At 40.1% G+C, this 42468-nt stretch carries 44 protein-coding genes, 2 tRNA genes and 1 pseudogene; 22 read left to right on the top strand and 25 right to left on the bottom strand.

Going from position 1 to position 42468, the window contains the following annotated elements; translation table 11 throughout:
• The first annotated feature begins 126 nt into the window (after nt 1–126).
• The 3 genes from FJR37_RS01475 to FJR37_RS01485 all read left to right on the top strand — a co-directional run bounded on the left by FJR37_RS01475 (nt 127) and on the right by FJR37_RS01485 (nt 5135).
• Nucleotides 127–2616, top strand: a complete 2490-nt coding sequence (locus FJR37_RS01475) for an endonuclease MutS2 (RefSeq protein WP_168465101.1) — start codon at nt 127–129, stop codon at nt 2614–2616.
• A 303-nt stretch (nt 2617–2919) separates the two neighbouring features.
• Entirely contained in the window at nt 2920–3522 is a 603-nt protein-coding gene (locus FJR37_RS01480) for a DUF3038 domain-containing protein (protein WP_039203062.1), read from the top strand.
• A 71-nt stretch (nt 3523–3593) separates the two neighbouring features.
• Complete coding sequence (locus tag FJR37_RS01485) at nt 3594–5135, top strand: DUF4335 domain-containing protein (RefSeq protein ID WP_168465102.1); 1542 nt, start codon at nt 3594–3596, stop codon at nt 5133–5135.
• 238 nt (nt 5136–5373) lie between these two features.
• On the opposite strand, the gene FJR37_RS01490 is transcribed toward FJR37_RS01485, so the two are convergent.
• On the bottom strand, nt 5374–5529 hold the full coding sequence (locus FJR37_RS01490; RefSeq protein WP_160290008.1) for a hypothetical protein: 156 nt from the start codon (nt 5527–5529) through the stop codon (nt 5374–5376).
• A 209-nt stretch (nt 5530–5738) separates the two neighbouring features.
• Here FJR37_RS01490 and FJR37_RS01495 point away from each other — a divergent pair, with 209 nt between their 5' ends.
• The gene (locus tag FJR37_RS01495) at nt 5739–6143 is read left to right on the top strand and encodes a type II toxin-antitoxin system RelE/ParE family toxin (RefSeq protein WP_039203161.1); all 405 of its coding nucleotides are present in this window, start codon (nt 5739–5741) and stop codon (nt 6141–6143) included.
• On the top strand, nt 6130–6441 hold the full coding sequence (locus tag FJR37_RS01500) for a helix-turn-helix transcriptional regulator (RefSeq protein WP_039203067.1): 312 nt from the start codon (nt 6130–6132) through the stop codon (nt 6439–6441). The genes FJR37_RS01495 and FJR37_RS01500 overlap by 14 nt, the downstream gene beginning before the upstream one ends.
• A 206-nt stretch (nt 6442–6647) precedes the next feature.
• Here the strand turns inward: FJR37_RS01500 and FJR37_RS01505 are convergent, their stop codons facing one another.
• The 6 genes from FJR37_RS01505 to rpe form a co-directional block, all read right to left on the bottom strand.
• A complete protein-coding gene (locus tag FJR37_RS01505) occupies nt 6648–6893 on the bottom strand; it encodes a hypothetical protein (RefSeq protein ID WP_168465103.1) in 246 nt (81 codons plus the stop codon).
• Nucleotides 6894–6961: 68 nt separating this feature from the next.
• Nucleotides 6962–7225: a DUF433 domain-containing protein gene (locus FJR37_RS01510; protein ID WP_168465136.1), complete on the bottom strand. Its 264-nt coding sequence runs from the start codon at nt 7223–7225 to the stop codon at nt 6962–6964.
• A gap of 53 nt (nt 7226–7278) precedes the next feature.
• A complete protein-coding gene (locus tag FJR37_RS01515) occupies nt 7279–7569 on the bottom strand; it encodes a type II toxin-antitoxin system RelE/ParE family toxin (protein ID WP_168465104.1) in 291 nt (96 codons plus the stop codon).
• A complete protein-coding gene (locus tag FJR37_RS01520; protein ID WP_168465105.1) occupies nt 7569–7793 on the bottom strand; it encodes an addiction module protein in 225 nt (74 codons plus the stop codon). The genes FJR37_RS01515 and FJR37_RS01520 overlap by 1 nt, the downstream gene beginning before the upstream one ends.
• A gap of 176 nt (nt 7794–7969) precedes the next feature.
• Complete coding sequence (locus FJR37_RS01525) at nt 7970–8335, bottom strand: hypothetical protein (RefSeq protein WP_168465106.1); 366 nt, start codon at nt 8333–8335, stop codon at nt 7970–7972.
• 662 nt (nt 8336–8997) lie between these two features.
• Complete coding sequence (gene rpe / locus FJR37_RS01530; RefSeq protein WP_039203072.1) at nt 8998–9705, bottom strand: ribulose-phosphate 3-epimerase; 708 nt, start codon at nt 9703–9705, stop codon at nt 8998–9000.
• A gap of 118 nt (nt 9706–9823) precedes the next feature.
• Between rpe and FJR37_RS01535 the strand changes: the two genes are divergently transcribed.
• Nucleotides 9824–11404 carry a S8 family serine peptidase gene (locus FJR37_RS01535; protein WP_168465107.1) on the top strand — a complete coding sequence of 527 codons (1581 nt, stop codon included), beginning with the start codon at nt 9824–9826 and terminating at the stop codon, nt 11402–11404.
• A gap of 23 nt (nt 11405–11427) precedes the next feature.
• On the opposite strand, the gene FJR37_RS01540 is transcribed toward FJR37_RS01535, so the two are convergent.
• From FJR37_RS01540 to FJR37_RS01560, 5 genes and pseudogenes are all read right to left on the bottom strand, one after another.
• Nucleotides 11428–11904, bottom strand: a complete 477-nt coding sequence (locus tag FJR37_RS01540) for a Uma2 family endonuclease (RefSeq protein ID WP_027401921.1) — start codon at nt 11902–11904, stop codon at nt 11428–11430.
• A 134-nt stretch (nt 11905–12038) separates the two neighbouring features.
• Nucleotides 12039–12425, bottom strand: a complete 387-nt coding sequence (locus FJR37_RS01545) for a type II toxin-antitoxin system VapC family toxin (protein ID WP_039203075.1) — start codon at nt 12423–12425, stop codon at nt 12039–12041.
• The gene (locus tag FJR37_RS01550) at nt 12422–12703 is read right to left on the bottom strand and encodes a hypothetical protein (RefSeq protein WP_193964291.1); all 282 of its coding nucleotides are present in this window, start codon (nt 12701–12703) and stop codon (nt 12422–12424) included. Before FJR37_RS01550 ends, FJR37_RS01545 begins: the two co-directional genes overlap by 4 nt.
• A gap of 263 nt (nt 12704–12966) precedes the next feature.
• Nucleotides 12967–14067 carry a PD-(D/E)XK nuclease family protein gene (locus tag FJR37_RS01555; RefSeq protein WP_039203076.1) on the bottom strand — a complete coding sequence of 367 codons (1101 nt, stop codon included), beginning with the start codon at nt 14065–14067 and terminating at the stop codon, nt 12967–12969.
• A gap of 144 nt (nt 14068–14211) precedes the next feature.
• Nucleotides 14212–14493: pseudogene (locus FJR37_RS01560) on the bottom strand (ribulose-phosphate 3-epimerase); the annotation flags it as partial.
• A 152-nt stretch (nt 14494–14645) separates the two neighbouring features.
• On the opposite strand from FJR37_RS01560, the gene surE reads away from it, so the two are divergent.
• Nucleotides 14646–15326 carry a 5'/3'-nucleotidase SurE gene (gene surE / locus FJR37_RS01565; RefSeq protein WP_168465108.1) on the top strand — a complete coding sequence of 227 codons (681 nt, stop codon included), beginning with the start codon at nt 14646–14648 and terminating at the stop codon, nt 15324–15326.
• Between the two features lie 147 nt (nt 15327–15473).
• On the opposite strand, the gene FJR37_RS01570 is transcribed toward surE, so the two are convergent.
• From FJR37_RS01570 to FJR37_RS01585, 4 genes are all read right to left on the bottom strand, one after another.
• Nucleotides 15474–15767 (bottom strand): hypothetical protein, encoded by a 294-nt coding sequence (locus FJR37_RS01570; protein ID WP_172891230.1) that lies wholly within the window; start codon nt 15765–15767, stop codon nt 15474–15476.
• Nucleotides 15768–15946: 179 nt separating this feature from the next.
• Complete coding sequence (locus tag FJR37_RS01575) at nt 15947–16618, bottom strand: HupE/UreJ family protein (RefSeq protein ID WP_168465109.1); 672 nt, start codon at nt 16616–16618, stop codon at nt 15947–15949.
• A gap of 66 nt (nt 16619–16684) precedes the next feature.
• Complete coding sequence (locus FJR37_RS01580; protein WP_168465110.1) at nt 16685–18436, bottom strand: ABC transporter ATP-binding protein; 1752 nt, start codon at nt 18434–18436, stop codon at nt 16685–16687.
• A 195-nt stretch (nt 18437–18631) separates the two neighbouring features.
• Nucleotides 18632–19318 carry a hypothetical protein gene (locus tag FJR37_RS01585; RefSeq protein WP_168465111.1) on the bottom strand — a complete coding sequence of 229 codons (687 nt, stop codon included), beginning with the start codon at nt 19316–19318 and terminating at the stop codon, nt 18632–18634.
• A gap of 557 nt (nt 19319–19875) precedes the next feature.
• Between FJR37_RS01585 and FJR37_RS01590 the strand changes: the two genes are divergently transcribed.
• The 7 genes from FJR37_RS01590 (at nt 19876) to FJR37_RS01620 (ending at nt 24266) form a co-directional block, all read left to right on the top strand.
• The gene (locus FJR37_RS01590; RefSeq protein ID WP_168465112.1) at nt 19876–20775 is read left to right on the top strand and encodes a DUF2382 domain-containing protein; all 900 of its coding nucleotides are present in this window, start codon (nt 19876–19878) and stop codon (nt 20773–20775) included.
• A 43-nt stretch (nt 20776–20818) separates the two neighbouring features.
• Nucleotides 20819–20995 carry a CsbD family protein gene (locus FJR37_RS01595; RefSeq protein WP_072033607.1) on the top strand — a complete coding sequence of 59 codons (177 nt, stop codon included), beginning with the start codon at nt 20819–20821 and terminating at the stop codon, nt 20993–20995.
• Between the two features lie 382 nt (nt 20996–21377).
• A complete protein-coding gene (locus tag FJR37_RS01600; RefSeq protein ID WP_168465113.1) occupies nt 21378–22007 on the top strand; it encodes a signal transduction histidine kinase (STHK), LytS in 630 nt (209 codons plus the stop codon).
• A gap of 14 nt (nt 22008–22021) precedes the next feature.
• On the top strand, nt 22022–22492 hold the full coding sequence (locus FJR37_RS01605) for a BON domain-containing protein (RefSeq protein WP_053538304.1): 471 nt from the start codon (nt 22022–22024) through the stop codon (nt 22490–22492).
• 45 nt (nt 22493–22537) lie between these two features.
• Nucleotides 22538–22987 carry a CsbD family protein gene (locus tag FJR37_RS27585; RefSeq protein ID WP_039201509.1) on the top strand — a complete coding sequence of 150 codons (450 nt, stop codon included), beginning with the start codon at nt 22538–22540 and terminating at the stop codon, nt 22985–22987.
• Between the two features lie 279 nt (nt 22988–23266).
• Entirely contained in the window at nt 23267–23713 is a 447-nt protein-coding gene (locus tag FJR37_RS01615; protein ID WP_256366857.1) for a hypothetical protein, read from the top strand.
• A 199-nt stretch (nt 23714–23912) separates the two neighbouring features.
• Complete coding sequence (locus FJR37_RS01620) at nt 23913–24266, top strand: cation transporting ATPase C-terminal domain-containing protein (protein WP_217355149.1); 354 nt, start codon at nt 23913–23915, stop codon at nt 24264–24266.
• A 426-nt stretch (nt 24267–24692) separates the two neighbouring features.
• On the opposite strand, the gene FJR37_RS01625 is transcribed toward FJR37_RS01620, so the two are convergent.
• Nucleotides 24693–24765: transfer RNA gene (locus FJR37_RS01625), tRNA-Ile, on the bottom strand.
• A gap of 239 nt (nt 24766–25004) precedes the next feature.
• On the opposite strand from FJR37_RS01625, the gene FJR37_RS01630 reads away from it, so the two are divergent.
• From FJR37_RS01630 to FJR37_RS01645, 4 genes are all read left to right on the top strand, one after another.
• On the top strand, nt 25005–25700 hold the full coding sequence (locus tag FJR37_RS01630) for a hypothetical protein (protein ID WP_039204401.1): 696 nt from the start codon (nt 25005–25007) through the stop codon (nt 25698–25700).
• A gap of 54 nt (nt 25701–25754) precedes the next feature.
• Entirely contained in the window at nt 25755–27098 is a 1344-nt protein-coding gene (locus tag FJR37_RS01635; RefSeq protein WP_168465114.1) for a hemolysin family protein, read from the top strand.
• 241 nt (nt 27099–27339) lie between these two features.
• Entirely contained in the window at nt 27340–28224 is an 885-nt protein-coding gene (locus FJR37_RS01640) for an ABC transporter permease (protein WP_168465115.1), read from the top strand.
• 21 nt (nt 28225–28245) lie between these two features.
• Complete coding sequence (locus FJR37_RS01645) at nt 28246–28641, top strand: hypothetical protein (protein ID WP_168465116.1); 396 nt, start codon at nt 28246–28248, stop codon at nt 28639–28641.
• Nucleotides 28642–28687: 46 nt separating this feature from the next.
• On the opposite strand, the gene FJR37_RS01650 is transcribed toward FJR37_RS01645, so the two are convergent.
• The gene (locus FJR37_RS01650) at nt 28688–29125 is read right to left on the bottom strand and encodes a peroxiredoxin (protein ID WP_168465117.1); all 438 of its coding nucleotides are present in this window, start codon (nt 29123–29125) and stop codon (nt 28688–28690) included.
• 148 nt (nt 29126–29273) lie between these two features.
• Here FJR37_RS01650 and FJR37_RS01655 point away from each other — a divergent pair, with 148 nt between their 5' ends.
• Together FJR37_RS01655 and cobQ are read left to right on the top strand one after the other, a co-directional pair.
• A complete protein-coding gene (locus FJR37_RS01655) occupies nt 29274–29678 on the top strand; it encodes an Npun_F0494 family protein (RefSeq protein WP_168465118.1) in 405 nt (134 codons plus the stop codon).
• Between the two features lie 290 nt (nt 29679–29968).
• Nucleotides 29969–31441: a cobyric acid synthase CobQ gene (gene cobQ / locus FJR37_RS01660; protein ID WP_168465119.1), complete on the top strand. Its 1473-nt coding sequence runs from the start codon at nt 29969–29971 to the stop codon at nt 31439–31441.
• A 428-nt stretch (nt 31442–31869) separates the two neighbouring features.
• On the opposite strand, the gene ftsH2 is transcribed toward cobQ, so the two are convergent.
• The gene (gene ftsH2, locus FJR37_RS01665; protein WP_168465120.1) at nt 31870–33756 is read right to left on the bottom strand and encodes an ATP-dependent zinc metalloprotease FtsH2; all 1887 of its coding nucleotides are present in this window, start codon (nt 33754–33756) and stop codon (nt 31870–31872) included.
• Between the two features lie 748 nt (nt 33757–34504).
• Here ftsH2 and FJR37_RS01670 point away from each other — a divergent pair.
• Both FJR37_RS01670 and FJR37_RS01675 read left to right on the top strand, forming a co-directional pair.
• Nucleotides 34505–34723, top strand: a complete 219-nt coding sequence (locus tag FJR37_RS01670) for a type II toxin-antitoxin system HicB family antitoxin (protein WP_027401897.1) — start codon at nt 34505–34507, stop codon at nt 34721–34723.
• Nucleotides 34720–34899: a type II toxin-antitoxin system HicA family toxin gene (locus FJR37_RS01675; protein ID WP_039204393.1), complete on the top strand. Its 180-nt coding sequence runs from the start codon at nt 34720–34722 to the stop codon at nt 34897–34899. The genes FJR37_RS01670 and FJR37_RS01675 overlap by 4 nt, the downstream gene beginning before the upstream one ends.
• A gap of 304 nt (nt 34900–35203) precedes the next feature.
• Here FJR37_RS01675 and FJR37_RS01680 read toward each other — a convergent pair whose 3' ends face one another.
• From FJR37_RS01680 to FJR37_RS01705, 6 genes are all read right to left on the bottom strand, one after another.
• The gene (locus tag FJR37_RS01680) at nt 35204–35686 is read right to left on the bottom strand and encodes a hypothetical protein (RefSeq protein ID WP_174763372.1); all 483 of its coding nucleotides are present in this window, start codon (nt 35684–35686) and stop codon (nt 35204–35206) included.
• 130 nt (nt 35687–35816) lie between these two features.
• Nucleotides 35817–37259: a glutamate--tRNA ligase gene (gltX, locus tag FJR37_RS01685; RefSeq protein ID WP_168465121.1), complete on the bottom strand. Its 1443-nt coding sequence runs from the start codon at nt 37257–37259 to the stop codon at nt 35817–35819.
• Nucleotides 37260–37358: 99 nt separating this feature from the next.
• Nucleotides 37359–37432 (bottom strand) — tRNA-Asp (locus FJR37_RS01690).
• Nucleotides 37433–38120: 688 nt separating this feature from the next.
• Nucleotides 38121–39593, bottom strand: coding sequence for a serine/threonine-protein kinase (locus FJR37_RS01695; protein ID WP_168465122.1), 1473 nt, complete (start codon nt 39591–39593; stop codon nt 38121–38123).
• Nucleotides 39594–39680: 87 nt separating this feature from the next.
• On the bottom strand, nt 39681–40862 hold the full coding sequence (locus FJR37_RS01700) for an esterase-like activity of phytase family protein (protein WP_168465123.1): 1182 nt from the start codon (nt 40860–40862) through the stop codon (nt 39681–39683).
• Between the two features lie 61 nt (nt 40863–40923).
• The gene (locus FJR37_RS01705) at nt 40924–42366 is read right to left on the bottom strand and encodes a TM0106 family RecB-like putative nuclease (RefSeq protein ID WP_168465124.1); all 1443 of its coding nucleotides are present in this window, start codon (nt 42364–42366) and stop codon (nt 40924–40926) included.
• Between the last annotated feature and the right edge of the window lie 102 nt (nt 42367–42468).

The raw sequence follows: 42468 nt of genomic DNA on the forward strand, positions 1-42468 counted from the left end.
TACCTCCCCTACCTCTCTTCTCCCCGTGCTTCCCCCACGAATGGACACCGGAAAATTTAATCCTGGAAAATGTAGTCTTCTAGGGGCTAAAATTGTTACGATAATTTCAGATTTGTTGTTGAAACCTTGATCCAATCTGAAACCTTAGAATTACTAGAGTGGCCCCGTCTGTGCCAGCACCTTTCCACCTTTGCGGCAACTAAGTTAGGGGCGATAATTGCGCGTAACCTGCCGATTCCTGAGACTCAGGTAGAAAGTGAACAGTTATTAGCGCAAACCAAAGAAGTTTACGAACTGGAAAGTCGTTTACATCCAGGGTTGTCCTTTGAGGGAATACAGGATATTGGTGATTCCCTGGAACGGGCAATACTCCAAAGTATTTTACCTGGTGAGGAACTGTTGGCGATCGCTACTACCTTGGCGGGAACAAGAAATTTACGTCGTGTTATTGATAATCAAGAAAATGTCCCGGTTTTATCCGATTTAGTTTCCCAATTGCGAACTTACCCCGAATTAGAACAGGAAATCCACCGTTGTATTGATGAACGGGGGCAAGTAACTGATCGTGCTAGTCAGAAAATGGGAGAAATTCGCATAGAATTACGGAAAATTCGCGGACAAATCACCCAAAAACTCCAAAATATTATTCAAGCTAAATCGGGCGCTGTTCAAGAACAGTTAATCACCCAAAGAAGCGATCGCTTTGTTATCCCCGTTAAAGCCCCCCAAAAGGACGCAATTCCCGGCATTGTTCACGACACCTCTACGAGTGGTGCAACCCTGTATATAGAGCCTAATAGTGTCGTACCATTGGGTAATCAACTGCGGCAAGTCATCAGAAAAGAACAAACTGAAGCAGAAGTAATTCGCCGGAATTTAACAGAGAAGGTGGCCGCAGTTACCCCAGACTTAGAAAGATTATTAGCTATTGTCACCACCTTAGATTTAGCAGTTGCCAAATCCCGTTACAGTCTGTGGATAGGTTCTAACCCCCCGCGTTTTGTGAATCGAGAAGACAATGAAATTATCACCTTGCGAAATCTGCGCCACCCCTTGCTAGTCTGGCAACAGCAGCATGAACAAGGAAATCCAGTCGTACCTGTAGATTTGTTAATTAGTCCCCAAATTCGGGTAGTTACAATTACCGGACCCAATACAGGTGGAAAAACTGTCACCTTAAAAACCTTGGGATTAGCCGCTATCATGGCAAAAGTAGGTTTATTTGTTCCCGCCCGTGAACCCGTAGAAATGCCTTGGTTTTCGCAAATTTTAGCTGATATTGGGGATGAACAATCTTTACAACAGAGTTTATCCACATTTTCAGGGCATATTCGCCGCATTAGTCGAATATTAGAAGCATTAGAGTCAGGAGGTAGGGGCGCAGGGCCTGCGCCCAACAATCAGGAAGAAAAAGAAGAAGGAGTCAGGAGTCAGGAGTCAGAAGAAGAAATCAAACTACCAATCCCCAGTCTCCAGTCCCCAGTCCCCAGTTCCCAATCCCTAGTTCTACTTGATGAAGTTGGTGCAGGTACAGATCCCGTTGAAGGAAGTGCATTAGCGATCGCTTTACTGAAATATCTCGCCAATCATACCCAGCTAACAATGGCTAGTACCCACTTTGGCGAACTCAAGGCATTAAAATATGAAGATCCTCGGTTTGAAAATGCTTCCGTAGAATTTAACGAAACCACACTTTCACCCACTTACCGTCTATTGTGGGGGATTCCTGGACGTTCTAACGCCCTGAGTATTGCCTTGCGTTTAGGCTTAAAACCAGAGGTAGTAGCAGAAGCGAAAACTCAAGTGGGAGAAGCCACAGACGAAGTAAACCAAGTTATCGCCGGTTTAGAAGCCCAACGTCGCAATCAGGAAACCAAAGCCGCCGAAGCCCAAAAATTATTACGTCAAGCCGAACGATTATATAAAGAAGTTTCTGACAAAGCCGCGTCCTTAGAAGCCAGAGAAAAAGATTTGCGGGCTTCCCAAGAAATCGCCGTTCAACAAGCAATTACCCAAGCCAAAGGCGAAATTGCCCAAGTAATCCGCCGCTTGCAAAAAGGCACACCTAACGCCCAAGATGCCCAACAAGCCACCACCAACCTCAATCAAATTGCCCAAAAATACGAACCTGCACCACCACCTAAACCTAAGCCTGGGTTTATGCCGAAAGTGGGCGATCGCGTACGAATTCCCAAATTAGGTCAAACCGCCGAAGTTTTAACAATTCCTGATGCTGACGGCAACTTTAATGTCCGTTTTGGCATCATGAAAATGACAGTCCAACTCCAAGATATAGAATCCTTAGATGGACAAAAACCCGAACCCATAGTTAAACCAAAACCGGCCCCAACGATAGTTACACCACCACCAGCCCCAGCCATTCGTACCTCCAAAAATACTGTGGATTTGCGCGGAAAACGAGTAGCCGATGCCGAATATATCTTAGACAAAGCTATTTCTGAAGCCGCTGGACTCCTATGGATTATTCATGGACACGGTACTGGTAAACTTAAGCAAGGAGTCCACGGTTTTTTACAACAACACCCCAGAGTTACCCACTACGAACCAGCAGAACAAGCCGATGGTGGTACTGGTGTTACTATTGCTCATATCTAAAGGGAACAGGGAACAGGCAGGGGGCAGGGGGCAGGGAGAAATAACTCCCAATCACCAATTACCCATTCCCAATCTCGTTTCCAAATAGGTAACATTGACATACCTCCTCGTCAATCAGTCCGAGGATTCCTTAACGCTTCATTGGGTTGTGCTATTTCGATTTAGTCTTACCATCCCTCGACGTTCGTTTATAGTCTCCTAATGCCCTATGGCGACTATATCTAGTTTCCCATAAAGCCATCCTAGAAGAACGGGGCTTGTATCCCATATTTTTGGTCACAACTTCTTTCAGCCTGATCATTTATGCTAAAAGTTATGCACTCAACCGCCAATCCGACTATACCAAAATCACCTTGGGAGGATTTAAACCAAATCCCAGTCCCAAACACAACTCAATGGGAAAATATTAAAACTCAGTTAGATTTAGTGCTATTAGCCCTAGAAACCTTAACTGGTATTGGTTCAGAAGCCATGCTTTCAGCCGCAGTTAGTCTGAACTTAGAATCCAAAGTACCAGATCGGGTAGCATTGTGGCGATTGCGGCAATCCAATCCCCTCCGCAAAAGTCAAGGGGGACGGAAAAAGTTAGATGTGGAAGAAGCGCGATCGCTAGTTCTCATTATCTGCCATCTCGCCAAACAACACCAAGAATTAATTCGTCGGGCTGTAGGTTTATTAGAACAATTGACAGCAAATAAGCAAAAACCTCATCAAGCCGCCCTATTAGGAGACTATATAGACGCTTTTTGTAATACCTACCAAGACCGGATGGAAGAGGAAGAAGCAACTTCAACAGATTTACTTACCAACCTCGCCCTCAAACTGTTAATAAATTTACTCTTTTATAGTGCATCTGGTGGACATCGGCGCTTGTGGTTAGCACTCATAGACCTTTCCACAAAATAATTTGGGATTTTTGATTTTCATTCCCCATCTAAAATCCAAAATAACTATTTTTTTTCTTTGTAATTGTTGTTATGTCTCCATCCAATTCTGTAATTCGTCGCTATACCCCCCCGACTTGTACATTAGAAATATCAGCGCAAAATTCCCCTTTGTCAAGGTGGACAGACAAAACGGTGATTAGTGATCTCAGTTTTAGCTTGCGATTTGATGATCCGCGACTACCAGAAGCAAGTAAAATCCTCATTGAGGGCGATCGCCGACAACTAGAAATTTTATGTGATGTCGTTACCACCTACGTTCAACAGCTTCTGCAACAATCTGCGGAAGATTTTAGTATTACCTTATTAGGCAGTGATCATCTCCACACAACATCAGAACCAGAATTAACAGACATTCCCCCATCTGTGCCTCTTACCGAAAATATCCCATCCTTTAAAACCCAAATTCCCCAAACACAAATATATTTAGAACCCAGTCATAATTTAACTCATCAACTCTTTTTTGGTGATCTTGCCAACGAAACATCTGGACAAGTAATTGAACTGAGTTTACTACAACTATTTGATTTAGCAACAGCTTTAGACGAATACTCATCTGATATGGTCGTCTTACCAACTACCAGCCATCAAATTATTAAACCGAGTCTACCTCAATGGGCCCCTATCGCCGCAGTCTTAGTATTAGCAGCCGGTTTAACACCATTTACCTGGCAATATGCCAATAACATTCAGAAAAATCGTCAGAAAGTCGCTAAAAACGCCCTCCAGTCTCCCGAACCAGTTGCTATAGAACCTACTCGACAAGATCCTATACCAACACCGTCCCTGCCGTTAATCACCCCTCAACTCCAATTAACACCACCACTTCCTAACCTGAGTACCCCCGCACCACCCCTTTCCTTTCCTAATGCAACCATCCCAGCCGTAACATCAAAAACATCTCGGCTGCCATTAACTATACCATCCGATACTTCCTCCTATCCCTTACCAGGCATCATCCCCAATTCCAACATCACAAAAGTAACAAAAGCCATCCCAAATGCTTCAACTATTCTCAATAAAAAAGGAATAAATCCCCCCAAATCCAAGAATGTACCATCTGAGATTACCCAACCATCCCAGTCTATTGCCACCATCCCCAACAACAATTTGAGTAATATTCCTAACCTAATTCCCACCCCTGCTGCTGCGGAATTATTGCCAAGTGTTGCCGGAAATACTACCCCAGAACAGGCATCTCCAATAGAAAATCAAGATAGTTTAGCAAGCAGATTAAGAACCGCAACCAAACCCACCTCAGATACCCCATCTACTGATAATAAAACGTTATTTGATACACCTCAAATAGCAGAAGCGAGAGAATACCTCAACAAGCGTTGGCAACCACCAACCGGACTTTCTCAAACTCTAGAATATAGTTTAACATTGGGTATTGACGGCAAAATCGAAAGAATTTTACCATTAAATCAAGTCGCTAGAGAATACATTGATAGTAGTGGTATTCCCGAAATTGGCAAACCCTTTGTTTCTAGTAATAAAGCTGGGCAAAACTTGAGAATCCGAGTTATCCTCAGTCCTGATAGCAAAGTGCAAACATTTCCAGAAACACCATAATCATCGAAAATTTGATTTTGGTACTCTACAGTAGGGTGTGTTAGCGACAGCGTAACGCACCATTATTAATAATTTATACTGCAAACGGTTCATAGTTTAACCAAATATGAAACCCCTCTGGTAAACCTCTCCTTTGCACCTCTCCCTAACCCTCTCCTCTTAGGAGAGGGAAAAGGAATAATATTTAATACTGGAGAGGCTTTGAACTTATTCTTTGTATGATAAAAAAGTCCAGCTTCTAGCCGTTTTGAGTATAGGCAGCGATCGCTGGACTTAGCAGATTTTCTAGTCTACTGGCGATTCCTACAGAGCGCTTCGCTATCGCCTCATTTTCTAGTTGGGGGCGATTCTTCTTCTTTGCGTAGTCTCGGTTGATACTCTTTGTAGGCTTCAAGGATGTCGCAACTGCTCTCAGGATAAACCTTACAGCCAAACGAGCAAAGCCGGCAGAGTATTGTTTTGACCTTTAATCATAATGCCTTTAGTTCCTGGCTTAACTGTTATTCCCACACTCGTCCGCAACCAGTCCAACATAGAGGTCATTGTGCCAAAGTATCCGAGTTGGTGTATAATAACAATATTGATATAGTGAGAGAGTGTGCAGTGCCTGAAACCCAGGTTGTTTTTTACCAGGAGGAGGATGGGGAAGTACCTGTTCTGGAATGGTTGACGCGACTTTTAAAAGAAGACCGCAAAGGATATGCAAACTGTGTAGCCCGCATCAAGCAGCTTGCGGCATTAGGATACGAACTGCGTCGCCCTGGAGCGGATTACCTGCGAGATGGAATTTATGAATTGCGGGCAAAGCATATTCGTGTCCAGTACCGGATTTTGTACTTCTTTCATGGGCAAAACGTGGCGATTCTGGCACAAGCCATTACGAAAGAACAAGCAGCAGTACCAGCAATTGATATCGAACGAGCGATAGCGCGAAAGCGTTTATTTGAGGAAAGCCCAGAAGCGCACACTTACCACGAGGATGATGATGATGATGATGTCCAAGACTAAGGATGCGATTAAAATTATCGACAAGATGACTCGTACTGATCCTCAACTTGAGGCAATGGTAGCGGTATCTACCATTAATGCAGAAGTGGCACAGTTAATATATGAAGCCAGAACCAAAGCTGGGTTAACGCAGAAACAGTTGGCTGAACTGATTGGCACAAAACAACCAGTAATTGCACGGCTAGAAGATGCTGACTATGAAGGACATTCTCTTTCCATGCTGCAAAAAATCGCTCATGCTCTTAATCAGCGGTTAGTAATTCATCTGACTCCAATGGATGAGCAGCAAATTGCATAGTGACTGGCACAGGGTAAGGTGAAGTAAAACTTTCAGCCTTTTTGGTATTGAGCCGAGATACGTGTAAGTGCGATTCGTTCTGGAGAAACCCATTTCTTGGGGGGATTCCAGGCTTTAGTAGAGTAACCCTTATGGGTCTGAGTCCGCACTTTAATCCTCTACTAATGACAACTTGATATCCATCCCACATTCCGCACCCTAAACTGTCACACAACGAAAATTGGTCGTTTGGGGATTTGGGATTGGCGAACTGCTTGCAGCAGCGCTTCGCTATCGCTATCTGAAATTTCCCAAATTTTGTATAAAAACTGTCCTCCAAGGTATTCAAAAATCCGATAGCGGAGCGTGGCGTTAGCCATAAACCGATTGTGACACCAGGGGGTGCGGAAGGTGGGATAAATAATACCGAAATGTTCAATATAGCGATATGAAATTGAATTAGATACAGTCATTAAACAGTAAATCTTGTAGGGGCGCAGGGCTTGCGCCCTCGATTATATTGCACCAAGCGTGATTACCGTTATAAGATTTTTTCAATTAAAGATGGTTTATTTCCTTGTAATTGTTTAGCAAAAGTTTCGCCCTCTTCAATTTGTTGTCTAATTTCTTCTCGATGATCATGATAATAGGCTAAAGCCGCATAAACATCTGATAAAGTAATACTAGGATGTTGATAAATAATTTCATCAGGCGACATTCCCATCCTTTCATGCCAAATTTCAATATCTTGAACCTTGATGCGATGTCCATCCGTGGGTTTTCCTCCACATATTCCGGGAGTGATATGTGTTCTTTACTAACAGAAATTGTATTCATAAAATTTGAGAATATACAAACTTATTTTCTATCTATCCAATAGTTTGGCTGACGTTGAAGGTGCATTACGGCTAGGATTTGAATTTTTTCACCATGAACTCTGTACACGATGCCATAAGGAAATCCATCAATATGGCAACGTCTAGTATTTTGGATCATTGGTGTCCAAGCATCGGGAAAATTAACTATGCGGTTAAGTGTACGTTCAACCGCATCAAGAAAGGTATTGCCAAATTTAGAACTAATAGTGTCGTAATATAAAGTCGCTTCTTTAAGTTCTATTTGTGCATGAGGATCGAATTCAAGAAACATCAGCGATTCCTGAGTCTTTGCAATACTTCATCGGCAGGAATTAACGCGACTTGACCTTCATCTATTGCCTGTATGCGATTTGCAATTTCTGTTTCCCAAGCAGTCTCGACTTGAGGATTAATTTCATCCAGACTTTTGAGAAGATGTTCAGCAAGCATCGCTCTGTATAGAGGTGGTAAGGTTAATACTGCTCCAAAAATTTCATCGTAAGTAACGTTAGCCATACAAAAAACTCCTTACAGAGTGTAGTAATGGCATTTTAGCATAAATGCGCTTAACCTACCCTACGGACTATGGGTGATAATTAAGCGTGTGTCAATATATCCCCATCAGAGACTCACGCAAATGGTAAGTCTCATAAGGGAGAATAGGAAGCAAAATCAAGCTTCAAAAATATGCTTTAGACAGCTAACCTCAACTGCTGAGGTAGTTGTTGCAAAATTAAGTTGATGACTTCTGGACTCCATTTGAGAACTCGACTACTGAAGTCTGCAAACTGCTTACCTTTAATAGTGGGTTCCCATTGCCAATAATGCTTTTGCTGGTACTTCATATTTTCCAGCATTTCATTAACACGGCGAGAAGTCCAGTTTTCTCCAGTCCTTTGACTAAGATGGTAGGCTATCTCTGTAACAGTGAGAGATTTTTTGGGAGGTGCTTGGTTAATGAGTCCCAATTCTACCTTGACTGTGATTTCTAGATGTTCCAAAACTTCAAAGTCGCTAATTGCAAAATGAAGTGGTTGAACATTAGCTTTTTGTGCCATAATAAATTTGACTCCTATTTATTGTAAGGAATTGGAGTTCCTGATTCGCCAAAATCAGAAAAAGTATATTAAAAATGACTGTCAGCGTGGCTACCAGCTAGGCTGGCATTTAATTTAATGAATGTATAGATGTTAACTAAAAAGCTCTATTACACCCACGTTCTAAGAGTAGCGCTCAACGTGGGTGTTTGTCAACGGAATTTTTTGCAAAAACCGACTATTGTGTTTATTATATGTTGACATAATCATAAAAGATTGTCAACAGATTACCCAAGATACAACTAAAACCCTTATCCCGTAATAAATACTGGCATCATTTATTAACATTTTAGGTATTTTTCATAATGTCTGGCTTTTTGCCTTTATTTTTGAACATAGTTTTGATGTTTAATTAATAGTTCGGCATACGATAGGACTCTTATTTGATTTCTGAACAGAATTTCAGATAAAACCCTTATTTAACGCGATTTTCCCTCTCAGTATACGTTCAAGATTCAAGGTTGATTGTTTTGGTTGTGCGATTTGCGGCCACTGCCTAACCTTCAATCTGACACCTGATTGCTTGATTAGTTAATCTAAAACTCTGTCAATTCGTTAAAAATAGATCCCCGACTTCTCAAAGAAGTCGGGGATCTGAGTCTTACTTAATCACAAGTATTAAATTAAACAGCAGCTAATTCTGGAGTCGGACGCTTACTGTTACGGATATTGGTAATCGCCTCAGCATAATCAGGGGCATTGAATACAGCTGAACCCGCTACAATAGCATTAGCGCCAGCTTCCAAAACTTGCCAAGTATTATTAGCTTTTAGTCCCCCGTCAACTTCAATCCAAGGATCTAAACCGCGTTCATCGCACATTTGACGCAACTTGCGGATTTTAGGAACTACGCTAGGAATAAAGCTTTGACCACCAAAACCGGGGTTAACGCTCATAATTAGCACTAAATCGCACAATTCTAGGACATATTCAATTAACTCCAAAGGTGTACCCGGATTGAGTACAACCCCAGCTTTCTTACCGAGTTCTCTGATTTGTCCGAGAGTGCGGTGCAGGTGAGGAGATGCGTTGTGTTCTGCGTGTACGGAAATAATATCAGCACCAGCTTTAGCAAAACCTTCTACATACTTTTCTGGTTCCACAATCATCAAGTGGACATCCAGCGGTTTGGTTGTAACTGGACGAATCGCCTCCACAATCAGAGGACCTATTGTAATATTAGGGACAAAACGTCCATCCATTACATCAACGTGAATCCAATCTGCTCCCGCTTTGTCTACGGCGCGAATATCGTCACCCAGACGGCTAAAATCTGCTGATAGGATGGATGGAGAGATAACTATAGGCTTTTGAGATGAATTTTGGGTCATGGCTAGTGGGTTTTTAAGCGTCTTCGTCTGTAAGTATCGTAACAAAATATGGAGAAATTATTAAAAATTAATTCAAAATTCAAATTTTTCAGAAAACTTTTCCCTGTTCCCTAAAAATATGAATAAAAATTGGCTAATTTTTTGGAGTGTAGGTTTTTCTTGCTTGACTTTACCCGTCTGTGCTGGGGTGAAGTTGGCAAATTTTTTAGGTGCTAACGGTATTGATGCGCTGAAACTACATCAAGCCCCTTATAATTTGACTGGGCGGAAAATTGCTATTGGTCAAGTCGAAATTGGTCGTCCGGGGATGTTTGGCTGGGATAAAGCCGTATCTAAAAATCGGGCTGTATCGCCATTTGCAGTGTTTTCACGCAACGTCCTGGCTAAGTCGAATGTTGGTGTTGATCCTCATGCCTATAATGTTTCTGGTGTGATGGTGAGTCAAGATAAGGCTTTTCCTGGTGTATCACCAAATGCGCGACTGTATTCTTCTGCTGTCGGATCTACAAAAAAAATCGGTCAACCAGAGGAGTGTCTGTCAGCACAACATATTGCTTTACAAAATGGTCGTGATGTGCGGGCGATTAATTTTAGTTTTGGTGAACCTCTGGAACGTGATCCTCGACCAGAAGCTATGTTAGATGGTAATGCTTTACTAACATTATGTATTGACTGGTCTAGCCGTGTTCATGATGTTGTCTATTCCATTGCTGGTAATCAAGGCAAAGGCGGGATTCCTATTCCTACAGATAATTTTAACGCAATTAATGTGGCTTTTTCTTCAGAACGCGAGGGAATTTTTAATAAAGTTCACGTTTCTAATTTGGCGAGTATTAATCAAGGTATAGAAAATCGGTTGGCTGGGAAAGAATTTAATATTGGGGGAAGAAGTGCAATTAGTTTGGTTGCTCCTGGGACGAATATTCCTTTACTTAATCCTGATGGTAAGTTAAATAAATCTACAGGTACGAGTTTTGCTGCACCACAAGTCACGGCTACTGTGGCATTATTACAGGAATTTGTGGATAGACAGTTACGAATTAAACAAGCAAATTGGACTATTGATGCTCGTCGTCATCAAGTCATGAAAGCAATATTACTTAATTCTGCGGACAAGATTCAAGATAGTGGTGATGGTTTACGGTTGGGAATGACGAGGACTTTAATTGATAAACAAAATCAAGATTGGTTAGTTTCTAATGCGTATAAAAATTCCAAAATTCCCCTGGATGCTCAAATGGGAGCAGGTCATTTAAATGCTTTTCGAGCTTATCAACAATTGAATGGTGGTGAATGGAAACCTACTGCACCAGTTCCGCATATTGGTTGGGATTATGGTACTGTTAATGCTAATTCTTCTAAAGAATATGCTTTGCAAAAGAGTTTGAAACAAAATAGTTTTGTGGCTATTACTTTAAGTTGGGATCGTTTGGTGGAGTTGAATGATAAAAATAATAATCAGCAATATGATGTAGGGGAAACATTTATAGATGAAGGATTAAATAATCTTGATGTTTATTTAGTTAAGGATAATGAAGTTGTTGTTTGTGATTCTGTGAGTGAGGTTGATAGTATTGAGCATATTTTTTGTCCAGTTCCTACTAATGGTAATTATAAGATTCGGGTGCAGTTTAAAAAGCAGGTTAATGAAGCCACTCAACCTTATGCTTTAGCTTGGTGGACTGTGGGTGAAAAGTGATAGATAAAACAATATTCAGCAGATTAGCGTTTAATTTGTTGAGGAAAGTCAGGAACTAACAAAGAGTTTTCTAATTCACCTTGTTGATTATAGAACCTGATTTCACCTTGTTCATTACATAACCATACTTCAATTGCTTGAGCTTCTAAATATAATTGTTTCTTAAATTCCATTTCATCAATAGTATTGCCCGTAGATTTAACTTCTATACAAATTTCTGGTGCTATGGAAGCTGATATTTCATCTTGAATTTGATCAAATCTTGTATCTGAACACCAAACGACATCAGCAACTTTAACGCCGTCTGATGTATTGATTGCACATTCTGGCATGACTTCGCCAGTTTTTAATAAAGATTCTAATAGTCGTTGGATTCTTCCTTGATAAAAAGAGTGTTTAATTTTTACAGGACTCATGACAATTTGTCCCCATTTATTTAATTCAATTTTGAAGGGTAAATCTTGTAATTGTTTATTTTCACAAACTTCTTCCCATCTCATAATCATTTACCTAGATTGATCAGACCAATATTATTTTAACGGATTTTTCAAAGGAATAAAACAAAGAGAAATAATAAGTTAGCTATTCCTACAGAGCGATTAGTGATCGCTACTTATACTAAAAGAGTTAGCGATTACCAAATTACAGGACAGTCATAGTTTTGGAAAACTGAGTCTCGACTAATTAATGTTGCATTTTCAACTTTAGATTGAGCTAGTAGAAGTCTATCAAATGGATCTTTGTGGTGTAGAGGTAAGTTTTTTAGTTCCAGAATATGGAGAAATGTTATAGATAATAAAGTAATATTATTTTGTTCCTGCTGAGTTTTTAGCATAAGTTCTAAATCATCTCTAAGAGTTAATTTCCCTAACTGAATTTTGATTTGCATTTCCCATAGGCTGACTATGCTCAGAAGTAACTCATGATTGGGATTTTGAAGTAATGTTAGCGTGTCTCTAGGTATACGGTCTGGTTCGCTATGCCACCACATAAAAGTGTGGGTATCGAATAGTAATTTCATGTTTCACCAAGCCAAAACTCATCAGGTAGTGGATCATCAAAGTCATCAGTGAATATACAAGAACCTAAACCGAGTCCTGGCTGTCGTAATCCTTTATTTGGCATAGACTGAGGTTCTTTATTAATCTTTACTTCTACCCATTGCAATAACTGTGTAGCCAGTTGAATTTGCTCCTTTTCATCAAGACTTTTGAGAAGATGTTCAGCAAGCATTGCTCTGTATAGAGGAGGTAAGGTTAATACTGCTCCAAAAATTTCATCGTAAGTAACGTTAGCCATACAAAAAACTCCTTAGAGGATGTTTGAAAAGTATCAGAATTAATCGAGATCCCCCCAACCCCCCTTACAAAGGGGGGCTAAATTCCTCAAAGTCCCCCTTTTTAAGGGGGATTTAGGGGGATCTGCGGGTGTCAGATCCCACACGAAAAAGTTTTCAAACAACCTCTTACAGAGTGTGGTAATGGCATTTTAGCATAAATGCGCTTAACCCAAATTACTGATCATTAAGATTCATATTCTTCTTTAGCTTCTTGTGTTGTTTTTTATTTAGTTAAATTGTTCCAATAAAAATATTCATCATGAATTTTTTTCAGTTCGTCAATGGATTCTAAAAAATAATTTCTGATGTTTGATAAATGATCTTTTCCAGATAACAATTCTTGAATATTTATTGTATAATCAATAGTCATCCATCCATCATCATTTATACGTTTACTCCAATCACGCTCATACTCAACTTTATCCATAGATTCAAGACAAAATTTACTACGCCTTCTGTATTTAGCCGATGCGCCAATAGCTACACCTAACTTAAGATGTTCTATATTTGGATATTCTGTTGAATTTTCTTCTGGAGTAAAATCAAAGTATCCTAGAAAATATCTAAAGTGCCAGTCTGGAAACCCTTTGGTGATAGCATCATCTCCCAATGTTTTTAAATTTGGCGTGATGACATTTTCATAACCAAAATTTTCAATAAATTTATTTTTCACTTCATCACTAAAAGTAGACTCCATGAGCTTGCTAGTTTTTTTGACAAAATTACGATAAGTTATCATTGATACTAAATCAATAAGTGAAAATTCCTTATTCTTAGACATTTCTTTTTTCTCCATAAACTTTAATATCTCTATTTTTAGAGTATCAGGTTTTAAACTATCAGCTTCATGCTCATTTAAAAATTCATAGAAATCTTGCCATTTCAATGAGTAAAAACTTACTTGTGGTAATAAATTTGATGTATGAACCTTAATTTCGTCTTTCGGATCATCTTTACGAGTGATATAAATTAAAATTCGATGTCTGATATTTGGTAAACTTCTCAAAATTTCAGCATATTTTTTTAAATTATTGTTTGGATCTTTAGCACCAATTTTTGACTCAATAAATATCAAATCTGTGTCTATTCCATTTGATAGCTCAATTTGTATATCAATTATACTTTTTTCGTTTTTATATCTCTCTTGAGATAAAACTTTGATGTTAGAATAGTTATCTTCAATGATAATTGAATAAGATTTCAACCAAGCAATCAAAATATCTTGATTGTGGTGCAAAAAACAAACGACTATTTCAGTAAAATAATTTTCAAGTGGTTTATTAACTGAGGAGCTGAGGTAAAATAATTTGGTAAATAGAGACATCTATCTTAAACTATGGAAGTTTGAACAATTTTATTATTTCATTAATTAACTCAAATAGCTCATTTTTTGCAATTCTTTAAAAATAGATCCCCGACTTCTCAAAGAAGTCGGGGATCTGAGTCTTACTTAATCACAAGTATTAAATTAAACAGCAGCTAATTCTGGACTAGGACGCTTACTGTTACGGATATTGGTAATCGCCTCAGCATAATCAGGAGCATTGAACACAGCCGAACCCGCTACAATAGCATTCGCACCAGCTTCCAAAACTTGCCAAGTATTATTAGCTTTGAGTCCCCCATCAACTTCAATCCAAGGATCTAAACCGCGTTCATCACACATTTGACGTAACTTGCGGATTTTAGGAACTACGCTAGGAATGAAGCTTTGACCACCGAAACCGGGGTTAACGCTCATAATTAGCACATAAAATTCGGGTGCAATTTTAGAAGCAGGTTAATGAAGCGACTTTACTCAACTTTATGCTTTAGCTTGTAGACTATACCAGAAAAATCACCAAGAAGAATTCTAGTAATTACCAAACTAAACAGATATAATAAGTATTAAAAAAACATAGTATGACGATAATTATCACCAATGACGACGGTATTGATGCTCCGGGTATTGCAGCTTTATTGAAAGCAGTAAATGATAAATCAGTAATTATTGCTGCACCTCAATCTCATCAATCAGGCTGTGGACATCAAGTTACTACCCATCAACCGATTAATCTGCAACGGCGTTCTGATTTTGAATATGCGATCGCCGGCACTCCTGCTGATTGTATCCGAGTTGCCATTTCACATATTGCACCAAATATCAAGTATGTGATTTCTGGTATTAATGCTGGTGGAAATTTAGGCGTTGATGCGTATATTTCTGGGACTGTGGCTGCTGTCAGAGAGGCTGCTATGCACGGGATTCCCGGAATTGCTGTTTCTCAATATCGTCAAGGTAAACGTGATTATGATTGGGATACGGCTGTTAAATGGACATCTGCATTATTAAAGGATTTGATGGAACTTCCTCTAGAACCTGGATGTTTTTGGAATGTCAATTTACCGCACCTGTTACCGCAACAAGCAGATCCAGAAGTGGTATTTTGTCAACCTTGTACGAAACCTTTACCTGTTAATTACCGAATGGAAGGTGATGATTTTTACTATACAGGAGAATATGGTAAACGAGAACTGACTCCTAATAGTGATGTTGATATATGTTTTTCTGGAAAAATCGCAGTGACAAAGTTAAGGGTTTAAGGTATTTAAGGCTTACTAATTCAGCTTCTAAATTCTTCTTTCTTCTTTCTTCTTCCCTCTTCCTGACTCCTGAACTCCTGAACTCCTGATAGCATAGCGTGGCGTTAGCCATACTCCTGACTCCTGACTCCTGAACTCCTTCCATCATTATTCATTTTGCAATAAGGATACAAGTCCATCTAAGGTTTGTGACAATTGAGTGATTTGTTCCATAGAATCCTTCTGCGAGTCAGCCAAACTTTGCACAGCGTCACATAAAGCAAAAATCTGATAACCTTGCTGCTGTACTTGTTTTCCTTGGGCTTCTATTTGTAGACTCAGAGCATCAACTCTGTGAGCAAGACGTTCAATTGTCTCAGTTGTCGAGAGTACAGCGTCTCCAATTTGTTCAACAATAGATTCTAAGCGACTGATTCTTGTTTCTATTCCAGTTGCAATCATTTCTGGCCTGCTCCAATCTTGAGGAAAAATCATCACAGTAATATTCCTAAATATTCATTCAATAGTTTCATAATCAGCATTATTAATAAATAAAGTAATTTGTCATCATTCCTCTTAGTTTTGACCTTTAACTTCCGCCAAGCGGTGCTAATCCCAATACCTATTCCCTAACTCCTACGTTAAATTATTGAGTAGCCCAAAAATACGATACCAATTGCACAGAATACTAAACCAGCAAAACGGATGATTTTAGGTAAGATTTGATTAATTTCATTGATGCCAAAATTTACACCTATTTTTCTGGCACTCATGATAATTACTGTTTGAGTGAAGGCAACACTAATTACGAAGATAATCATAGTTAATGTTTCTGCACCGATGATGGATGTAGCATCGGAGTAACCTTGAAATATCCCAGCAGTAGCACTTAATAAAGCTATTGCTAACCAATGAATAGGAATTGGTGTAACTAACATTACTCCTAATGCAATGGTACAAATAGCAATAGCTATTCCTGGCGCAGGTAAGATCACTGGAGATAAATTAATCAATTGTCCACAGATAGCAGCAATAACAAAAGTGATATTTAGCCAATTACCACGGGTAAATCTAGCGGAAAATAAACCTAATGCTACAATCCCTGCAAAACGGTCTAAACTAATCACCGGATCGGCTATGCCCCAAATAAAACCTTCCCATGTGCTGGAAACATTATGTTCAATGGGTGATCCACCGGCTGAGGTCAGTAAACTAATGACGACTAAAATAGCGATAGCTCCTAAAAGACGCTGCTGTTTAGATGTTAATAAGTTACTGGACTCAGAAGCTACTAACTGTGAATTTTTAAACATCTTTAGATTATGCTGGTTGGTGATTAATACTACTGCTAATTATTACAAAAATTAATCCATTTTGGCTCAATGTAATAGTTCTTCTACTTGATGTTGATTCCACAAATTTTGATAAAGTCCAGGCTGTTCTACCAATTCTGAGTGATGACCCGTTTGAACGATTTTCCCCTGTTCCATGACCAAAATTCGGTCAGATGTGGCAGCAGCAGAAAGCTGGTGAGTAATAAAAATTACGGTTTTTCTTTTTGTCCCTGTAGCCAGATTTGTGAGGATTTGTGTAGCGGTTTGATTGTCTACACTGGATAGGGCATCATCTAACAGCAAGATGGGGGCATCAATTAACATTGCTCTTGCTAAAGCTGTGCGTTGTCTCTGTCCACCAGAAAGGGTAATTCCTCGCTCACCCACTAAGGTTTCATACTGTTGGGGGAAATTCTGAATTTCTGCGTCAATTTGCGCCATTTTGGCGGCGTAAACTACGTCTTCTGCGGCGGAGACGGGATCACCATAACGGATATTATTTTTGACGGTGGTACTGAATAAAAAGCTATCTTGTGGTACGTAGGCGATCGCACCACGTAAATCACTCACAGCTATTTTTGTAATATCCAACCCATCTAAAAACAACTGTCCTGGCTGAATATCCAATAATCTGGGGACAGCATTCGCTAAGGTTGATTTTCCTGAACCAACCGGACCAACAATAGCTACTACTTCCCCAGGTGCGATCTGAAAATTCAGATGTTCTAAAACTGGGGTATTTACACCGGGGTAAGTATAACTAAAGTTTACTGCTGTCAATTCCCCTTTGAGTTGGCTGGGTTCTACATGGATAGCGTCTGGTGTGTCTTGAATTTTTGGAGTCACGCTGAGAATAGTTTCCAAGCGATCAATACTCACTTCACCCCGTTGGTAAGCAGTAATAGTGAATCCTAATAAAGCGGTAGGGAAAATTAATCGCTCTACATAAATTAGCAAAGCCAGAAAATCACCAATTGCAAGAGTTCCAGCGGATATTCTGGCTGTACCTAACCAAATAATCATCAAAGAACTCAGACTTGCTAATCCACCAATCAGGGGAAATAGGGTGTTGCGAGTTTTAGCTAGTTTGAGGTTAGCGGTTAATAGCTGCTCATTTTTCCGGTTAAATGCTTGACGCTCATTGTCTTCTTGGGCGTAAATTTTAATCAGCGCCATACCGCTCATATCTTCCCGCACCAGTTCACTAATTTCTGCAAGTTCTTCCTGGACGGCGGTTTGTTCGTTACGCAAGCGATCGCTAAAAAAATGCACCATCAAAAACATGAACGGGTACACTGCTAATGATGCCAGTGTCAGTTCCACATTCAGAGACAACATGACGGGCAATGTTAGGGTATATGCGAATAAAGTATTTGCCAAACTCAATACAGCAAAACCTAACAACCGTCTAATATTATCTACATCATTGGTAGCGCGACTAATTAAATCCCCAGGAGTATTAACCGTAAAATAAGCAGGTTCTAATTGCAATAAGTGTTGAAAAATTCGCTGTTTCAGGTCAAATTCCACCTGTCTTCCCACGCCAAATATCCAAATGCGAGAAGCCATTCGCATCATCCACATAGCGGAACTAAGTAGGGCGATGAGAACTACATAATGGCTGATTTGGGGAAAACTAAAACTCCGAGACAGAGTATCTACCCCTGAACGAATTAACAAAGGAATATATACACCCAGCCCATTGACAACTAATAAAGCAATAATACCGAAGACGGTTTCGCGCCAATAGGGGCGTAAATAAGCAGCGATTTTATCAAGTCTGTGAGATTTGGCCATGCCAACAATTATCTAACTTTTTGGTATTGTAAGAATAGTCAACAGAAAGAAAGAAAGAAGAAAGAAAGAACGAACGAAAGAAATTTCTCCCCCACTCCCCCAACTCCCCCACTCCCCCTACTCCCCCTACTCCCCCACTCCCCCCACTCCCCCTACCCCCCCTACTCCCCCTACTCCCTCTACCCCCTACCTCCTCTACGTACGTCCACGCAAGAAAACATAAATCTGATTGAGATAACTTTCCCATACTTGGGTAGTAAGTTGCAGGGTTTCTGCATTAGGAACAAAGTCTTCCACCCGTAATCCGCGGGTGCTGATTGCTTGAGGATTTTGTAGTAAATAGGCAGGGATATTCGCAGTCAGACTATTGAAAGCTACAGTTGGAGAATTTATCTCTACCATAGGTGGGATGATATTTTGCCCAATATCGGAGATTGTGGAATAAGGATTTGCCGGACCAAAGGCGACTAAAGTAGATGGGGCAGTTGGCCGATTGATGTTCATCCCCTCAACTGTAGCAACTGGTGATCTGACGAGGAAGTAAGCGATCGCTGGTGTGCTGGACAAAAGCAAAACCGTCAACGCCCATCCTAATAAAAAACCGCCCGGTTTATCAATGCCACCGCCTTTGATTTTTTGAGCAGCTAAAAACAACATTAAAACCGAAGCACCCAAGGGCTTGAGCGGGAAGGAGATAAATCGCCACAACGAAGCCACCGCTGGTTCACTAGGATTGAGGAATGCTAAAGCTAAAACAACTATGACCAATCCTAAAAGAAATCTGCCGACAAAAGTTACTGATGGATAGAATCTTTGAAACAAAGAAAAGGCTACAACACCAATTAAGAGCCATAGCAAAACCCGGCTTAATAACTGAAACATAAATTAACTCTCTAATTTTTTAGCGCAGTAAGCCTAAAGACCGCAGGAAGTGGATTAATTTTATCGTCAAGCTGACTTAAAAATACCTCACACCTCACAACCAAAGATTACCGCCGTAGTGATTTTAGTGCAATTTTTTGACACCGAGTGTATTATTTGCGATTTTCCCCAAGGGGAATTTTTAAATTATTTGGCTATAAACGAATTTATACACTTTTAATCCCACACAGATCATACAGATCCCCGACTTCTTGAAGAAGTCGGGGATCTGAAGTCGGGGATCTGGCACTTTCCTACATATTCACTCAGTTAAGAATCTCCGTCTATTGACATACCAGCATAATCAACCCTTTGATGGACGGTCTTAATCATAAAAATAACTAATGTATACATATTAGAACTAACAGAACAGAAAAACTAGTAACCCAATTGTACCAGGTTCTAATGTTGAGAATAATTTGATATTTGATGACATCAACTGATGGTGGAAGTGCAACGGGAGCAAAATTATCAACCTGTTGCCTGCAATATCCATAAAAAGTGGAGAGGGAAATAGTATGTCTCTTTTGAAAATCAAAGAATTTGATCCGAATTATCGAGAAAGTTTTGAAGGCAAAGACATCAAAGGAATGGGTGTCTATGCAACCGCAGATGAAAAAATTGGCACAGTCAGCGATATTTTAGTAGATGAACAAGGACATTTTCGCTATTTTGTTGTTGATTTAGGTTTGTGGATTTTTGGGAAAAAAGTTTTATTGCCGGTTGGTCGTTCGCGCATTGATCATACATCTGAACGGATTTATACAGTGGGAATGACCAAACAACAAGCAGAGAATTTACCCGAATTTAACGAACACAAAGAAATTGATTATAACTATGAAGAACAAGTCAGAGGAGTATATCGTTCCGAAGCATTCTTAGAAAGTTCCGGTTCTGTAGATACAGCCAGTTCTCGACCTGCGGGAGCTACTATGGTAGCCCCTCCCATAGCCCCACCAAGAAAGTCAGGTAACGGTAGTGGCTATGACTATCAACAAGAACCTAATTTATATGCCTTGAATGATCAGGATCATCAAACTTTCAAACTATATCAAGAACGATTAATTGCCAACAAAATCCGCGCCAAAACGGGAGAAGTGATTGTTGGGAAACATACAGAAACAGAAAAAGCGCGGGTTTCAGTTCCCATAGATAAAGAAAGAATTGTCATTGAACGAGTCACTCCTACAACTGCGGGAGAAACGGTGGCTTTAGGTAGCGACAGCTTTGGGACGACAGAAGTGAGTCGAATAGAACTTTATGAAGAAACTGCGGATATTCATAAAGAAGCTTTCTTACGAGAAGAAGTCAGAGTTGATAAAGTTGTAGATCACGAAACTATTGAAGCGGAAGAAACTCTGCGCCGAGAAGAATTGGATGTTAACACCCAAGAACATCCGAATGTGGAAAGAAGATAAAACCCAGATTTCGCGTTAGTAAATTTCCCATTAGGAGTAGATTATGAAAAATAGAGCTAAGGCAACTGCCAAAAACATTGAAGGTAAGGTTCAAGAAGCAGTAGGTGATTTAACCGGAGATCCAAAAACTCAAGCAGAAGGCAAGGCAAAACAAGCAGAAGCCAAAGTTCGCCACGCAGTTGAAGATGTGAAGGATCAAGCCAAAGAAATGATCGAGTAGATTAAGTAATTGGACAAAAATATTTACAGTCATTGCGAGAGAAGGGAAGCAATCACGACCCTTGGGATTGCTTCATTTCACTTCGTTCCATATGGCTAACGCCACGCAACGCTTACGCAATGACATTGTGTAATTAATTCTGTCTCACTACTTAACTAGTGGTCTGTCAAATTTATTTTGACGGGTAATGATCGGAAAAAACTTCTGTTCTTCCCTCCCCTGCCTCCCCTGCCTCTCTTCTCCCCCTGCTTGCCTTCACCCGTCATTTTCGGGTTGACAGACTACCAGGCAGGGGCAGGGAAATAAGACTTTTTGATCTTACAAACTAATTCTTAATTACCTTGTTACCTGCCACTTATTCCCTTTTTAAGAGGATAAAGAAATGACCTTGATTAATAATAAACGAGCAGTGGGCGTATTTTCTAGTCACCAAGAGGTAGAAGATGCTCTGAATGAACTGCGAGATAACGGATTTGACATGAATCAGGTATCTGTGATTGCTAAACATGATGAAGACTTAAATCAGCGATACCAAATTGGTGAAACACGAGTTCAAGAACCAACAGAAACCCGTGAAATCGGCCATGAAACCACTCATGAAACCACTCGTGTAGAGGAAGGCGCGAAAACTGGAGTCGAGGCAGGAGGAGCAGTTGGGGGGTTGGCAGGGTTACTAATTGGGTTAGGAACTCTAGCAATTCCAGGGATTGGTCCAATTATGTTAGCCGGAGCAGCAGCTACAGCGATCGCTACTACTATAGCCGGTGGAGCTATCGGAGCGGCAGTTGGTGGGTTAATTGGTAGTTTAGTAGGTTTAGGAATCCCTGAACATCGGGCGCAAGTGTATCACGATTATGTAGTTGACGGAGATTATTTAGTAATTGTAGATGGCACAGAAGCGGAAATCCTGAGAGCAGAAACCATTTTCAAACACAAGGGAATGCGTGAATGGGAAGTTTACAATAGTCCAACCATTAGCCGTTCTGCTAATCCTGTTGTCTCGCGTGTGTAAAAGGGATTGGAAATATGAGAAAAATTACGCTTTTAGTCCTCAGTAGCATTTTACTTCTGGGAACGGTTGCTTGTGACAATAAAGCCAAAACTAGCAGCAGTGCGCCAGATACTACCGAGAAAACGGGTGAAGTTCCCACAGACAAAACAATTTTAGCCAATCAAAAAGACGCAACTAGCCAAGTTCGTCGAGATCAACTCAACGCAGATATTCGCGCCCGTGAGCAACGCAATAACGTCACTGGAGGGAATGCAACCCGCGCTAATAGTGATCTTGCCAGTGAGGTTCGTTCTAAGTTGGAGGCGAATATCCCCTCTAGTCAATTAACTGTGGCTGCTAAAGATGGGGCAGTTGTCGTGGTTGGAAATGTCCAGACTCAAGAACAACTAAATAAAATTAATTCTCTTGCTAAAGAAATCAAAGGTGTCAGAAGCGTCAAAGTTGTAGTCAAAATTGTTCCAGCCGTACCCAGTCCAAAACTATAACCGATAGTATTTATTAATTAACAACCTATAAATGAGGAGAATTTCATGAATCTATTTTCACAATTTCGCAAGTTTTTTCTCGTCATTAGTTTAGTTTTATTTCTGGGAATTTTCACGGCTTTTACTTCTGAGGTTAGTCTCGCCCAGACTCAAATTGCCACAACCATGAATCGAGTCGAAGCCACAACTAAAAATATTGAAGGTAAAGTTCAAGAAACTTTCGGTAATGTGACAGGAAACAAAAAAGATCAATTCATGGGCAAAGCCAAACAAGCTGAAAGTAAAGTTCGTAATGCAGTCGAAGATATAAAAGATACGAAGTGGCAACCCAACTCAAGAGCAACTAAAAATATTGAAGCTAAAACTGAAAAAGCCATAGATAATAGTATTGTCAACCCTAAGTATCTACCTGGTGGAAAAACTAATGATATAAAAAGTGAATCTCGTAACCCAGCAAATAAAATGAAAGAAGAGCTTCGCAACACTTTTAAGTAATCCTGAATTAAAACTTGTAGGTTGGGTTGACGCAAGGAAACCCAACATTTTTAGGATTTATTTGCTGGAAATTAAGAGGATGTTTCAAAAGTATCAGAATTAATCGAAATCCCCCCAACCCCCCTTACAAAGGGGGGCTAAATTCCTCAAAGTCCCCCTTGAAAAGGGGGATTTAGGGGGATCTGCGGGTGTCAGATCCCACACGAAAAAGGTTATGTTAATCCTATTGATGAAGCAATTCGTAATCATCAATCTTTTGATATTTCTGCATATAAAAAGCTGGATGAAATTCCCTATGATTTTAACCGCAAACGTTTAAGTATTTTGTTAAGTCAAGATAATCATCTTTTGGTAATTACAAAAGGAGCAATTGCTAACATTCTCGATATCTGCACTACGGTAGAAATGGCAGAAAATAAAGTAATTAATATTGAACCAATCCGGCAGCAAATCCAGCAAAAATATGAAGATTTAGGTAGTCAAGGTTTTCGCACTTTGGGCGTTGCCTATCGAAATATAAATACTAATCATATCACGCTTAAAGATGAAATTAATTTTACTTTTTTGGGCTATTTGGCTTTATATGATCCGCCAAAATCCGATATCAAAAATACAATTATTGATCTAGCAAATTTGGGTGTTACTTTGAAAATGATCACCGGTGATAGTCACGCCGTTGCTGCTAGTATTAGTCAGCAGGCTACTAGTACAAAACGGCGTAAATAAACCAACCATTCTAAATCCTCCAAAAGCCTATACTGTCTTCATTTTGACTTTTGACTTTTGACTTTTGACTTCCGCCTTGCGGTACTAGTGCCAATTTTGGGAATATGTTCAGCATGGCAGGTGTGTCTCTCATGTTGCCTTTTTTGCCTCTATTACCTAAGCAAATCTTACTCACTAACCTGCTACCGATTTTCCTGAAATGACCATTGCAGCGGACAGAGTAGACCCGGAACTAGTTAGCAAACCCCGGAGATGGGACATTCACTTTATTAGTAAGTTTATGTTGGTGTTTGGGTTATTGAGTTCTGTATTCGACTATCTTACTTTTGGGGCGTTGCTGTTATTATTACACGCTGACTCAGCACAATTCAGGACAGGTTGGTTTATGGAATCGGTAATTTCTGCATCTATGATTGTGTTGGTAATTCGTACCCGTCAATCTATTTTTCACAGTAAACCCAGTCCATACCTGTTTGGTGCGACAATAGCGATCGCTATCATTACATTAATTATTCCCTATACTCTGTCCTGGGATTTCAAGCCTTACCTTTGAGTTTTGTCCTCATTCTAATGGCCATAGTCGCCCTCTACGTCACGGCTGCGGAAATTGTTAAGGGTATTTTTTACAGTCGGATCAAGTTTTAAAAAGATACAGCAGATTTCAGATTAATGAGATACACTATCTAAATTCGGCGTTGGTGAATGGAAGTGTGACTTTATCAGGCTTCGCCCCGCTTCGCTAACACGCAGAGGCGCAGAGGCGCAGAGGCGCAGAGAGTAAGAGTTTGAGAAATGGAATTTTTGATTTTCATGTCTTAACGCCCTAAATTCAAAGCCAGACAGTAGGGGTAGTGCCTCCGTGCCTACCCCGGTATTTGGGGCAACTACGGGGGGGTTGCCCCTACAAAATTGATTGGTTTAGGGATTTTTACTTAATTTTGCACAGGTACTCACTCGTGAGTCCTGAATTATTGCAAAGTGCGCCCTGCTGGAATCGAACCAGCCTGAAGACGAATTATGAGTTCGTTGCCTCCCCAATCGGCCAAAGGCGCTTATTTACTTGGATTTCAACCTTGTAATTTCAGCTTAGTCATTTATTTTATGACTTTACTTTAACCACAGTACACTATCATATCATAATTTGGCAACCTATAAACAATCATCAAGAACAATTCCCGATTTTTCTTCCTTGTAGGACTGTAGGGCGGTAAGTTTTGCTAGAATTGGGAATGCCAAATTCAAAAATCCCCATTAGCATATATAGTAACTAAATCTAAATTTCTATTTTCTAATGAAAATAAATACTACTGTACTACTAACCTTAATTTTGTTAACTCTGATGTTGGGTGCCGGTTCTGCAAGTGGTTTTTTGGGCTTTACCCTGGGGAGTATGGCACTTAAAGGTGTGACTACACCAGATGGTCGTCCTGTGACTAAACTTAACAGCAACAAGGCTAATAACCCCCAGGAGGAAAGTGTAGCTTTCTTAAAAGAAGAAGATATTCTCGAAACCGTGAAATCACGAATTAACGACGAAAAAAAGGGTAATAAACCAGACAAATCAGAAGAAGAAGAGATTAAAGTTACCAAGCCGCAACCAAAGGAAACACCCGTCGTCGAAGAGACTTCTCAACCAGGATTTCCTGTAACGGCTGAAAGTGAAGGTGTTACCATGTCTGTAAAATCTATCCGCTATTCCGGTGGTGATTTACTACTAAAAGTGAATATGCAGAATAAAGGTGGCGAGTCTGTGCGGTTTCTCTATAGCTTTTTAGATATTACTGATGATAAAGGCAGGACTTTGAGTGCAATTACCGAAGGTTTACCCGCAGAACTGCCCGCAAAAGGTGCAGAATTTAAAGGTACAATCAGCATTCCTACCGCTTTACTTGATGATGTCAAGCAGATATCTTTATCTTTAACTGATTATCCGGCTCAAAAACTCAAGTTACAATTGTCTGATATTCCTGTAGAGAAAGATAATTAAGATTCGATTTGGGATTTTCTGCTCCAGTTGTCAAATTCTACACTATCTTAGACAGTGAGTGCTTTTTCTACTTTAAGTTGGACAGATACAGGACTGCGATTGTGTAGCGTGCTAGTGCTAATTGCTATCAATGCCTTTTTTGTGACGGCGGAGTTTTCAATGGTGACGGTGCGACGAACTCGGATTCAACAGTTGGTACAAGCCGGTGATATTCGAGCGATCGCAGTGGAAACATTACAACGTAGTATTGATAGACTACTATCTACAGCCCAATTAGGTATTACCCTTTCTAGTTTGGCACTGGGTTGGATTGGCGAAAGTACAATTGCTGTATTGGTAGAAAAATGGCTCGATTCTTGGCCATTAAGTGTGAGAATTAATTACTTACTCGCTCATTCTTTATCGGTCCCCATTGCCTTTTTTGCTATTGCTTACTTACAAATTGTTCTAGGAGAATTGTGTCCAAAATCAGTGGCTATGTTATACTCAGAACACCTAGCTAGATTTTTGGGACCATCTGTTAAATCTATAGTCCGGTTTTTCAGTCCCTTTATCTGGGTTCTTAATCAATCAACTCATTGGCTATTACGATTGTTTGGGATTGAATACACGGGTCAAAGTTGGCGACCGCCTGTGACACCGGAAGAGTTACAATTAATTATCTCTACAGAACGAGAATCTACGGGTTTAGAAAATGCTGAACGAGAACTTTTAAATAATGTCTTTGAATTTGGGGATATTACCGCTGAAGACATCATGATTCCTCGCACTAGCATTATTGGTATCCCCATAACTGCGAGTTTTCAAACCTTACTTCAGGAAATAGCCACCACTGGTCACTCTCGCTATCCTATTATTGGTGAATCTTTAGACGACATTCGCGGTATAGTTTACTTTCAAGATCTAGCACAACCTTTGGCGTTAGGAAAAATCACACCAGAAACACAAATCCAGCCTTGGATGCGTCCACCTCGATTTGTACCAGAACAAACGCTTTTAAGTGAACTTTTGCCAATGATGCAGCAAGAGAAACCCGCTATGGTGATGGTGGTGAATGAATTTGGGGGAACTGTGGGACTGGTAACTATTCAAGATATTATTGCAGAAATTATTGGTCATGCTGGCGGACTTGACAGTACCAATGATTTACTGATTCAAATGGTAGACAAACAGACATTTTTGGTGCAAGCGCAAATTAATTTAGAAGAAGTTAATCAAATCTTACATCTCAATTTACCTTTAATTAGAGAATATCAAACTTTGGGCGGATTTTTGCTCTATCAATGCCAAAAAATCCCCAACAAAGGTGAGATATTTCATTATGACAATCTTGAATTTACTGTTATCTCTGTGACTGGTCCGCGTCTTCACCAAATCCAAATTAGAATTTTAGCTTAACCGAAAGATATTATTGGATATTGGTTATAATGTAGTATTAAGAATTATAAATATTCTTTGCTAATTAAAAACTACAGAGATGTTTATAATTGATACATTTTTCCGAATTCAGAATGCTTGCGCCAACAGAAAACACAAGAGAAAAATATTCTTCATTTTGACTCGGTGACTCCTGACTGGGCGCAGGACCTGCGCCCCTACCTCCTAAATTCTTACATACATTTTAACGGTAGCACTCCCTATGAATAATGATAAAGCAGTGATGAATTGGCAAGAACTCACCGCATCTAATGTAGTGGTGAATACAAACTCCAATTTCTTGGCAGAAATTGTTCAAGAAACTTTTGCTTTAACCCGTCGTCTATTTATTCAACTCCAACGTCGTCCCTCTAGCCTGATAGCTGGGATTATTCAGCCTGTTATGTGGTTAGTTCTGTTTGGGGCTTTATTCCAAAATGCTCCCAAAGGTTTGTTTGGTAGTACGACAAATTACGGACAATTTTTAGCAGCAGGTGTGATAGTATTTACTGCCTTTGCTGGGGCGTTAAATGCCGGCTTACCTGTGATGTTTGATAGAGAATTTGGCTTTTTAAATCGCTTGCTGGTTGCACCTCTAGCCTCCCGCTTTTCAATTGTTTTTGCTTCTGCTATTTTTATTATTAGCCAAAGTTTACTCCAAGCAGCGGTAATTGTGGCAGCAGCGGCATTTTTAGGGGCTGGTTTACCTGATATTACAGGATTATGTGCGATCGCTCTCATTGTCTTTCTCCTAGCTTTAGGTGTCACCGCTATTTCTTTAGGTTTAGCCTTTGCATTACCCGGACATATTGAACTTATCGCCGTAATTTTTGTAACTAACCTCCCATTATTATTCGCCAGCACAGCCTTAGCGCCTTTATCTTTCATGCCCGGTTGGTTGCAGGTTATTGCTACCCTCAACCCTCTCAGCTATGCAATTGAACCCATTCGCTATTTGTATTTACACAGCAGTTGGGGATTAAATGATATCGTTATGCACGCCTTTTGGGGTGATGTTACCTTTGGGGTAGCGTTGTTAGTATTACTCGGTTTTGCATTAGTAGCTTTATTGAGTATTCAACCTCAACTACGTCGCAGTCTTGCTTAAAAATATATAAGGGTAAATTTCATGAAAAGTCCATTTTTACCAGTTCGCAAAATTATTGTTGCCACTATCGCCGGCATGAGTTTCGCTTCTCTGTTAGGAGTATCACCCACCTTAGCTGATCCTAATCAACCTTTTGGGACTTTGGAAAGCGATCGCAATAGCAATACCTTATCTGGTAACGGCTCAGATTTCAACCCGCTCAGTCTCATGCACTCATTACAAATGAGCAATACCCAATGGAATGCGGAACAACAAAATCAACAGTTAGATCCAGCCATAGCCGCATTTAAGGCAGAACAACAGAAACTACTTCAACCTCAACTACAACAAAATCCAGGCACTTCTGCCATTATCCCTGGACAAAATCTCTTTCCTTTACAGATTTTACCATCATCAGGTAAATTACCCGTTAAATAGGAAATACTGGGCGCAGACCCTGCGCCCCTACGGAGTTACTTAATGATTAAAGTCCCAGTTTTGCTAAAACATCACTGGCGTGGGTGGGGGTATTCACGGCTGTATCAACATGAATGATTTTACCATCACCATCAATTATGTAGGTAACGCGCTTGGCGTAACCACCACCATCAACATCATAAGCGGTGATGATGCTTTTGTTGGTATCAGCTAATAAAGGGAAATTCAGACTATATTTGGAAGTAAATGCTTGGTGGGCTACTTCATCATCAGCACTCACACCCAACACGACGATACCTTTACTTGTATAGTCTGACTGAGCATCGCGGAAACTGCAAGCTTGTTTAGTGCAACCTGGTGTGTCATCTTTGGGATAAAAGTAGAGAACCACTGTTTTACCAGCAAAATCAGACAATGAAACTGTGTTGCCGTTAGTATCTGTAGTGGTAAATGCAGGTGCGTCTGTACCAACTGTTAGAGGCATAATTCACCTTATCCTGTTCAAAAAATATTCATGCAATCAAGATTTTACAATAATTTACAATATTTAAATAACTTGCTTACCGAATATTCTGCCAAAGAGGTATTTATTTTCAAAGCATTGACAAAAAGCCCAACTTAGAGTAATAAAAATGCCTACTGTGGATTTCTCAAACCTTAAACCCTTAGTTTATACTAGCAAAGCCCTAGAAAGAGCGGAGCGATCGCTAACCTGTTCCCCCTTTAACTTGAATTTGTTTATAGCCATGACTAGCCAAAGTATCCAACTCGGTGCTATAGCAATGGAGAAAGGAACTCAGCAAAATTACACCAAGCAACCCTTATCAGAATTGACCTGTGAAAACGCTTTAGCCTGGTTAATTGATGTGGGAGTATTGCGGCGAGAAGTTGATGGTCAAGGTATTACAGACAGTTTTCGCCTAACTCCCTTGGGTCATCAATTGATTGTCAAGTTAAAAGATCAGAAATTGCCTAATCCTTCCCTGAGCGATCGCTACAATGATTTTATGACTCGTTGGTTACGTTTACCCTTTTAGCCGAAATTAATTGTGCTTAGGAACGCAAATTTAATAACCTGCAATTCTGATGTAACCTGGAATGGTGCGTTACGCTGTCGCTAACACACCCTACTTTTGCACCTTATTTAATTCACATTCCTTACCTCGTTCCTAGCCTCCGGCTAGGAATGCCAACGCTGAGGCTCTGCCTCATGTTAATAGTCACCCACATATTTGAGAAATTTCGTCAATGCGTAAGTCCTAGAAAAGAATAACAATTTATTTACAGATGCACTACTGAATCTCAACATACTAAAATACAGTTAAAAATGAAATCAATCATGGTAGTGGGAACAACATCCCACGCAGGGAAATCACTCATAACCACAGCTATTTGTCGGATTCTTTCCCGGCGCGGGTTGCGAGTATCTCCCTTTAAAGGTCAAAATATGGCTTTAAACGCCTATGTTACCGCCAGTGGCGGCGAAATAGGCTATGCTCAAGCAGTGCAAGCTTGGGCGGCGGGAGTAGCCCCCCTGGTAGAAATGAACCCAATTTTACTGAAACCTCAAGGGGATATGACATCGCAAATTATCCTCAAAGGTAAAGCCATAGGTAAAGTCAGCGCCACAGATTATTACGAACAATATTTTGAGATTGGTTGGCAAACCATCAAAGAATGTCTACAATACCTATCTACAGAGTTTGATGCCCTCGTTTGTGAAGGTGCTGGTAGTCCCGCCGAAATTAATCTCAAACACAAAGACCTAACTAATATGCGGGTGGCAAAACACCTAAATGCACCCACACTTTTAGTAGTTGATATTGATAGAGGTGGAGCATTTGCTCATATTATTGGCACATTAGAACTATTAGATCCAGACGAACGCGCCTTAATTAAAGGAGTTGTCATTAACAAATTTCGAGGACAGCGCTCAATTCTCGAACCCGGAATTAAATGGTTAGAAGAACGCACAGGTATTCCTGTTGTCGGCGTGATTCCCTATTTAGAACAGGTTTTCCCAGCGGAAGACTCCCTAGATTTACTAGAACGCAAACCCACAAAAGCTAACTCTGAACTAAATATTGCGGTGATTCGTTTACCCAGAATTGCCAATTTCACAGATTTTGACCCCTTGGAATCAGAACCATCAGTCACAGTAAAATATTTACATCCTAAGCAAAGTTTAGGACATCCAGATGCAGTAATTATCCCAGGAACAAAAACCACCATTGCCGATTTAATTACCTTGCAGAAAAGCGGTATGGCAGAAGCAATTCAAAACTATGCGGCTTCTGGTGGCACGGTTTTAGGCATTTGTGGCGGGTTTCAAATGTTGGGACAATCTATAGCTGATCCAGAAGGCATGGAAGGACAAGTTGGTAAATATCCAGGGTTAAGTTTATTACCCATGAAAACAGTAATTACTGGTCAAAAAACTGCCCGTCAGCGTCAAGTTACCTCCAATTATCCCCAAGCGGGTTTACCTGTGACTGGGTTTGAAATTCACCAAGGGCGCTCGCGCATAGAAAACCCAGCAGATCAAAAATCCTGTCAGCCTCTATTTGATGATGCTAATTTAGGGTTAGTAGATAGTTGTCAATCAGTTTGGGGAACTTATCTACATGGAATTTTTGATAATGGTCCTTGGCGACGAGCTTGGGTAAATCGTCTCCGGCAACAACGGGGTTTGAAATCTTTACCCACAGGTGTAGCGAATTACAAAGAACAGCGGGAGCAAATGTTAGATTCTTTAGCTACTCAAATTGAAGAGCATTTAGACTTAACACCGTTTATATAAGTAATTGGACAAAAATATTTACAGTCATTGCGAGCGAAGGGAAGCAATCACAACCCTTGCGATTGCTTCATTTCACTTCGTTCCATATGGCTAACGCCACGCAACGCTTACGCAATGGCATTGTGTAATTAATCCTGTCTCACTACTTAGATTAAGATTTTTTTCAGTTCATCTGATTTAACTAGAGTGCGTTTTAACGCACTTTAGCTTTGAGACCGGAACTTCAGTTCCGGGCGGGAATGTTGCAGCCAAACAAATAAGCTATCCCTAAGTTGACACGAAAAAAAGAGATTTATGGTATTGACAAACAATTTTAAAAATGTTATCATCCAATAGACGAGGAAGAACCATCTTGCAATTATTCAATTATAAAACTACAAGATCCCCGACTTCTTTAAGAAGTCGGGGATTTGATTCCAAATTAAACCTTACAGCATGGGTGCAAACTGAGATTTATCAGGGACTTCCGCGTACTCAGCCACAATTTGCCGAAGTTCGTCGCCATTAATGGTTTCTTTCTCAATCAACAAATCAACCAAACGATCTGCGAGACTACGATGATCACGCATGATCTTCTTAGCGTTGGTATAGCATTCTTCCACAATCATTCTGACTTGACCATCAATACGACAAGCGATCGCTTCAGAATACTCAGAACGGGTTGTCCAGTCACGACCCAGGAACACTTCACCCTGTTGGCTTTCCAGAGATAAAGGACCCAAATCAGACATTCCAAATCGAGTTACCATTTGTCGTGCCATTCCTGACAACTGCTGTAGATCTCCACCCGCACCGGTGGTGACTTCCGCTGATCCAAAAACTACTTCTTCAGCAGCCCGACCACCCAAAGCCCCGGTAATTCTGGCTTTTAGCTGAGAACGGCTAATTAGACCTTGTTCCTCATTAGGTGTAAACCAAGTTAAACCCTGAGCTTGTCCTCTGGGAATCAGAGTCACTTTTTGCACGGGGTCATGGTCTTTAAGTAAAGTCCCGACCAAAGCATGGCCGATTTCATGGTAAGCAATCAGACGCTTACTCTTGCTGTCTATCAAGGGAGTACCTTCCATACCAGCAACTACCCGATCAACAGCATCATCAATTTCTAGTAAAGTGATGCCTTCTTTCCGTCTTCTCGCTGTGAGAATCGCGGCTTCGTTGAGGAGGTTAGCTAAATCTGCACCGGTAAATCCAGGAGTCCGGCGAGCGATCGCTTCCAAAGATACGCTAGGATCTAACTTCTTATTTCTAGCATGAACTTGTAATACTTCCAAACGACCTTTAATGTCTGGTGCATCTACAGTTACTTGTCTATCGAAACGACCAGGACGCAACAAAGCAGCATCTAGGACATCAGGACGGTTAGTAGCAGCAATAATAATAATGCCAGTATTGCCTTCAAACCCATCCATTTCTGTTAATAATTGGTTGAGGGTTTGTTCCCGTTCATCATTCCCACCACCAATACCTGCACCCCGTTGACGACCCACAGCGTCAATTTCATCAATAAAGATGATACAGGGAGCATTATCTTTGGCTTTTTTAAACAAGTCACGGACACGGGAAGCACCCACACCCACAAACATTTCCACAAATTCCGAACCGGAGATAGAGAAGAAAGGTACACCAGCTTCACCAGCGATCGCTTTTGCCAGTAAAGTTTTACCAGTTCCTGGAGGTCCAACCAATAGTACACCCTTGGGAATGCGAGCGCCCACAGCAGTAAATTTCTCAGGTTGCTTGAGGAAGGTAACAACTTCTTGTAATTCTTCCTTCGCTTCTTCAATTCCCGCTACGTCGTCAAACTTCACCCCAGTTTTCGCTTCCATTTGGAAACGAGCGCGGGATTTGCCGAAATTCATTGCTTGTCCAGGACCACCGGGAAGATTATTAGAGCGCCGGAACAAAAAGAACAAGCCAGTAATCAATAAAACTGGGAAAACTAAATTACCCAAAAGTCCCCAGATTGCCCCATCGTTTCGCATCGGATGAGCATCGAAACTAACTTGCTTCTCCCGCAGCTTTTGGATTAATTCCGGGGCATTCACTGGCAAATCTACCCGCCAGCGTTGGGTGCGGTTTTCGATGTCTTGGTCATTAGCTTCAATAATTGCTGTTCTACCACCATCGTATAGGTCTACATTGGTGACACGATCTGCATCCAAATATTCCAAAAAGCGCCCATAGGTCATGCGGGTACTGGCAGCGTTTTTACCTGTCTCCGCAGGAGCGCCTGCAAAAGCGCCTTGCCAGAAGAAAAAGCCGATTACCAAAGCCAACACTGACCAGAGTGCTACGACTCTCCAAGAGAATTTCATCTTTAATTTGCCTCTAGATACTAATATGACTGCTTTTGTAACGGATGTTCATAAATCCATTTTGTAATTTGAGCCATAAAACGTCGGTTTGCTTATGGCCGATTCATGAAGTTTGTCTAGAATCTTAATTAAATTTAACCTAATTCTCATACTAATACCAATTAAAAATTAAAAATTAAAAGTTAAATATTCCCAAAATCTGACACAGTAAGGATTTGGGGCTAATTTATATTTTGCTATCCCTAATACTAATTTTATGCTGGACTGCACAGGACTACCAAATTCATTTATATTATTCATGCTTTAAAGCTCAATACAATGCAAAGGTTACGGAGAATGAACCACGAAGAAACGAAGAAGCGAAGGTAAGAGTTTTAGAGAGATTTTTCCTGATGGGCGATAGTGTAGCATATTAATTCTGTGTATTTTTGGAGGGATTGTCCGAAAAATTATTGGTGTTACCGTAGTTTACACAGAAAACATCTGTTCCAGGCACTTTCTTATAAAAATATGGCGATACATTTTGTGCATGAAGTTTTATGGGATAAGGGATTCAGAATTAACACCCTAGTGATAGTGTCATCGCTGATCTTGTAACTAAGTAGGTTGGCGTTAAAAATTCTCGTTATGACAAGGGAACAGGGAAGAGGTTTTGGGCAACTTTACTTTTCGTTACATATTTCGGTTTTTTTCCATTCACCTACTTAATCATCGTTTAAAATATAGTAGACTTCTTGTGGAAATTGCTATGAAAGCAGAGTTAACAGCCATCATTGAGAGAGCAGCGGAAGGAGGATACTGGGCAATTTGTCCAGAAATTTCTGGTGCTAATGGTCAAGGTGAAACCATTGAGGAAGCGAAAGAAAACTTGAAACTTGCTATTCAATTGATTATTGAAGATCGTATGGCAGATATCCGCAGGGGAATCACAGAAGATGCGATAGAAGAGACTATTTTAATTCCATGAAACGTAAAGAATTAGAAAAAAAGTTAAGACAAGCAGGTTGTTACCTAAAACGAGAAGGTGGTTCTCATTCTTTATGGATTAATCCTCAAACAGGTGTCATTGAGGCTGTACCAAGACATACAGAAATTAAGGAATTTTTAGCCCAGAAAATTCTTAAAAACTTAAATGCCGAATAAGTAGGTGAACACAATAAAACCAATCTGTGTGAAGAAAAGTAAAATCGCCCAAAACCTCTTCACTCTGTTCAACCTTCTTCCATGATTGGATTAGGTTGGTTAGCTATAATGCTGGGATACAGACTGGAAACATCAATTTTGGCAATGTGTTTGTGTAAACCTGGTACTGAAATTACCAATTTTTAACGCCAACCTACTTAGACATCTCCGAAAAATATTGTAGAGCCGAGAATCCCTAGCCATGTAACATCTCTACAAGGGTTTCAAGTCACGCACATTTAATTCTCACAAGATGTCTAATGATTTACTTGCCTTCCGTAATTTTCAATGTATAAGGTAGGGATTCATCTTCCTTGTAAGAACCAATCCAAATTTGATAAGTACCCGGTAGCCATTCCCCAACAATACCGGGGTTTTTACCGTTAAAGTCATCATTGCACCAAGTTCCACCAGGTCCTTTAATAATCATGGTGGTGTCCGCCGGACTTTCGACTACTAATTTCAGATAGTCAAATTTACTGGTAAGTTTCAAGGTATGGTCTGGTACTTCATCCATAAATCCTTGACAAGGGCCAGTTGGTGGTGTTTCTGCTTTTCCTGCTATTTTGCTTCCTTGTACTGAACCACCACTCATTCCCCTGACTGTCAAGGGGTCTGGAGAAAATGGATGTTGAATAGTCACATCTCCAAAAATCGGCGCGGCTGTTTGAGCATGAGCCACTGGAATAAATCCGGCTGTAACGCAGAGTACAACTATGATTCCTGTAGGAAAAGCTGTTTTTGACATTGCAATTATAGAAGAGTGCTAAATACCTTTGAAGACATGAATTTACGGTCTCAAGTTCCTTTACAGAAAAGACTTGAGTACCGCCGGGAGAATTTAAAATTCCAGAAAATTCTGACCCAATACCCGGAAATTAATTATTGCTAATTGCTTGATTTAAGCGGGATTTATCTAAACCAATCTGATTAAGTAGTAACCAAGACTGAATTAAATCTGGTCCATGTACATCCCCAGTTAATGCGGCTCTGAGCGATCGCATCACTAAGCCTTTTTTCACTTTTTCTGATTTCACAACCTGCTTAATAATATCCTGGGCGACATCACCAGTTAACTCCGGCTGACTTTCTAAAGCTGCAATAATTACTTGTAGTACAGTCTTCACCCCTGCTTGCTGTAATTGTTGACTGCCTTCCTCAGTCAATTCTACCCCCTCAGTAAAAAATACCTTGGTCATATCCACAGCATCCACCAACCGAGTCAAACTAGCAGCAATTAACCCCACTAGCTGCTCTAACCAAGGATGTTCTCTCCCACCAGTAAATTGAAACCCAGCTTTTGACCAGAAGGGAATAACTAAATCTGTCAGCTTATCAACTGGCATACTGTGGAGATATTGGCTATTCAACCAATCCAATTTATCCCAGTCAAACTTAGCACCAGCTTTATTCACTCGCTCAAAGCCAAAATCCTTAGCTGCTGATTCTAAATTGAAAATTTCTTGCGTGGAATCCGCTGGCGACCAGCCTAGCAAAGTCATATAATTGACTAAACCTTCCGCCGTAAAACCCATTTCCTGAAAGTCACAAATGGAAGTTACTCCATCCCGCTTCGATAATTTGCGCCCTTCTTGATTCAAAATCAAGGGCGTATGGGCAAATTCGGGAATTTTTGCCCCTAAAGCTTCATACAACAAAATCTGTTTAGCAGTATTGGCGATATGGTCTTCACCACGAATGACATGAGTAATCTGCATATCAATGTCATCCACAACCACCACAAAATTATATAGTGGTTGACCTGTACCATCACTAGCAGCGCGAGCAATCACCATATCACCACCCAAATCGCTACCCCGCCAACTCATTTTCCCCCGGACTAAATCATTCCAGACAATTTCTCGGCTGTCGGCGATTTGGAAACGAATCACAGAAGAACGTCCTTGAGCTTCAAATTCAGCCCTTTGTTCTGGGGTAAGGTGACGGTGACGGTTATCATAGCGGGGTGCTTCCCCTCTAGCTTTTTGACCTTCTCTCAAAGCATCTAACTCTTCCGATGTAGTGTAGCAGCGGTAAGCTAATCCTTGGTCTAGTAATTTTTGAACTGCTTCCTTGTAAAGATGTAGGCGTTGAGATTGAAAAAATGGACCTTCATCCCAATTCAATCCTAGCCAGCGTAGTCCATCCAGAATATTATCTGTGTATTCTGGACGCGATCGCTCTAAATCAGTATCTTCGATTCTTAAAATAAACTTGCCATCATGGTGACGAGCAAACAAATAATTAAATACAGCCGTTCTCGCTGTACCAATATGTAGATTTCCGGTAGGACTCGGAGCTATGCGAACTCTGACAGTCACAGTTAATTCTCTCTTTTACAAATCATGATTACACATACTGAAATTAGAGCCTATGAGTTTGCCTTATCAACTCTTTATCTCATATTCAGTATTTTAGAACGGGACTGACGGGGCTCGAACCCGCAACTTCCGCCGTGACAGGGCGGTGCTCTAACCAATTGAACTACAGTCCCTTGCGTTTTGCTTAACTTGCACTCTCACTATTATGCCCAGTCTTTTTATATTTGTCAAGTAGTTTGAGAAAAGATTTTTTTTAGAGGCAATTAGAGAATTCCACAAAAAGAAATGCCCAATGTCATTCTGTTCACGCAGCGTGTCAGAGGCATTACAAAACGAAGTGTAGTGAAGAATCTCTTGAGATGCTTCGTTTCCCTATGGCTAACGCCACGCTCCGCGAACGCTACACTCAGCATGACAAAACAGGATCATTTATTTTGTGGCTTACTCTTAAGAGACTTCCCATTAAAAAAATACCCAAAAATTTCTTGTGGTGCGGGACGAATTGCCCGCTAATCATCAAGGACGGGCAGGATGCCCATCCCACAAAATTGGGTAATTTATTTTTTGGTGTTCCCTAAGAGACTTCCCATTAAAAAAATATCCCAAAATTTCTTGTGGTGGGGGCTGAAAAGCCCGCTAATAATACAAGGTTCAAAGGCTCTCCCCGTTGCGGGGAGAGGTTTACCAGAGGGGTTTCATATTTGGTTAAACTATGAACCGTTTTCAGTATATTTATACGTAATGGGACAGAATTAATTACACAATTGATTTTTCTGTTCCCAGTTAAGAGTTAAGAGTTCCCTCTCTCAACGAGTGAATTTAATTTTGTCCGACTACTTACAGTGCCTAAATCCTACAAGTTCATGATTTTAACTGCTTTAGTATCTCTAATTTTATATATTCATATTGCTGCTTTAACAAGCTTTTGCTAGTTCCGAATTCCGTAGAAGCTTTCATGCTCTGACTTTGTTGCACCCAATTCTTCAGATTTTGTGTTTGTAAGGGAGAAATACTAATACTGAACATATTAGTACAGCAATGTGAAGGTTCTAAGGTAAAGAAAAGTAAGGAATAGGACTCATTTTCCGCCAATGACCACACCAATTTGAGATTTTGGGAATTTTGCATATCTAAGTAACATGGTAGCCACTTAGGGGTAAGGTCATGGTCGTAAAGTAGTGTTATCCATAACAACATCGGATGGGGATGTGTAATAAAAATAAATCGAGTGTAGCGTGTAGTATAGGCATAATTTTGAATTTCTAATTCTGGTAACATTATCCATAAAGAAGCTGTAGATACTTTTTTTTCACTAATGAGTTGAGGAAAAACAATTTTTTGAGTTGGCTTATTTTGAGGCCAAATAAATTGTTGATCAAGTATGATTTTGGTTTGAGATAATTCAGAATTTCCCAAACCTGAATTTAAAGATGCTTGCTCCAAGGATTGTTCTATTTTATCCAGACCCTGGAGAATTTCCGTCATATTTTGGGGACGTTGACCTGGCTTTTTAGCTAAACAACTAATAATTAAATCATCGAGTTGCTGTGGAACTTGGAGACTGGGTTTTATATCTGATATATGTTTTGGTGATTCAAATAAATGTACTTGATACCAAGCCCCAAATCCTTCCGCTGCTGGTTGCCAAGGTTTTTGCCCTGTCAACATTTCAAACATGACTACACCTAAACTATAAATATCAGAACGACTATCTATATCTCCACCGTCTAATTGTTCAGGAGAACAGTATGCTAAAGTTCCATAACATTTTTCATTGGTGATCATTGATTCTGTACTATTAAGAAATTTGGCGATGCCAAAATCCAATATTTTAACTAATTTACCTAAGATGGGATCTGGAGTAACAATAATATTAGCTGGTTTAATATCTCTATGAACTAATGGCTGAATTTTTCCATCAATATTGACACCTTGATGAGCGCACTTTAAGCCTAAACAAATTTGCCGAGTTAGATTGAGAAACATGGGGATAGACAGAGGAATTAATTCCTTCAAACTTTGTCCAGATAAATATTCCATGACATAATATGGGTTGCCATTAGTAGTTACACCATAATCATAAGCATGAACAATATGAACACTCTTTTGGCTTAAAGCCGCGCTGAGAAGAGCTTCACGGTTAAAGCTTTCCTGTCTTTGAGTATCAATAACAGTTTGAGATAAAAACTTAATGGCTACTGGTGTTCCTCCCAGCAGCATATCTTCTGCTAGAAATACCTCACCCATGCCACCTCTTTCAATTAATGTTTTAATTTGATAACGGTTGGCTACCAACTCCTGATTTTGTGGAGGCAGGTATGGACTATTATTCACGTTAATAACCTCTACAGTCACTGAGAAGCCCACACTCACCCGTTCGCGCAAGCGTGCAGCAAGGCATAGGGGAGTGTGTGGAGTATGTCACAAGTTAGGTATTCTAAAGCGGCGTAATAATTTGGTTAGTGGAGATTCAATTTTCAGCTTAAAGGCTAAAATTTGGGTTTGTTGTAGTCCATTAAAATTATTATCGCTGATTAAAATTAGTGATGGTTGCCCGTCGGGGAGTTTTGCACCTAAGGTTAATCCCTCAATATTATCTAATGATACATCTAAAGTTCGTAAATCTAAGAGGAGTTTTTTTGCTGCTGGCTGGATTTTATCAGGGTCAATTTCGGTAATGTTGTCTAAGCTATGGATGTCTGTGGCCTTATTTAGGGAAACCTGAAACAGAGAAACTGTAAATCCCAAACCTGTGAAACTTCTTTCTATACTGAGAAAGGTTCCTGCATTATCGATCGCTACTAAATCAGGTAAGCCACTGGCAAATTTACCTGTAGGATTAAACAAGGGTGTCACTGGTTGTGTTTGGTAGAGAAATTCCTGTTCTGGCTGTTTGGTTAAGAGGTTATATTGCAAAATGCGGCAAGATGTACCAACACCTGATTGGGCTGCTGTACCATCTTGAATTAAGGCGTTTTCGGTGGCTGTAAATAGAAGTTTTTGATTCGGTGTAATGGTGAGACTTTCAAAGGCTAAGTTGTTGCGAATGCCTTTTTGCTTTTGAGAATCTGGCAAAAATTTATCCAGTATGGGTAAGGTATTAATTGTTTTTCCAGAAGCTAGTGCAAACTCTTTAATAAAGGGATTGATGAGTCTGTCTACATCACCTTCTGAGGAAACAAATATGGTATCTTTATTAGTGAGGGCAACTCCTTCTGTATCAGTAGTATTGAGGAGGAATGGTTGATTATTATTATCTAATAAGTTCGTTACACCTACGGGAACAACTCCATTATTATTTAGTTTACCTTTACTCAGATCAATTGTTAAAGTATAAAAACGAGGTGGTGCTTCTTGCCCTCTGTCATCAGATATTGCGTAGTACAAGTTATTTTTGGCATCATAAGTAATTCCCGATAAACCGCCAACTTCGGTTTTTTGGAAAGTTAAACCTGTGGGTAAGGTAGCTTGACCAATAAATTCTATGCTGTTGATGATGAAAGAAGCGGAAGCGAAATTATTAACCAGAAAACTAATCAGAATTAGTGAAGTTGCCAAGATAAGAATCAGGAATGGTTTCCGAAATTTTGGAAGATGCAACATAGAATAATAGTAGGGGCGCAGGGCCTGCGCCCAGTTAGAAATTAGGAAGAAGAAAGAAGTTTTATGCACTTGTGAAAAAAGCAACCAGCCAATCTTTGACAGTACGGGTGGCGCGACAGTCATCTTCGTTGTAGTCTTGGATGATTGTTAATAAAGTGCGATCGCCTGTTTCTAACCACTTATCATACCAGTAAATACATTTAGCACCATTGGCTTCTTGTTCACGCCATTCAAACCCCACCCAACGGGCAATAGTTTTTAACGCATAACTATCTATTGGTAAAGCCACACTTTGAATTAATTGTTCATAAATATCAACAAACCGATTCAGGAGAGGATGAATTTGAGCATGAGGTGTGCGGTACAGTTTTCCCAGGCGTTTGACTGTATCCACTTCATAAGCACAAAAATGATAAATTGGTGCTTGGGGATATTGATTCACTAAATTTAAAAATTGTTGCCAAATTAGAGGTTCTTGTTCTGGTTGTTCCGCCAAAAAAGCATAAAACTGTTCAGTATTAGCAACTCTATCCACAACTAAAACACCTAAAAGATAATTTAAATTTAAATCTGGCTGGGCTTCAATATCAAAATAAAGTTCAATCGGGGCTGTAAAAGTCAGATATTCTAAAGAAAAGGAATCAGCAAGAATCAAGGGTTGTTTGGTGAATACAGATTGGGCTTGGACAACTAATTTAGCTGCCACATTACCATCAAATCCTGTTAAGTTTTCTAAGGTGCTAGGATGGGTCTGTGCCAGTGCTTCTAAAGTAGTGATGTCCAAATTTTGCAGTTGAGTGTAGCGAATCGGTGTTACACCTGGCAACAGAGACAGATGTTCTTGAGATCTCGCTTTCGCATAACAATAATTATACCAGGGACAAAGATTACATTTCTGCCGAGAAATAAAAATTTCCGGTGCTTCCACCGACTCAATAACTTGAATATATTCCTCTAAAATATCCAGCATTTGTGGTGTCCATTTGTCCAAATCCACCACATAAGTTTTATCTTTATCTCGCAATATCAGCCCAGCCTGACTCAGAATCACATCCTGAACCATAGCTAAAACTTGGGCGTGAAAAGCAATAACTACCTGATATTCTTGCTTAGGACGCTTACCCAATTCAATATTAACCGGGACATAGTTCCAATTTCCAAAACGGGATTTACCCGGCTGTTTCACAAGCAAATCTGGGCGACTCAGCAAAGTATATTTTTCATAATAGGTAGTTAATATTACACCACGACGAATATAACTCACCCCTTGCTGCATCAGTGCTAGAGTTGATGCTGCTCCTGCTTGCCAATCACTCGCAACATAATCCGGTTCGGAATAACTTAACTTTCTGACTATCCGCTGATGATGAAGGCTTTTGTCCTTCTGCACCTTCAGCATTAACTCATTGGGAATCTCTCGCTGAAGATAATCACCATGAACATCTAAAAAAGGTCGTCGCTGACAGCGTTGAAATTGTAGTAAAAGTTGAGCATTGATTAACATCCTTTTAAGCTAACAATAATTCAGAAATTACAGGACAGTTAAGAATTGCATTGTTCAGCCAAATAGTGTAAGTAGGTTGGCGTTGAAAATTGTCGTTATAGC

The organism is Aphanizomenon sp. UHCC 0183 (assembly GCF_009712065.1).
Lineage (GTDB): Bacteria > Cyanobacteriota > Cyanobacteriia > Cyanobacteriales > Nostocaceae > Dolichospermum > Dolichospermum heterosporum.

What these genes read in the sequence shown, in the direction of transcription:
- FJR37_RS01480 (WP_039203062.1), top strand. Translation starts at nt 2,920, where the DNA reads ATGCTAAAAGTTATGCACTCAACCGCCAATCCGACTATACCAAAATCA.
- FJR37_RS01485 (WP_168465102.1), top strand. Translation starts at nt 3,594, where the DNA reads ATGTCTCCATCCAATTCTGTAATTCGTCGCTATACCCCCCCGACTTGT.
- FJR37_RS01500 (WP_039203067.1), top strand. Translation starts at nt 6,130, where the DNA reads ATGTCCAAGACTAAGGATGCGATTAAAATTATCGACAAGATGACTCGT.
- FJR37_RS01505 (WP_168465103.1), bottom strand. Translation starts at nt 6,893, where the DNA reads ATGACTGTATCTAATTCAATTTCATATCGCTATATTGAACATTTCGGT.
- FJR37_RS01515 (WP_168465104.1), bottom strand. Translation starts at nt 7,569, where the DNA reads ATGTTTCTTGAATTCGATCCTCATGCACAAATAGAACTTAAAGAAGCG.
- FJR37_RS01520 (WP_168465105.1), bottom strand. Translation starts at nt 7,793, where the DNA reads ATGGCTAACGTTACTTACGATGAAATTTTTGGAGCAGTATTAACCTTA.
- FJR37_RS01525 (WP_168465106.1), bottom strand. Translation starts at nt 8,335, where the DNA reads ATGGCACAAAAAGCTAATGTTCAACCACTTCATTTTGCAATTAGCGAC.
- rpe (WP_039203072.1), bottom strand. Translation starts at nt 9,705, where the DNA reads ATGACCCAAAATTCATCTCAAAAGCCTATAGTTATCTCTCCATCCATC.
- FJR37_RS01535 (WP_168465107.1), top strand. Translation starts at nt 9,824, where the DNA reads ATGAATAAAAATTGGCTAATTTTTTGGAGTGTAGGTTTTTCTTGCTTG.
- FJR37_RS01540 (WP_027401921.1), bottom strand. Translation starts at nt 11,904, where the DNA reads ATGAGATGGGAAGAAGTTTGTGAAAATAAACAATTACAAGATTTACCC.
- FJR37_RS01545 (WP_039203075.1), bottom strand. Translation starts at nt 12,425, where the DNA reads ATGAAATTACTATTCGATACCCACACTTTTATGTGGTGGCATAGCGAA.
- FJR37_RS01550 (WP_193964291.1), bottom strand. Translation starts at nt 12,703, where the DNA reads ATGGCTAACGTTACTTACGATGAAATTTTTGGAGCAGTATTAACCTTA.
- FJR37_RS01555 (WP_039203076.1), bottom strand. Translation starts at nt 14,067, where the DNA reads ATGTCTCTATTTACCAAATTATTTTACCTCAGCTCCTCAGTTAATAAA.
- surE (WP_168465108.1), top strand. Translation starts at nt 14,646, where the DNA reads ATGACGATAATTATCACCAATGACGACGGTATTGATGCTCCGGGTATT.
- FJR37_RS01570 (WP_172891230.1), bottom strand. Translation starts at nt 15,767, where the DNA reads ATGATTGCAACTGGAATAGAAACAAGAATCAGTCGCTTAGAATCTATT.
- FJR37_RS01575 (WP_168465109.1), bottom strand. Translation starts at nt 16,618, where the DNA reads ATGTTTAAAAATTCACAGTTAGTAGCTTCTGAGTCCAGTAACTTATTA.
- FJR37_RS01580 (WP_168465110.1), bottom strand. Translation starts at nt 18,436, where the DNA reads ATGGCCAAATCTCACAGACTTGATAAAATCGCTGCTTATTTACGCCCC.
- FJR37_RS01585 (WP_168465111.1), bottom strand. Translation starts at nt 19,318, where the DNA reads ATGTTTCAGTTATTAAGCCGGGTTTTGCTATGGCTCTTAATTGGTGTT.
- FJR37_RS01590 (WP_168465112.1), top strand. Translation starts at nt 19,876, where the DNA reads ATGTCTCTTTTGAAAATCAAAGAATTTGATCCGAATTATCGAGAAAGT.
- FJR37_RS01595 (WP_072033607.1), top strand. Translation starts at nt 20,819, where the DNA reads ATGAAAAATAGAGCTAAGGCAACTGCCAAAAACATTGAAGGTAAGGTT.
- FJR37_RS01600 (WP_168465113.1), top strand. Translation starts at nt 21,378, where the DNA reads ATGACCTTGATTAATAATAAACGAGCAGTGGGCGTATTTTCTAGTCAC.
- FJR37_RS01605 (WP_053538304.1), top strand. Translation starts at nt 22,022, where the DNA reads ATGAGAAAAATTACGCTTTTAGTCCTCAGTAGCATTTTACTTCTGGGA.
- FJR37_RS27585 (WP_039201509.1), top strand. Translation starts at nt 22,538, where the DNA reads ATGAATCTATTTTCACAATTTCGCAAGTTTTTTCTCGTCATTAGTTTA.
- FJR37_RS01620 (WP_217355149.1), top strand. Translation starts at nt 23,913, where the DNA reads ATGACCATTGCAGCGGACAGAGTAGACCCGGAACTAGTTAGCAAACCC.
- FJR37_RS01630 (WP_039204401.1), top strand. Translation starts at nt 25,005, where the DNA reads ATGAAAATAAATACTACTGTACTACTAACCTTAATTTTGTTAACTCTG.
- FJR37_RS01640 (WP_168465115.1), top strand. Translation starts at nt 27,340, where the DNA reads ATGAATAATGATAAAGCAGTGATGAATTGGCAAGAACTCACCGCATCT.
- FJR37_RS01645 (WP_168465116.1), top strand. Translation starts at nt 28,246, where the DNA reads ATGAAAAGTCCATTTTTACCAGTTCGCAAAATTATTGTTGCCACTATC.
- FJR37_RS01650 (WP_168465117.1), bottom strand. Translation starts at nt 29,125, where the DNA reads ATGCCTCTAACAGTTGGTACAGACGCACCTGCATTTACCACTACAGAT.
- FJR37_RS01655 (WP_168465118.1), top strand. Translation starts at nt 29,274, where the DNA reads ATGCCTACTGTGGATTTCTCAAACCTTAAACCCTTAGTTTATACTAGC.
- cobQ (WP_168465119.1), top strand. Translation starts at nt 29,969, where the DNA reads ATGAAATCAATCATGGTAGTGGGAACAACATCCCACGCAGGGAAATCA.
- ftsH2 (WP_168465120.1), bottom strand. Translation starts at nt 33,756, where the DNA reads ATGAAATTCTCTTGGAGAGTCGTAGCACTCTGGTCAGTGTTGGCTTTG.
- FJR37_RS01670 (WP_027401897.1), top strand. Translation starts at nt 34,505, where the DNA reads ATGAAAGCAGAGTTAACAGCCATCATTGAGAGAGCAGCGGAAGGAGGA.
- FJR37_RS01675 (WP_039204393.1), top strand. Translation starts at nt 34,720, where the DNA reads ATGAAACGTAAAGAATTAGAAAAAAAGTTAAGACAAGCAGGTTGTTAC.
- FJR37_RS01680 (WP_174763372.1), bottom strand. Translation starts at nt 35,686, where the DNA reads ATGTCAAAAACAGCTTTTCCTACAGGAATCATAGTTGTACTCTGCGTT.
- FJR37_RS01700 (WP_168465123.1), bottom strand. Translation starts at nt 40,862, where the DNA reads ATGTTGCATCTTCCAAAATTTCGGAAACCATTCCTGATTCTTATCTTG.
- FJR37_RS01705 (WP_168465124.1), bottom strand. Translation starts at nt 42,366, where the DNA reads ATGTTAATCAATGCTCAACTTTTACTACAATTTCAACGCTGTCAGCGA.